The sequence below is a fragment of the Olleya sp. Ti.3.14 genome (genome assembly GCF_038154885.1).
Lineage (GTDB): Bacteria > Bacteroidota > Bacteroidia > Flavobacteriales > Flavobacteriaceae > Olleya.
The window spans coordinates 1-57,671 of record NZ_JBAKAO010000009.1; the positions used below are offsets into that span (position 1 = coordinate 1).

54 protein-coding genes and 1 tRNA gene (1 of these 55 running past the window's edge) are annotated in these 57,671 nt (G+C 31.4%); 21 read left to right on the forward strand and 34 right to left on the reverse strand.

Annotation, left to right across the window (positions count from 1 at the left end):
* Positions 1-608: 608 nt before the first annotated feature.
* The 17 genes from V6251_RS12100 to V6251_RS12180 all read right to left on the reverse strand — a co-directional run bounded on the left by V6251_RS12100 (position 609) and on the right by V6251_RS12180 (position 20,272).
* On the reverse strand, positions 609-863 hold the full coding sequence (locus tag V6251_RS12100; RefSeq protein ID WP_341588413.1) for a DUF6095 family protein: 255 nt from the start codon (positions 861-863) through the stop codon (positions 609-611).
* The gene (gene murQ, locus V6251_RS12105; protein WP_341588414.1) at positions 853-1,671 is read right to left on the reverse strand and encodes an N-acetylmuramic acid 6-phosphate etherase; all 819 of its coding nucleotides are present in this window, start codon (positions 1,669-1,671) and stop codon (positions 853-855) included. Before murQ ends, V6251_RS12100 begins: the two co-directional genes overlap by 11 nt.
* Positions 1,672-1,776: 105 nt before the next feature.
* Positions 1,777-2,589: a DUF4249 domain-containing protein gene (locus tag V6251_RS12110; protein WP_341588415.1), complete on the reverse strand. Its 813-nt coding sequence runs from the start codon at positions 2,587-2,589 to the stop codon at positions 1,777-1,779.
* A 6-nt stretch (positions 2,590-2,595) separates the two neighbouring features.
* Complete coding sequence (locus V6251_RS12115) at positions 2,596-4,971, reverse strand: TonB-dependent receptor (protein ID WP_341588416.1); 2,376 nt, start codon at positions 4,969-4,971, stop codon at positions 2,596-2,598.
* 187 nt (positions 4,972-5,158) lie between these two features.
* The gene (locus V6251_RS12120; protein WP_341588417.1) at positions 5,159-7,384 is read right to left on the reverse strand and encodes an NADP-dependent isocitrate dehydrogenase; all 2,226 of its coding nucleotides are present in this window, start codon (positions 7,382-7,384) and stop codon (positions 5,159-5,161) included.
* A gap of 154 nt (positions 7,385-7,538) precedes the next feature.
* Positions 7,539-8,111, reverse strand: coding sequence for a pentapeptide repeat-containing protein (locus tag V6251_RS12125; protein WP_341588418.1), 573 nt, complete (start codon positions 8,109-8,111; stop codon positions 7,539-7,541).
* 669 nt (positions 8,112-8,780) lie between these two features.
* Entirely contained in the window at positions 8,781-9,134 is a 354-nt protein-coding gene (rplS, locus tag V6251_RS12130) for a 50S ribosomal protein L19 (protein ID WP_145001139.1), read from the reverse strand.
* A gap of 157 nt (positions 9,135-9,291) precedes the next feature.
* The gene (trmD, locus tag V6251_RS12135) at positions 9,292-9,969 is read right to left on the reverse strand and encodes a tRNA (guanosine(37)-N1)-methyltransferase TrmD (RefSeq protein WP_145001141.1); all 678 of its coding nucleotides are present in this window, start codon (positions 9,967-9,969) and stop codon (positions 9,292-9,294) included.
* Between the two features lie 143 nt (positions 9,970-10,112).
* Positions 10,113-11,816, reverse strand: coding sequence for a sodium:solute symporter (locus tag V6251_RS12140; protein WP_341588419.1), 1,704 nt, complete (start codon positions 11,814-11,816; stop codon positions 10,113-10,115).
* Between the two features lie 111 nt (positions 11,817-11,927).
* A complete protein-coding gene (locus tag V6251_RS12145) occupies positions 11,928-14,456 on the reverse strand; it encodes a PIG-L family deacetylase (protein WP_341588420.1) in 2,529 nt (842 codons plus the stop codon).
* Between the two features lie 98 nt (positions 14,457-14,554).
* On the reverse strand, positions 14,555-15,634 hold the full coding sequence (gene corA / locus V6251_RS12150; protein ID WP_341588421.1) for a magnesium/cobalt transporter CorA: 1,080 nt from the start codon (positions 15,632-15,634) through the stop codon (positions 14,555-14,557).
* Positions 15,635-15,643: 9 nt separating this feature from the next.
* Positions 15,644-16,174 carry a mechanosensitive ion channel domain-containing protein gene (locus tag V6251_RS12155; RefSeq protein WP_145001150.1) on the reverse strand — a complete coding sequence of 177 codons (531 nt, stop codon included), beginning with the start codon at positions 16,172-16,174 and terminating at the stop codon, positions 15,644-15,646.
* A 32-nt stretch (positions 16,175-16,206) separates the two neighbouring features.
* Positions 16,207-17,115 carry a septum formation inhibitor Maf gene (locus V6251_RS12160; RefSeq protein WP_341588422.1) on the reverse strand — a complete coding sequence of 303 codons (909 nt, stop codon included), beginning with the start codon at positions 17,113-17,115 and terminating at the stop codon, positions 16,207-16,209.
* A gap of 30 nt (positions 17,116-17,145) precedes the next feature.
* On the reverse strand, positions 17,146-17,739 hold the full coding sequence (locus V6251_RS12165) for a Maf family nucleotide pyrophosphatase (RefSeq protein WP_341588423.1): 594 nt from the start codon (positions 17,737-17,739) through the stop codon (positions 17,146-17,148).
* Between the two features lie 3 nt (positions 17,740-17,742).
* Positions 17,743-18,654 carry a geranylgeranylglycerol-phosphate geranylgeranyltransferase gene (locus V6251_RS12170; RefSeq protein ID WP_339809030.1) on the reverse strand — a complete coding sequence of 304 codons (912 nt, stop codon included), beginning with the start codon at positions 18,652-18,654 and terminating at the stop codon, positions 17,743-17,745.
* A 339-nt stretch (positions 18,655-18,993) separates the two neighbouring features.
* Positions 18,994-19,524 (reverse strand): KdsC family phosphatase, encoded by a 531-nt coding sequence (locus V6251_RS12175; protein WP_341588424.1) that lies wholly within the window; start codon positions 19,522-19,524, stop codon positions 18,994-18,996.
* Positions 19,514-20,272 (reverse strand): Rossmann-like and DUF2520 domain-containing protein, encoded by a 759-nt coding sequence (locus V6251_RS12180; RefSeq protein WP_341588425.1) that lies wholly within the window; start codon positions 20,270-20,272, stop codon positions 19,514-19,516. The genes V6251_RS12175 and V6251_RS12180 overlap by 11 nt, the downstream gene beginning before the upstream one ends.
* 59 nt (positions 20,273-20,331) lie before the next feature.
* Here V6251_RS12180 and V6251_RS12185 point away from each other — a divergent pair, with 59 nt between their 5' ends.
* Positions 20,332-20,742: a group III truncated hemoglobin gene (locus V6251_RS12185; protein WP_341588426.1), complete on the forward strand. Its 411-nt coding sequence runs from the start codon at positions 20,332-20,334 to the stop codon at positions 20,740-20,742.
* An 85-nt stretch (positions 20,743-20,827) separates the two neighbouring features.
* Positions 20,828-24,049 (forward strand): cytochrome c biogenesis protein CcsA, encoded by a 3,222-nt coding sequence (gene ccsA, locus V6251_RS12190; RefSeq protein ID WP_341588427.1) that lies wholly within the window; start codon positions 20,828-20,830, stop codon positions 24,047-24,049.
* 77 nt (positions 24,050-24,126) lie between these two features.
* Here ccsA and V6251_RS12195 read toward each other — a convergent pair whose 3' ends face one another.
* Positions 24,127-24,969: a hypothetical protein gene (locus V6251_RS12195; protein ID WP_341588428.1), complete on the reverse strand. Its 843-nt coding sequence runs from the start codon at positions 24,967-24,969 to the stop codon at positions 24,127-24,129.
* Between the two features lie 242 nt (positions 24,970-25,211).
* Between V6251_RS12195 and V6251_RS12200 the strand changes: the two genes are divergently transcribed.
* From V6251_RS12200 to V6251_RS12210, 3 genes are all read left to right on the forward strand, one after another.
* Positions 25,212-25,400 (forward strand): hypothetical protein, encoded by a 189-nt coding sequence (locus V6251_RS12200; protein WP_292949452.1) that lies wholly within the window; start codon positions 25,212-25,214, stop codon positions 25,398-25,400.
* 107 nt (positions 25,401-25,507) lie between these two features.
* Complete coding sequence (gene mscL, locus V6251_RS12205) at positions 25,508-25,954, forward strand: large conductance mechanosensitive channel protein MscL (RefSeq protein ID WP_341588429.1); 447 nt, start codon at positions 25,508-25,510, stop codon at positions 25,952-25,954.
* Between the two features lie 3 nt (positions 25,955-25,957).
* Positions 25,958-26,107: a hypothetical protein gene (locus tag V6251_RS12210; protein ID WP_341588430.1), complete on the forward strand. Its 150-nt coding sequence runs from the start codon at positions 25,958-25,960 to the stop codon at positions 26,105-26,107.
* Between the two features lie 30 nt (positions 26,108-26,137).
* On the opposite strand, the gene V6251_RS12215 is transcribed toward V6251_RS12210, so the two are convergent.
* Positions 26,138-26,509 carry a hypothetical protein gene (locus V6251_RS12215; RefSeq protein ID WP_339809018.1) on the reverse strand — a complete coding sequence of 124 codons (372 nt, stop codon included), beginning with the start codon at positions 26,507-26,509 and terminating at the stop codon, positions 26,138-26,140.
* 139 nt (positions 26,510-26,648) lie between these two features.
* Here V6251_RS12215 and V6251_RS12220 point away from each other — a divergent pair, with 139 nt between their 5' ends.
* The 4 genes from V6251_RS12220 to V6251_RS12235 all read left to right on the forward strand — a co-directional run bounded on the left by V6251_RS12220 (position 26,649) and on the right by V6251_RS12235 (position 29,602).
* Positions 26,649-27,803: a trans-sulfuration enzyme family protein gene (locus tag V6251_RS12220; RefSeq protein WP_341588431.1), complete on the forward strand. Its 1,155-nt coding sequence runs from the start codon at positions 26,649-26,651 to the stop codon at positions 27,801-27,803.
* Positions 27,804-27,833: 30 nt separating this feature from the next.
* Positions 27,834-28,727, forward strand: a complete 894-nt coding sequence (gene rlmF, locus V6251_RS12225; RefSeq protein ID WP_341588432.1) for a 23S rRNA (adenine(1618)-N(6))-methyltransferase RlmF — start codon at positions 27,834-27,836, stop codon at positions 28,725-28,727.
* Positions 28,728-28,733: 6 nt separating this feature from the next.
* Positions 28,734-29,450, forward strand: coding sequence for a bacillithiol biosynthesis deacetylase BshB1 (bshB1, locus tag V6251_RS12230; RefSeq protein WP_341588433.1), 717 nt, complete (start codon positions 28,734-28,736; stop codon positions 29,448-29,450).
* Between the two features lie 76 nt (positions 29,451-29,526).
* Positions 29,527-29,602: transfer RNA gene (locus tag V6251_RS12235), tRNA-His, on the forward strand.
* Positions 29,603-29,754: 152 nt separating this feature from the next.
* Here V6251_RS12235 and V6251_RS12240 read toward each other — a convergent pair.
* The 3 genes from V6251_RS12240 to V6251_RS12250 all read right to left on the reverse strand — a co-directional run bounded on the left by V6251_RS12240 (position 29,755) and on the right by V6251_RS12250 (position 32,804).
* Positions 29,755-31,314, reverse strand: a complete 1,560-nt coding sequence (locus tag V6251_RS12240; RefSeq protein ID WP_341588434.1) for a M28 family peptidase — start codon at positions 31,312-31,314, stop codon at positions 29,755-29,757.
* Positions 31,315-31,678: 364 nt separating this feature from the next.
* Positions 31,679-32,008 (reverse strand): FUSC family protein, encoded by a 330-nt coding sequence (locus tag V6251_RS12245; RefSeq protein WP_099569002.1) that lies wholly within the window; start codon positions 32,006-32,008, stop codon positions 31,679-31,681.
* Between the two features lie 4 nt (positions 32,009-32,012).
* On the reverse strand, positions 32,013-32,804 hold the full coding sequence (locus V6251_RS12250) for a DUF3108 domain-containing protein (RefSeq protein WP_341588435.1): 792 nt from the start codon (positions 32,802-32,804) through the stop codon (positions 32,013-32,015).
* 131 nt (positions 32,805-32,935) lie between these two features.
* Between V6251_RS12250 and V6251_RS12255 the strand changes: the two genes are divergently transcribed.
* The 4 genes from V6251_RS12255 to V6251_RS12270 all read left to right on the forward strand — a co-directional run bounded on the left by V6251_RS12255 (position 32,936) and on the right by V6251_RS12270 (position 36,752).
* The gene (locus tag V6251_RS12255) at positions 32,936-33,346 is read left to right on the forward strand and encodes an HYC_CC_PP family protein (protein ID WP_445933620.1); all 411 of its coding nucleotides are present in this window, start codon (positions 32,936-32,938) and stop codon (positions 33,344-33,346) included.
* Between the two features lie 68 nt (positions 33,347-33,414).
* Positions 33,415-34,146 (forward strand): heavy-metal-associated domain-containing protein, encoded by a 732-nt coding sequence (locus V6251_RS12260; protein ID WP_341588437.1) that lies wholly within the window; start codon positions 33,415-33,417, stop codon positions 34,144-34,146.
* Positions 34,147-34,148: 2 nt separating this feature from the next.
* Positions 34,149-36,383, forward strand: a complete 2,235-nt coding sequence (locus tag V6251_RS12265) for a TonB-dependent receptor (protein WP_341588438.1) — start codon at positions 34,149-34,151, stop codon at positions 36,381-36,383.
* A 12-nt stretch (positions 36,384-36,395) separates the two neighbouring features.
* On the forward strand, positions 36,396-36,752 hold the full coding sequence (locus V6251_RS12270; protein ID WP_341588439.1) for a heavy-metal-associated domain-containing protein: 357 nt from the start codon (positions 36,396-36,398) through the stop codon (positions 36,750-36,752).
* Between the two features lie 81 nt (positions 36,753-36,833).
* On the opposite strand, the gene V6251_RS12275 is transcribed toward V6251_RS12270, so the two are convergent.
* Positions 36,834-38,261: a hypothetical protein gene (locus tag V6251_RS12275; RefSeq protein ID WP_341588440.1), complete on the reverse strand. Its 1,428-nt coding sequence runs from the start codon at positions 38,259-38,261 to the stop codon at positions 36,834-36,836.
* A gap of 154 nt (positions 38,262-38,415) precedes the next feature.
* On the opposite strand from V6251_RS12275, the gene V6251_RS12280 reads away from it, so the two are divergent.
* Entirely contained in the window at positions 38,416-40,035 is a 1,620-nt protein-coding gene (locus V6251_RS12280) for an ABC-F family ATP-binding cassette domain-containing protein (RefSeq protein ID WP_341588441.1), read from the forward strand.
* A 187-nt stretch (positions 40,036-40,222) separates the two neighbouring features.
* Positions 40,223-40,804, forward strand: a complete 582-nt coding sequence (locus V6251_RS12285) for a fasciclin domain-containing protein (protein WP_445933619.1) — start codon at positions 40,223-40,225, stop codon at positions 40,802-40,804.
* Between the two features lie 64 nt (positions 40,805-40,868).
* Here V6251_RS12285 and V6251_RS12290 read toward each other — a convergent pair whose 3' ends face one another.
* From V6251_RS12290 to pheT, 4 genes are all read right to left on the reverse strand, one after another.
* Positions 40,869-41,099 (reverse strand): putative signal transducing protein, encoded by a 231-nt coding sequence (locus V6251_RS12290; protein ID WP_341588442.1) that lies wholly within the window; start codon positions 41,097-41,099, stop codon positions 40,869-40,871.
* Between the two features lie 82 nt (positions 41,100-41,181).
* Positions 41,182-41,379: a hypothetical protein gene (locus tag V6251_RS12295; RefSeq protein WP_341588443.1), complete on the reverse strand. Its 198-nt coding sequence runs from the start codon at positions 41,377-41,379 to the stop codon at positions 41,182-41,184.
* 10 nt (positions 41,380-41,389) lie between these two features.
* Positions 41,390-41,587 carry a hypothetical protein gene (locus V6251_RS12300; RefSeq protein ID WP_145001199.1) on the reverse strand — a complete coding sequence of 66 codons (198 nt, stop codon included), beginning with the start codon at positions 41,585-41,587 and terminating at the stop codon, positions 41,390-41,392.
* Between the two features lie 215 nt (positions 41,588-41,802).
* Entirely contained in the window at positions 41,803-44,232 is a 2,430-nt protein-coding gene (gene pheT, locus V6251_RS12305; RefSeq protein ID WP_341588444.1) for a phenylalanine--tRNA ligase subunit beta, read from the reverse strand.
* Between the two features lie 68 nt (positions 44,233-44,300).
* Between pheT and V6251_RS15540 the strand changes: the two genes are divergently transcribed.
* The 4 genes from V6251_RS15540 to V6251_RS12320 all read left to right on the forward strand — a co-directional run bounded on the left by V6251_RS15540 (position 44,301) and on the right by V6251_RS12320 (position 46,734).
* Entirely contained in the window at positions 44,301-44,453 is a 153-nt protein-coding gene (locus V6251_RS15540) for an abortive infection system antitoxin AbiGi family protein (protein ID WP_445933621.1), read from the forward strand.
* Positions 44,454-44,479: 26 nt separating this feature from the next.
* Positions 44,480-44,680, forward strand: a complete 201-nt coding sequence (locus tag V6251_RS12310) for a hypothetical protein (RefSeq protein ID WP_145001205.1) — start codon at positions 44,480-44,482, stop codon at positions 44,678-44,680.
* A 4-nt stretch (positions 44,681-44,684) separates the two neighbouring features.
* Positions 44,685-45,419: a hypothetical protein gene (locus V6251_RS12315; protein ID WP_341588445.1), complete on the forward strand. Its 735-nt coding sequence runs from the start codon at positions 44,685-44,687 to the stop codon at positions 45,417-45,419.
* A gap of 106 nt (positions 45,420-45,525) precedes the next feature.
* On the forward strand, positions 45,526-46,734 hold the full coding sequence (locus tag V6251_RS12320) for a peroxiredoxin family protein (protein WP_341588446.1): 1,209 nt from the start codon (positions 45,526-45,528) through the stop codon (positions 46,732-46,734).
* Between the two features lie 19 nt (positions 46,735-46,753).
* On the opposite strand, the gene V6251_RS12325 is transcribed toward V6251_RS12320, so the two are convergent.
* The 5 genes from V6251_RS12325 to recG form a co-directional block, all read right to left on the reverse strand.
* Positions 46,754-47,674: a YeiH family protein gene (locus V6251_RS12325; protein WP_341588447.1), complete on the reverse strand. Its 921-nt coding sequence runs from the start codon at positions 47,672-47,674 to the stop codon at positions 46,754-46,756.
* A gap of 76 nt (positions 47,675-47,750) precedes the next feature.
* Positions 47,751-48,635, reverse strand: a complete 885-nt coding sequence (locus V6251_RS12330; RefSeq protein WP_341588448.1) for a LysR family transcriptional regulator — start codon at positions 48,633-48,635, stop codon at positions 47,751-47,753.
* Positions 48,636-48,715: 80 nt separating this feature from the next.
* Entirely contained in the window at positions 48,716-49,297 is a 582-nt protein-coding gene (locus V6251_RS12335) for a tRNA-(ms[2]io[6]A)-hydroxylase (protein WP_341588449.1), read from the reverse strand.
* A gap of 332 nt (positions 49,298-49,629) precedes the next feature.
* Positions 49,630-50,706, reverse strand: a complete 1,077-nt coding sequence (locus V6251_RS12340; RefSeq protein WP_341588450.1) for a flavin monoamine oxidase family protein — start codon at positions 50,704-50,706, stop codon at positions 49,630-49,632.
* Between the two features lie 3 nt (positions 50,707-50,709).
* A complete protein-coding gene (gene recG, locus V6251_RS12345) occupies positions 50,710-52,812 on the reverse strand; it encodes an ATP-dependent DNA helicase RecG (RefSeq protein WP_341588451.1) in 2,103 nt (700 codons plus the stop codon).
* A gap of 625 nt (positions 52,813-53,437) precedes the next feature.
* Here recG and V6251_RS12350 point away from each other — a divergent pair.
* Together V6251_RS12350 and V6251_RS12355 are read left to right on the forward strand one after the other, a co-directional pair.
* Positions 53,438-55,444 carry a M1 family metallopeptidase gene (locus tag V6251_RS12350; protein WP_341588452.1) on the forward strand — a complete coding sequence of 669 codons (2,007 nt, stop codon included), beginning with the start codon at positions 53,438-53,440 and terminating at the stop codon, positions 55,442-55,444.
* A gap of 1 nt (position 55,445) precedes the next feature.
* Positions 55,446-56,363 (forward strand): patatin-like phospholipase family protein, encoded by a 918-nt coding sequence (locus V6251_RS12355; RefSeq protein WP_341588453.1) that lies wholly within the window; start codon positions 55,446-55,448, stop codon positions 56,361-56,363.
* A gap of 81 nt (positions 56,364-56,444) precedes the next feature.
* Here V6251_RS12355 and V6251_RS12360 read toward each other — a convergent pair whose 3' ends face one another.
* The gene (locus V6251_RS12360) at positions 56,445-56,963 is read right to left on the reverse strand and encodes a DUF7935 family protein (protein ID WP_341588454.1); all 519 of its coding nucleotides are present in this window, start codon (positions 56,961-56,963) and stop codon (positions 56,445-56,447) included.
* 155 nt (positions 56,964-57,118) lie between these two features.
* Positions 57,119-57,671, reverse strand: partial view of an FMN-binding glutamate synthase family protein gene (locus V6251_RS12365; protein ID WP_341588455.1) — the 3' portion only. The gene runs 1,001 nt beyond the window's last position; the window shows 553 of its 1,554 coding nt (coding positions 1,002-1,554); the start codon falls outside the window, past its right edge — the gene reads right to left on this strand; its stop codon occupies positions 57,119-57,121.

Here is a 57,671-nt window from a genome sequence, read left to right on the forward strand (position 1 = left end):
CCCATTTGCGCCGATGGTACTGCATTGTGGGAGAGTAGGTCGTCGCCTTTTTAGAGAACCCTTCATATTTATTTATGAAGGGTTTTTTTTGTGCCCAAAAATTAAAGTAATCAGGCGCAAGGGAAAAAGTATAAGCAAAAAGATATATAGGGAAATTAAATTTGGGAATATCACTTAACGTTACTTTAGTAAATTATATAAGCAAAAATAAATATATGATATTTATGTATAGTATTAAATAAATCGAAAGATGCTATTTGCTTTTGTGGTATCTCTTAATGTTCAAATTAGAAAATCTTTTATTTTCATATCCATGTTTGGAACGGTTACACGTATTATGAAGGTAATTAATATTAAAAGGATTAGGATTAAAGTTTATCTTGTAATAGAATACTTGCTTATTTATTTTATAACAGTTTTTATGTTGGTTGACTTTATAATATAGCTAAAAACAGTTTCTTGGATTTTTTTAAATTATTTGGCTGTGATGTAAAGTTGGTATTATGTTTAAATAAAAAGCCTTTAATAAAATTATAGGCTTTAATATATTTTGGATTTTTATATTACGTAAATTATGCTTTCTATATATTGGAGTTTTTCTATATGATTTAATTCCAATGTTTTTTAGTTTTATTGCTTTTGAAAAGACTATCTAGGATTGTATTTATTCCTTTAAATGCTATAAATACAGCTAATGCACATATTGATATTGCTATTATTAATAATGGAATATAGAAGTCTTTATCCTTATTACTTAATACTAGATATAGTAAGGTTGGACCAATAAACATTAATAACATTGCAATAGCCATTTGTTTTACTCCTTTTACAAGTACATCTTTGTCTGTTGATTTAGTTTCCATTGTTATATTTATTTATTGCGTTTCTAACACTTTTATGTTTTTGTAATAAACTTTCAGCTTCAGGATAGGTTATGTTTAATTCTGACATTATCATTTTTGTACCTCTATCCACTAATTTGTCATTACTAAGTTGCATGTCTACCATTTTGTTTCCTTTTATCTTACCAAGTTTTATCATAGTAGTTGTGGATATCATGTTGAGTACTAGTTTTTGTGCTGTACCTGCTTTCATACGTGAACTACCCGTTACAAATTCTGGTCCTACGACTACTTCAATTGGAAATTGTGATGCTAAGCTTAAAGGACTTTGCTTATTTGATGTTATACATCCAGTTGTAATACCTTCTAAATTACATTTATTAAGTGCTGATATTACATAGGGTGTTGTACCTGATGCTGCAATACCAATTACGACATCTTTATCTGTTACATTGTATTTTGTTAGGTCTTTCCATCCTTGGACTGTAGAGTCCTCTGCAAACTCAACTGCTTCTCTTATTGCTTTATCTCCTCCAGCTATAAGACCTATTACTACGTCATATGATACTCCAAACGTTGGAGGACATTCTGATGCATCTACAACTCCTAGGCGTCCACTTGTTCCTGCTCCAATATAAAACAGTCTACCACCTTTTTCCATTTTTATTACGATTTGTTCTACTAATGCTTGAATTTGAGGAATCGCTTTTTTGACTGCTGTTGGTACAGTTTGATCTTCTATATTTATGTTTGTTAATAGGTCGTTTATAGACATTTTGTCTAAATTATTGTAATTGGAATCTTGTTCTGTTGTTTTTGTAAATTGCATAGTTTAAATGGTACTACTGGTTTGCGTTAGGGATTGAGGCATTTGTTGGAGCTCCTCGCAGAGAGCGACTGCCGAAAGCGCGACCCTTGTGGTAACGCCAAAAAATTATTGTACAATATAAGTAAATTGATACGCTTGTGAAACTCTGAAATAGCCTAAAGGAAAATTATCGGGATTTGTTATGTTTATACAGTTTCCTCTAACGGTTGCTGGTTGTGCTTGAAATGGTCCGCCACCATTATTAGAAGTTTGTTGAAGTAATAGATCCATAAATTGATAAAATTGTTGGGATACTCCATAATTATTTATGGTAACGATGTTTGTTGGTTCTAAATCTTCTTCGGAATAGAATGCGAAAATTTGATTACCATCAGTAAATTGATCGTCATATACTTCTAGCACTGGAATTTGTGGAATGTCTGATATGAATTCGAAAAAATAATAGTTATCAATATTTGCAGGATCTGTATAAAAGGCTTTAAGCTCTATATCTTCGCCAGAAAAACCACCTTCGTTATTTTGTTCTATATATTCTATTGGAGTTACGCTTGTCAATACTTCTGTACCTATGTATGTTTGATCGTCATATATAATTGTTAGGGTATATTCTTGGTTTAGTTCAGGAATGAATGAATTGGTTTTGTATATTCCTGTATTTTCTTGTTCCAAGAATGTAAAAATATTACTATTGCTGTCTTCAACAAATACGGTTGCGTTATTAGCTGGAGGAACTTGATTATCGAAAAAAGGAGCTGTTAATGTCAATTTTATCTGCTGTTCTGAGCCATCTGTATCTTCAAACCAATTTAACGATGCCTCGATTACTAATTTAGGGTCTGATGTTGGTACTTTTAAATCTATTACATCTTCACAACTAAAAAATAGAGATACGATTAATATATATAGTGCGTTTTTCATTTTTTATTAAAATTTAAAATTGTAGGATATTGAAGGTATTAGTCCAAATATTGATAATCTGGTTGCTTCATTTGTACCTGTCATTCTGTTTTCTCCAAATGTTATTGATGCTGCATTACGACGATTATATACATTGTAAAGCCCAAAGACCCAATAGCTTTGCCATCCTGATGTCTTATCTGGTTTTGGTGTGTAATTTGCTGATAAATCTAAACGATGGTATGCTGGCAATCTGTCTGAATTACGACTGCTATAGCTTGGTATATTTATACCGTTATAGGAATATTGACCATTTGGATATGTTGTAGGTTGTCCTGTTTGAAATAGAAAATTAGCATTTAATTTCCATTTTTTATTCCAATCATAGCTAGTGGTTAGAGATATATCATGTGTTTTGTCATAAGCTGTACTATACCAATTACCATTGTTTATTCCTGTTTCGGTTGGTGTGCGACCTGGTGTTTTTTGCTCTGATTTTGATAGTGTATAAGCTAACCAACCTTTAAAACGTCCTTCATTTTTTCTTAAAAGGACCTCTAGTCCATAAGCTCTGGCTTCTCCATTTAATATAATTTGTTCTATAGCATCGTTTGCAATTAAATCTGCACCATCTATATAGTCTATTCTGTTTTTAATTTTTTTATAATATGTTTCTACTTCTAAACTATAATTATCGTCATTAAAGCTTCTAAAATATCCTACAGCGATTTGATCTAATAATTGTGGTTTTACATATTTACCACTGGGTGTCCAAATATCTAAAGGTGTTGGTGAGGATGTATTAGATAATAAATGTAGATATTGTGACATACGATTATAGCTTGCTTTTACAGAAGAATTTTCGTTTAGTTGGTAAGCCAATGATGCTCTAGGCTCTAGGTTTGCAAAACTTTTTATAACGTCACTTTTACTAAAACTTTCTGATCCTGTAGGGGTTGCTTTTTGATAGATTTGAAAATCATTATTAAATACTACTGCTTGATCATTTTGGTAAGTATTTAACTGATCTTGGCCTAATCGTAAAAATGAGCTTAAACGTAAACCATAGCTTAAGTTTAACTTATCTGATAGTTTATGTTCGGCATCAACATAAACTGCATTTTCAAAAGCATATTTATCTGTTAATTTAAATGGATTTATTCCAGAAGTTGGTGTAGATGGTTTTATATCACCTGGATTAAATTTATAGTAGATACTATTTAAACCATATTGTAGTTTAAAGCCATCAGTAACGTAATGTTTAAAATCGTATTTAAAATTGAAGTTTTGAATTCCTGAATTCCAATCAAACTCGACAAAATTTAGTTTTAAACCATAGTAGTAATCGGAATATATTACTGACATGTTTGAGAATAATTTGTCCGAGAATAAATGATTCCATCTAAAATTTACTACTGTATTACCATAAATGTTTTCAAAACTATCTGTAATACTAAAGACATCTCGTCCAAAATAACCAGAAAGGTAAATACTGTTATTGTCATTTAAATCGTAACTTAATTTTGTGTTTAAATCGTAAAAATAGGCTTTGTTATCTATATCAAATATTGGTAAAAATAAATGCGCATAACTACTACGACCACCAAATAGAAATGAACCTTTGTCTTTTTTTATAGGGCCTTCTGCAAGTATTCTGCTAGATACAATTCCTATTCCTCCATTCATATGAAACTCTTTACTGTTTCCTTCTTTTTGATAAATATCTAAAACCGAAGAGACACGTCCACCATAACGTGCAGGAATACCACCTTTATATAATTTAATATCTTTAATAGCATCTGGATTAAATACTGAAAAGAAACCAAATAAGTGCGATGAATTAAATACTGTAGCTTCGTCTAACAAAATAAGATTTTGATCCGCTGCTCCACCACGTACATTAAAACCAGAAGATCCTTCTCCTGCATTAGTAACACCTGGTAAAAGTGTTATTGCTTTTATGACATCTGCTTCGCCAAAAACAACTGGTATGTCTTTTATCGTTGCAGAACTTAGCGCATTAACACTCATTTGAGGTTTTTTAATGTTTAGCTTCTCTACATTTTCAGTAATAATAACTTCGTCTAAATTTTCAAAAGATTCTTCTAAGCTAAAATTTTTAGTAATATTACTGTCTAAAGTTATAGTTTCTGTAATGTCAGAAAATCCTAAATAGGAAACTACAATTTTATAAGTTCCTTTTGGAAGAGTGATAGAGTAGAAGCCATACTCATTAGTGACTGCTCCAGTATTTAATTCTGGAACAATTACATTTACACTTATTAAAGTTTCGTTACTAGCACTTTCAACTATTTTACCACTTAAAGTAAATTTATCTTGTGCAATAAGTAGTGTTGTACTAATTAAAAACAAGATTAAAAAACTGTTTTTTATATTATTCATTGGTTGATTTTGATTAGTAAAAATAACGAAAAGCATCTTTAGATATTCTGTTACATTGTGTTAAACTTTAACTAAATATGGTATTTACTTTTTTAGTACTTGTTATACTGTATAAAAATTTAATGTTAATTATCTAAAACTAAAAAAGCTCCCATAAGGGAGCTTTTTATATAATTTAAATAATTATTTAGATACTTTTTAATAAGTCATTAAATAATTGAATTGGTCGCATTGCTTTAGCTGTTAATTCTTCGTTTGGCGAATAATAACCTTCAATATCTACAGCAACACCTTGAATATCGCTTAATGCTGATACTATTACTTTTTCTTCTGCCTTAAAGGCTAAAGATACTGGAGCAAATTGTGCTTTTAATGCTGCATCCTTATCTTGGTTTGCTAGTGCTTCTGCCCAATACATTGCTAAATAAAAGTGGCTTCCTCTGTTATCAATCTCTCCAGATTTTCTAGAAGGCCCTTTTTTGTTTTCTAATAATTTCTCTGTCGCATCATCTAGTGCATCACCTAAAACTTTAGCTTTTGGATTATTATTAACTTGGCTAAAATGCTCTAAAGAGACTGCAAGAGCTAAAAATTCTCCTAAACTATCCCAACGTAAGTGATTTTCTTCAACAAATTGTTGCACGTGTTTTGGAGCAGATCCTCCTGCACCTGTTTCAAATAAACCACCACCATTCATTAATGGTACGATAGACAACATTTTTGCAGATGTACCTAATTCTAAAATAGGAAATAAATCTGTTAAGTAATCACGTAATACATTTCCTGAAACAGAGATTGTATCTTCTCCAGCTTTTACGCGTTTTAAAGTAAACTGGGTTGCTTTAATTGGAGATAAAATATGAAGTTCTAAACCTTCTGTATCGTGATCTTTTAAATAAGTATTTACTTTTTTGATTAATTCTGCATCGTGTGCTCTATTTTCGTCTAACCAGAAAACAGCAGGAGTTTGTGATGCTCTAGCACGAGTTACCGCTAATTTAACCCAGTCTTGGATTGGTGCATCTTTAACTTGACACATTCTCCAAATGTCTCCAGCTTCCACGTTGTGAGAAATTAATACATTTCCGTCAGTATCAATAACCTCTACTTTACCATCTGCATCAATTTCAAAAGTTTTGTCATGTGATCCGTATTCTTCAGCTTTTTGAGCCATTAATCCAACGTTTGGTACTGTTCCCATTGTTGTTGGGTCAAATGCTCCGTTTTCTCTACAAAAGTCAATAGTTGCTGTGTAAATTCCAGCATAACTACTATCAGGAATTACTGCTTTAGTGTCTTGAGATTTTCCATCTGCATTCCACATTTGACCAGAATTTCTAATCATTGCTGGCATTGATGCGTCTATAATAACATCACTTGGTACATGTAAGTTTGTAATCCCTTTATCACTATCTACCATAGCTAAAGCAGGATTTGCTTTATAGGCAGCATCAATATCTGCTAATATAGCATTACGTTCTGACTCTGGTAATTCGTTTAGGTTACTTAATAAGTTTCCAAATCCATTATTAACATCTACACCAATTTTTTCAAAAGTAGCACTGTGTTTAGCAAATACGTCTTTAAAAAATACACGAACAGCATGACCAAAGATAATTGGGTCAGAGACTTTCATCATTGTTGCTTTCATGTGTAAAGAAAACAATACACCTTTATCTTTAGCATCTTTAATTTGTGCTTCTAAAAATGTAAGTAGTGCTTTTTTACTTAATACAGTTCCATCAATAATTTCACCTTTTAATAATCCTAATTTATCTTTTAAAATGGTTTCATTTCCAGATGCATCTGTGTGTACAATTTTTATAGTTGTAGCATTATCTAATGTTACAGATTTTTCGTTATGAGCAAAATCACCTTCAGTCATAGTTGCGACATGTGATTTTGAATCTTTTGACCAAGCTCCCATTGAGTGTGGGTTTTTCTTAGCATAATTTTTTACAGCTTTTGGTGCACGTCTATCAGAGTTACCTTCGCGTAATACTGGATTTACAGCACTACCTTTAATTTTATCGTAACGTAATTTAGCATCTTTTTCTTTATCGTTAGTTACTTCTTCAGGGTAATTAGGTATAGCAAAACCTTTAGCTTGCAGCTCTTTAATTGCAGCCTTAAGTTGTGGTACAGAAGCACTAATGTTTGGTAATTTAATAATATTAGCTTCTGGAGTTTTTGCTAATTCTCCTAAATAAGCTAAATCATCAGATACACGTTGATCTTCCGTTAAAAAATCAGGAAAAACTGCTAAAATACGTGCTGCTAATGATATGTCTTTAGTTTCTAATCCAATTCCAGAAGAGGCTGTAAATGCTTGAACGATTGGTAAAAATGAACGCGTTGCTAAAGCTGGTGCTTCATCTGTAATGGTATATATAATTTTTGGTGAATTTGACATAAATGTAAATGTGTATTAGTTTAATTTTAAGCTTCACGAAGATACAAAAAATAGGAGGTTTTTTAAAACGAAAACGTTTACTTAACACCCCATTTAGTTGGAAACTAAATTGAGAGTGAGTTTATTGCGGATTTAATAAAATATAGATAAAATTTTAAGAAATCTGAATTTTATATTGATCTAATAACCCCTGAATTTGGTCTTTCGAAAATTTTGCGCCTTTAATTTTATTATTTTCAGGATGAATAGAGTAGTTGTAAGAGGTTAAAAAGTTAGTTTGCTCTAGGTTAGTGTTAAAAAAGATAGCGTATTTAAAGTTACAATTGTCAAAAACAGATTTTGAAACATTAGCTTCTGTGAATTCTGTTTTTTCAAATTGACAATTAGTAAATTTTGTATTAATTAATTTAACCTTATAAAATGATGCAAAATTAAGTTGACAATTATTAAAAGTTATAGACATTAATAATTGGTTACAGTCATTAAATAAAACGCCTAAAAGCTTACAGTTTTTAAATGCTACATCTTTAAAGGTTGTTTCTGATGTTTTGCTATTACTTAGGTCACAATCTATAAATTGACATTCTAAAAATGTAATAGTGGATAAGTAGCAAGCATTAAAATTACAGTTTATAAACGTGCAATTATCATATTCTGCTTTTGGTAATTCTGTTAAAGTGAAGTCTTTATTTCTATAAGTATTATCTGCTATAAAAGGTATATTCATTTTTATTATTTACAGTAAATATAGTTTAAATCATTAAAAAACAAAAGCCATAACATAATAGACTAAACTATTGTTGTTATGGCTTTTTTGAGATAATATTTTGCTGACTTATCTAATTTTCATTACATCAATCCAAAACTTTCGTTTTACATTTTTTCAGTTCAAGCTAATATTAAATCAATAGTACATTAACTTGTAACTTTCAAAATGTATTGACCTGTTACTTAATGCACATAGAAATTGTTTTTCTTGATGTTTACCTTTTAATTAATAATTTAATATCAATCAGATATAATAAACATTGTTTTGTTCAAGTAATTTTACTTACACTAGGTTACTTTACTTAAAACTTTCAACTTTACTTTTTAAATTCTGATAAACATAACTTAAATTATAAAGTATCATGGTTTTTTAATTACACGACTACACCTGCAATTTTCAAGACCTCAAAAAACAAATAAAACTAAATCAAATTCAACATTTAATTGAAACCAATATTGCTATTGTTATTAATTGTTTTACTAAATTAAAAAATATCTATTAGATTTTAAATAAAATAAGACTTTAGATATCAACTAGTTATGAACCGTACTTATTAACAAAAGTTAATAACAACAAAAGCCTAACTTAAATAAGTTAGGCTTTTTAATATAACTAAGGTTGAAGAAATTATTTTCTTCTTGCTTCTTTAATTCTAGCTTTCTTACCAGTAAGACCTCTAAAGTAAAAGATTCTAGCACGACGTACTTTACCTTTTTTGTTGATTTCAACTTTTTGTAATGCAGGTAAGTTAATTGGGAAGATACGCTCTACACCAATAGTTCCTGACATTTTTCTAATTGTAAACGTCTCAGAAGATCCGCTACCTCTTTTTTGAATTACTACTCCTCTAAAAAACTGAGTACGTACTTTTTCTCCTTCTCTAATTTCATAGTACACAGTAATTGTGTCTCCAGCTGAAAATTCAGGAAAGTCCTTTGTTGTTACAAACTCGTCTTGAACAAATTTTATTAAAGATTCCATCTTTATTTAATTTTAAATGATTGATTCAGAGTAACATTCACGTATCTCGCCAGAGGTTAATCCGAAATTGGGTGCAAATATAGTTAAAAAGTAAAAAACAGAAAGTAAAAATGTAAAAAGTTTGTCTGTTTTTTTAGATACACGTAAAACGTGTTGTCTATTTGTCTAATAAATCTGGTCGTCTGTCTTTAGTGCGTTGGTAGGCTTGGTCTTCTCTCCATCTTTCTATATTAGCTGCATGACCACTTAATAATACCTCAGGGACTTCAAGACCTTTGTAATTACGAGGTTTAGTATATATTGGAGGAGCCAATAAATTATCCTGAAAACTGTCTGTTAATGCAGAGGTTTCATTACCTAAAACACCAGGAATTAATCTAATTACTGCATCACATAATACTGCTGCACCTAATTCTCCTCCAGAAAGCACATAGTCTCCTATAGATATTTCTTTAGTTATAAATAAATCTCTTACACGTTGGTCAACACCTTTATAATGTCCACAAAGTATGATAATGTTTTCTTTTAAAGAAACTTGGTTAGCTATGCTTTGGTTTAAGGTCTCGCCATCAGGCGTCATATATATAACCTCGTCATAATTACGCGCTTCTTTTAGTTTAGAAATGCATTTGTCTATAGGTTCAACCATCATGACCATACCAGCTCCACCACCAAATTGGGTGTCATCAATGGACTTGTAATTGTCTGTAGTGTAGTCTCTTAAATTATGAAAATGTACTTCAACCAAATTAGCCTCAATTGCACGCTTTAAAATAGAAGCTTCAAATGGACTTTTAAGTAATTCTGGTAGGACAGTTATAATATCAATTCTCATGGTTTTGCTTTATTGGATGCAAAGATAGATGAAATTCTTTAACTTAAATCTTGCGTGAACAACATGATTAAGGTGTTTTGTTATGGTTGTAGTTTTAGTAATTAAGTAATTCCTAACAAAAAACTATGATTATTAATTATAGACTAAGCCCTTTTTATATCAGGTGTTTTAAATAAAGATTGAATAATAAAGGCAATGACCATAACTATTGCACATCCTACAAAGTTTAACCATAAAAAAGGTAGATTAATTATTTCATATTCATTTAAGAAGAATAAACCAATAACTAAAACTTGTGTAATTAAAGCAGCTATAAAAACAGCATTAGCTTTAATTTGCTTAAAGAAAAACGCTAATAAAAAAATACCAAGGACATTACCATAAAATATGGAGCCAATAATATTAACTAACTGTATTAGGTTTTCTGCAAGGTTTGCGACACAAGCAACACCAATTGCCATGATTCCCCAAAGTAGTGTAAAACCTCTAGAGGCCTTAACCATTTCTTGATCAGTCTTAGGTCCAACTCTGTGTTTATACAAATCGATTGTAGTTGTACTAGCTAAAGCGTTAAGCTCTGATGCTGTGCTAGACATTGCTGCACTTAAAATAACTGCTAACAATAATCCAATTAAGCCTTTTGGTAAATTATTAAGTATAAAATGTATAAAAACATAATCCTTGTCATTACTTTCAACTTTTAAACCTTCGGCTTCTCCAGCTTTTTTAATTAAATCTCTAGCATGCGCTCTTATTGTGTCGCTTTTTGCATTATAGCTAGCTATAAGGTCTTGATTAACTTTTCCATCAGCGTTTGCAAACTCAGTAATGGTTGCTTTTTTTAGATCAAAAATTTCTTTCTGCTCTAATTGTAACGCAGCATACTCATTTGCATATTTTGAATTTAAAACAACTTCTGTTGCAGTAGGATTAAAGTTTATAGGAGCATCGTTAAATTGGTAAAACACAAATACCATTACACCTACCAACAATATAAAAAATTGCATTGGTACCTTTAGTAATCCGTTAAATATTAATCCTAAACGCATTTCTTTTACAGATTTACCAGACAAATAACGTTGCACTTGACTTTGGTCAGTACCAAAATACGATAGCATTAAAAACGTACCACCAATTAATCCACTCCAAACTGTATATCTATTATTTAAATCAAAAGAAAAATCTAACACCTCCATTTTACCGCTTGCTCCAGCAATATCTAGAGCTTTTTTAAAAGTAATATCATCAGGTAATTGGTTTAATATTAAAATGAAAGCAATGACCATTCCTGTAAAAATGACCACCATTTGATGTTTTTGAGTCACATTAACTGCTTTTGTACCTCCCGAAACCGTGTAGATTATAACTAATACACCTATAAAGATATTTAGTAGAAGTAGATTCCATCCTAAAACTGCAGAGAGTATAATTGCAGGAGCAAAAATGGTTATTCCTGCAGCTAGACCACGTTGGATTAGAAATAATACAGCTGTAAGCGTACGTGTTTTACGGTCAAAACGGTTTTCTAAAAACTCGTAAGCAGTGTATACTTTTAGTCTGTGATATAATGGTATAAAGACCATGCAGATTACAATCATGGCTATTGGTAATCCAAAATAAAACTGCACAAAACCCATTCCGGAATGAAATGCTTGTCCAGGCGTACTTAAAAAGGTTATAGCACTAGCTTGAGTAGCCATTACAGATAATCCTATGGTCCACCATTTGCTGGTACTTCCACCTTTTAAAAAATCTTGTACGTTTTTACTACCTCTGGTTTGATACGTTCCGTAAATAACAATGGTTAACAGTGTCCCAATTAAGACAATCCAATCTAAAGTTTGCATAATTTAAAACAGTTTAGTTATTAAGTAAAATGCAATAATGTATAGCGCATTTGCAACTAAAAGAATTGTATATAACGGTTTCCATTGGTACTTAGGTTGGTCTTGCATGATTTAGTTTTTTAATCCGTTATCATTAGTAATATCTTGTTTTCCTATACTTAGCATATTGGCAAATAATCTGTAAGCACCAGATACACCAACAGGGAATTCTCTAAAAAAGCTTAATCCAGTGTATATATAGTGTCCTTTACCATGTTTGGCAACTAAAAGACTTCCTGTTTTAGCAGTTTCGTCTTTATCGTGCATGGATAGGATAGGAGTGAAGTCTGATGACCATTGGTCAGGAAAATACAGTCCACGTTCTTGCGTCCAACCTTCAAAATCTTTAGTGGTTATCTTGTTAGGAAAATTAAGTAACTCGTGGTTTGGAGCTAATAAGGTTACTTCTGCATTTTCATCTGTAACTCTATCTCGTGATAATTGTAATTTAAAAGGTGCAATATTATCTACTTTAATACCACGATTGGTGTTGTATTGCACAATCATGTTTCCTCCTTTTTCAACAAAATCAAATAAAATATCTTGTTTAAATTTTAGGGATTCGACAATGTTATAAGCTCTAATACCAACCACAACTGCATCAAAAGCACTAAGTCGTTCTGGAGTAATTTCTTCTGGTTGCAAAATCATAACGTTGTAGCCAATTTGTTTTAAACTTTCTGGGACTACGTCTCCTGCACCTTCAATATAGGCTATGTTTTCGCCACGTTTTTTAATATCTAATCGCACTATTTTGCTTTCGCTAGGAAGTAATACCGTTTGAAACGGAATATGCTCGTAGTTAATTTCTACTAATTCCTTGGTGTAAGTCTTGTCGCCAATGGTAACAATTGGACTAATTAAACCTTCGCTTTGGTTTTTAGGCGGAATGATAGTAAATATAAAAGTTTGTTCTTGTCCTTTATTAGCGATAGCTATTTTTTGCTTTTCAGGAAATACAGACCAACCATTAGGATGCGCAATGGTAATGTAACCTTCTAAATTATCTTTTCCAGCTTGGACGGTTACAGGGATTTCTTTTTGTTGGTCATTTTCAAAAATGATAACCTTTTGATTGATTTTAGCCGAAGCTTCAGGAATAATTTCAAATGGTCTATACAATTCACCTTTATCAGGTTTTGAGTAACGATATACTAAATCTTTAGTAATCGAAAACGGAAATCCATTGATGTTTAGATTAAAATCTATGGTAATAGCACGTGGTGTTTCCGGTTTACCAATTAGACTTTTGTCTTCAACTTTATACATTCCTAAACTCCCTTTTTGATTTAACCAATATGGTCCTGTAGGTTGTAATGTATTAGCAATTGTTATTTTTTCTTTTAGCTCTTGTTTATCGTTTGCTTTTAATAATTTTCCGTAAAAGCTATTAGTATTATTGTTTGAAATAGTATAACTGTCTAATTTAATAGTGGCATTGCTTCGGTTTAAGGCTTCAATATCTATATCAATAATTTGACCTGTTGACGCTCTTGGTGTGTTGGCTGAAGCTTCTAAATATAAACCAGCACAAGCTTCTATAATTTTATTAATTTCTTTAATTTTTTGATCTTTCCATTGTGGACTATCAATCGCTAAAATTAATTGTCTAGCTTGTAATAATTGATCTAAATGTGCTGCAGGATTTTCAAAATTAAAATTAGATTCTACATTTTTTAAAATAGTTTCAATTTTTTCTCCACCTTTTACTCTTGTCCAAGTCGTATTAATACCATCAAAAATATTGGATTTGTCTTTAGGTAAATCGCCTTTTATTAATTCTATATATTCCGTTTGACTACCTCTTTGGGATAAACGACCAAAACCTTGACATAAATGTTGGCTACTAGCAAGTGCAGCAATTTCGTTGTTAGATACACCTAAAGCAGGATAATAAACACCAATATCAAAGTTTAATAGATTGGTTTTGTCTGCTTCTTCAAATTTTTCTTCGCTACCATAAAACCACCAAGAGGTATTAAAAAACTCACGTTTTGGTTGCCATGTTCCGTATTTTTTAACTTGATCAGGATATGCATTTTTATCGTTAGCCAGATCAAAAGCTTCTACGCTTAACATAGCAGAACTTGTGTGATGACCATGAGTTGTACCTGGACTTCTGTGGTCAAAACGGTTAATTATAATATCTGGTTTAAATTGTCTGATAGCTAAAACAACATCACTTAGGACTTCGTTTTTGTTCCAAATAGCTAATGTTTCGTCTGGATGTTTAGAGTATCCAAAGTCGTTAGCTCTTGTAAAACGTTGCTCGCCACCATCAGTGCGTCTTGCAGCAAGTAACTCTTGCGTACGGATGACACCTAAAAGTTCTCTTAGCTCTGGACCAATTAAATTTTGTCCACCATCACCTCTTGTTAAAGATAGGTAGGCTGTACGTGCTTTTACATGGTTAGACATGTAAGAGATTAATCGTGTGTTCTCGTCATCTGGATGTGCAGCCAGATATAAAACTGAACCTAAAAAGTTAAGCTTTTTGACTGCTTGATGAATTTCTGAAGCGTTTAATTTTTCTGGTTGTTGAGCCTGTGTAGAAAAGGAAAAGCACAGTAAAAATAGGACCGAAGCCAATAATTTTTGCATGATTGTTTTTTCAAATTTGAAACTGTTTCAAATATAAACAAGTCATCAAGGGAATGCAGTATTTTTAGATTTCTTTAACTTTAATTAACAGTTACCAATTACAGCCATTTTTTACGTTTAAAATAAACAAGCATCCCTATTAAAACAACAAGCATGACTATCCAAACAATGTAATATCCATATTTATACTGTAGTTCTGGCATGTTAGTAAAATTCATCCCATAGATTCCAGCAATAAAGGTTAAAGGAATAAAAATGGTTGCAATAATGGTTAGTACTTTCATGACCTCATTCATTTTATTACTAATGGTTGTCATGTACATGTCCATTAAACTCCAAATCATTTCTCGGTAAATGTCTATATTTTCTGTCACCTGAATAATATGGTCGTAAACATCCCTAAAGTAATGGGTAGTTTTTTCTTCAATTAAAGGGTTGTCACTTTTTTCTACTCGATTTATTATTTCGCGAAGCGGAAAAATAGCACGTCGTAGTTTTAAAATTTCACGCTTAAGATTTTGTATTTGTTGCGAAATTTGCTCTTGGGTTAAGCCTGTAAATAAATCGTCCTCAAGGTCTTCAATCTTGTTACCCATAATCTCTATAATAGCATAGTAATGGTCAACAATTGCATCCATTAAGGCATACATTAAATAGTCTGAACCTTCTTCGCGTACACGTCCTTTTTTTTGTCTAATTCGATCTCTAAGACTATCAAATACATCGCCTTCTGCTTCTTGAAAAGTCAATACATAATTTTTACCCATGACAATACTGACCTGTTCAGAGACAAGTTTTTCGTTTGCATCGTAATACATCATTTTTAAGACTATAAAAAAGTAATCTTTATACTCGTCAATTTTAGGACGTTGTGAGGTGTTAACTATATCTTCTAAAATTAAAGGGTGAAGCTTGTAATGTTGTCCGATTTTTTCAATTTGGTCAATAAAATTAAGTCCGTTAAGATTAAACCACGTTACGGTTTCAGAGTCTTTAAAATTAAAGGCTTCTTCGACTGTATTTAAGTCTGCTTCTTTATAACTGTCTTCGCTATAATCAAAAGCGTATAGGTGGAGTATTTTATCTTCTTTAGAGCCTGTATAGACTAGTGCTCCAGGAATTTGACCTAAATGTTTTTTGTAATTTTGAGTACGTTTTTTTTGTCTTTTTTTAGCCATAGGTAACGATTAATGCATATCTCCAAAATCCTCGATTGCATCCTTTTGTACTAAAGTTACTGCTTTTTGTAGAATTAAGTTGTTTGGATAGGTAACTAAATCTCCATTGTCCTGTCTTAAATGTAACTGAAATGCTCTAATATCTTCTATAATAGCTTCAATTGGAGCGTCTTTATCATGTATTTTAATTTTGTCTCCAACTTTATATGGAAATGAAAAAAACATGATTATTCCTGAAGTAATATTACTTAAAATAGACCAAATAGCAAATAGTGCAATACCTATAACTGCAAATACAGATGAAAAAATAACAGCAAGGTCTTTAAATTCTGCTCCAAAAATATAAGCTATAAATAAGATGAATATTAAAAATAGAGTGACTGTTGTATATCGAGAAATTAGTCCGATTCTAGCATCATTAATACCACTTTGTTGACCTATTTTTTTTATAAAAATTTTAAGGACATATCTGATAATAAGAAAGATGACTAATACTACTGACGAGGTGATTAACTCGGATAGAATATTGTCTAAAAACATATGTAAATATTATTAATTGGTAAAGATAGGTTTTATTCTAACCCTAGTGTTTTTCTTAACTCTAAATCTGTGTTACTTTTTTTGTTCCAATAGTCCGATTGTAGTGTTTTTATTTTAGTTGCTTTAGTTAGATTGCCATTTTGCACTTCTTCCCAACTTTGTATATCGAATGGAAAATTTGGATTGTAATTTATTGTTAGCTTACGGTCTAAATCTTTAATGGTAAGCGTGTATTGTCCTGGCTTGTTTTCCGCGAAAGCGTTATAGGCTTTTAAAGGTGTGTGATTAAGTCTTGTATATTCCAAACTTGGTATAATATTGATGTTTCCGGTAGGTAAACTAGTTGGATCAATGCGTAGTTGCGTCCAAAGTTGGTTTTCTAAACTGTTTTTTTCTAAGTTGAAGTTTTGATCTGCTTCTCCCTGAAAATAGGAGTGAGAGGTTACTTGAAATTGCTCGCGATTATTAAGTTGTGTGTAGACGTGTCCACACCATTCTTGTACAGAAGCACTAACTTTTAAAGCGTGTTGGTTATTTGAAACAGGGTAAAACGTGCTTTGCATAATGCTGTACGGATAAATCCCTGTATTAAATTTTTTAGTAGCATTTAGCTTTAACACATTTATGTTTGATGGATTACTTTGGTCTGCTTTTACTTGGTCGTTTTTTAAAAAAGGTTCGGTTACAAAAACAAGAACAGCTGTTCCTTTTCTAATTTCGCCATATCTAGATTGCTCTAGTTGGTAAGATGTAATTTCGGCTTGTCCAGAATACCAATAGTCGTTAAACTGTTTGTTAGTTTTAAAGGCTGGTAATTTTGCTTTTTTTGCAACGGATTCAACTTGATTATAAGTTGTTTTTGTATCTGTTTTAGGTTGCTCTTTACAGCCTAAAATTAAGAAAGCACTAAATATAAATAAGGATGATTTTAAAAATTGCATAGCTAATTATTTAGCTATAAAAATACAACTCTAAAACTCCTCTGCAATAGTATTTAACGTTTCGTAAACAAGATGTGTTGGCATACCAACCACATTAAAAAACGAGCCTTGTATGCTTGTTACACCTATTTGTCCAATCCATTCTTGGATACCATAGGCACCAGCCTTGTCTAAGGGAGAATAGGTTTTAATGTAGTGCCAAAGCTCTTCATCTGTAAAGGCTTTAAAGGTTACTTTGGTTACAGCATTGACTGTTTTTTGGAATTTTTTTGTACGTATGCAAACTGATGTTATAACCTCATGCGTCTCATCACTTAGTGAGCTAAGCATTTCAAAAGCTTCATCGCTAGATTTTGGTTTGCCTAACGCTTTACTTTTGTGCCAAACAATAGTGTCACTGGTTACTAGTATTTCATGATCTTTAAGTTCTTCCATAAAAGGAAGCGATTTTAATTCGGCTAGATAATCGCTTATTTGATAATGCAATAAATGATGAGGATAGACTTCTTTAGTTTTTTTTAAACGGACTTCAAAGTCTAATCCTAAATCTCTAAAAAACTGTTGTCTTCTTGGAGATCCTGAAGCTAGTATGATGTGTCTGTTTTTAAGTTTTTCCTTTAGCATAATTTATTTTAATATAAATAGGTAAACAATCATGGATAGCATTCCGCTAAGCATAACTAATTTAAGTAGATTGCTTATTGTTTTGAATTGTGCTTTAGTTTCTGCCGAAAATAACTTGATACTTATATAAACCAAAGGACCAATCACAGCGATAATAAAATAGGCTACCGCAACTTGCCTCATGTAAAGGTAATTAGCTAAATAGTAAATAAGTAACAATATTAAAAATACTGTTAATCCAAATGCTATGTAACGTGCACGATTTTTGCCTAATACAATAGGTAGGGTTTTAAATTGCATTTTATAATCACCATCTACATCTTGAATATCTTTAACTATTTCTCTGGCTAACGAGATTATAAAAGCAAAAACTGCATAATCAAATAACACCTCAAACATTGAGGATTGTATAAATTGATTTTGAGTGTTTATGGCTGGAAGTAACTCGAATATACCAACAATGACCAAGCTTAATCCTACCAATACGCTAATAATAATGTTACCTACTAATACAATTTGTTGTAAAAAAGTAGCGTAGATGTAAAGTAGTGCTGCAATGATGACAAAGATTGCAAAAAACGTACTATGGTTAATAACATTAGATAAGTAAAAGCCTAAAATAACACCAATTACGGTAAAGCCCATATAATACATGTAGGCTTTGTCTTCTGGTATGTGCTTGCCAATAATTAATTTGTTTGGTTTGTTAATACTGTCTGCTTCGACATCATAAATATCATTTATAATGTATCCACCAGCAGCTATAGTTAATGTAGATATTACTAATAAAGCAAACTCAAAAGCAGTTAAAGTGGTATTGACGCCAAAAGCCGGAAACATAGCGTATTTAATTAATACTTGTACTAAAGCAATTAGTAGTAAATTTTTAAATCGAATAAGTTGAAGTAGTTTCAATGTGATAATTTTCAGATTGTTTAAGATAATAGTCCTCTTAGCATTGCGATTGCTAAACCAACAATCAAAATTAAGAAGAATGCAGTCAAAAAAGCAACAATTATATTTTTTTGTTTGGCTTGTTTTCTAATTTTATTTTTAATCTGTTGTTTCTCTGTTTTAGAAAGTAGCGTTGCAATAAAGTCCGTTTTAAATTGTTTATGGCTTGCTGTGTTTAATTGGTTTTTTTATGTTGGAAAACAAAGCTTTTGGATGTTGATTAAATACGGATGCTTGGTTACCTGAACCAATATATCCAAAACCTGTATTATGTCTCCTTTTATTACGTTTCAATAGGTGTTAAAAGGTTTGTGCGTCAAAATCACTATCCCATTTGTTTTGTACTTTCATAACTTGCTCAATCACGTCACGTACACAACCTTCACCTCCTAATTTATGAGAGATATATTTTGATACGCGTTTAACTTCTGGGACAGCATCTTGTGGACAACTAGGCATACCTACTAATTTTAAAACAGGTACGTCCGGAATGTCGTCTCCCATATATAACACGTTTTCTGCTTTTATCTGGTTGTCGTTTAAATAGGCTTCAAATTGCACTATTTTTTGATGTGCACCTAAATAGACATCTTTAATACCTAAATGATTTAATCGTGTACGTACACCTTCGTTAGTACCACCAGAAATAATACAGACATTATAGCCATGGTTTAACGCTTGTTTCATGGCGTAACCATCCTTAAGATTCATATGTCTTATCATTTCGCCTGATGTCGTGATAGTAATCATTCCGTTAGTTAAAACACCATCTACGTCAAAAATAAAGGTAGTGATTTGGTGTAGGTATTCTTTGTAACTTTTATCGTCCATGGGTTTTTTTTATCGATTCTGTCATTAATTTATAGATGTCCTCTTGATGTGGATTATCTAATAATTTTATATGTCTTTTTATTGTTTTTTTATCGTTTCGTTTTGCTGGTCCTGTTTGTGCCATGTAAGGCGATACTTCTTGTACTTTTCTGGCAGTCTCTGTAATTAATGGTTTTAAAATGTCAAATTCGGCACCATGTTTTTCGGTAATTTCATGTGCAATTCTGTAAATTTGATTAGTAAAATTATTAACAAATACAGCAGCCAAATGTAAAGCAGGTCTTTGTTTAGGGTTAACTTTGTAAGTTATACAACCTAAGCTTTGACCTAGGGTTTCTAATATTTTAAAATCTTTTTTTCGAAGTGTTTCAATGCAGATTGGTACTGTAGCAAAATCCAAATCAACACCTTTGCTAAATGTTTGTAAAGGATAAAAAACACCTCTGTAATGTTTCATGTCAATATCATACAAGCTAGCGCTTCCAGAAGTATGTACCACTAATCTTTTTTCAAATGGAAGCGAGGTGGTTAAAGCCTCAATAGCATCGTCACTAACAGCAATTAAATAGACGTCTGCATCTACTAAATTTGCGATGTTATCTGTAATATTTACTTCGTTTTTATAAGCGTCAATAGCTTTTTTACTTCTATTGTACCATTGTACAACCTCAATATTTGAAGCGTTTTTAAACCCTTTATATAGGTGTGTGGCTACATTTCCTGCGCCAAGCAAAACTATTTTAATCATGGTGCTAAAATACTAAGAAAATAAAGATATGAAAGGACAAAAAGGTATCTTTGTTTATCATGAAACAAAAAGAAATTACTAACAGAGACGATGTTAAACTTTTAGTAGATCAATTTTATATAAAAGTTAGAGCAGATACTACTTTAGGTCCTATTTTTAATGCGCTTATTACCGATTGGGACACCCATTTAAACCACTTGACTACCTTTTGGGAGACTAGTTTATTTATAGGTAAAAAATTAGAGCATAAATATGTAGGCAACCCATTGGAAGCTCATGAAAAAGTAGACAAGGCAGTAAACCATACTATTACCGAACTACATTTTGGATTGTGGTTAAATTTATGGTACGCGACGATTGATCAATTTTTTGAAGGTGAAATTGCAGATAATGCAAAACGTCGTGCTAGAAAGATGGGTACATTTATGTATTTAAAAATTTTTGAGGCAAGACAAAACCTAAAACAGTAATTTTAACACAAGATTTAGATTTTTTTGAGGATTTAAAACCAACAAAAACGATTATCTTTGCACGAGCTAAAAAAGGCCTATTATTATGCAAAATAGAATCGCCAAAATCTTGTTTTCAACACGATTAACTTCTGTATTATTTATCGTATTTGCTGTCGCTATGGCAGTTGGTACAATTTTAGACAGAAACATGGACACTTCTCCAACCCCTTACACACGAAATTTAATCTATAACGCTTGGTGGTTTGAAGCTATTATGGTGTTTTTTATTATCAATTTTGTTGGTAATATTTTTAGATTTAGATTGTTGCGTAAAGAAAAATGGGCAACCTTAATATTACACTTAGCTTTTATTTTAATTATACTAGGTGCAGGTATTACAAGATATTTTGGATTTGAAGGTATGATTGCTATTAGAGAAGGAGAGACCGAAAGTGGTTTTTTATCTCAAAAAACATACATTACAGCATACATTGATGGTGATTATATGATTGATGGTGTACCACAGCGTTTACCAGTTGAAGCTGAGGTTGATTTTTCTGGAAGAATGGAAAATAGCTTTAATTATACTGCACAATACAATAATACACCTGTTGAATTTGAATTAACTGAATATTTTTTAGGTGCTGAAGAAGATGTGGTACCTGATGACGCTGGTGAAAGTTATCTAAAAATAGTAGAAGCTAGAGGTAGTGGACCACATAATCATTTTTTAAAACAAGGAACGGTAGAAAATATCCATAATTTATTAGTCGCTTTAGACAAACCTACAGATGGAGCAGTTAATATTACCACTACAGAAAATGGTTTAATGATACAATCTCCATTTGAAGGAGAATATTTAACTATGGCAACCATGCAACAAGGTCAACTAGTTAAGGACAGTATACAACCCTTAGTTTTACGTTCTAGATATGTTATTGGAGATATGCAATTAGTGTTTCCTAAGCCAGTTGTAAAAGGAACTTTTGATATTGTAAAAAAAGCTAGCTTTTTAAAGCAAGATGAAAATGCAGTGGTATTAAATGTGTCTGCTAATGGCGAAACTAAGGAGGTTAAATTGCTAGGTAGTCAATGGTCCAACAACCGTTTTAAACAAGTAAAAGTAGGAGGTTTGGATATTGCTTTAAAATATGGTTCTAAAGTTTTAGAATTACCTTTTGAAGTTAAACTAAATGATTTTATTGCAGAAAAATATCCTGGTACAGAAAATAATTATTCTTCTTACGAAAGTAAAGTGACCGTAATTGACAAGGAGCAAGGTGATTTTGATTTTCATATTTATATGAATAATATTTTAGACCACAGAGGATATCGTTTTTTTCAAGCCGATTTTGATAAAGATTTAAAAGGAACCATTTTATCTGTCAATCATGATTATTGGGGTACTTGGGTTACTTATGCAGGATACTTTTTACTATACTTTGGTATGATGGCTATCTTATTTGCAAATCACACTAGATTTAGAGATTTGCAAAATGGCTTAGAAAAAATTAAGAAGAAAAAAACAAAAATGCTAACCATTGCATTTTTAAGTTTAAGCTTATTTGGATATGCACAAGATCAAGAACATACTGAAAACGATGGTCATGGTCACCAATCCAATACAGTTACAGAAAAGCAAAGACCTAGTAAAGCTCAAATAGATTCTATTTTAAAAGTAAATGTAGCTCCAGAAGCACATGCTAAAAAATTTGGAAGATTAGTTATTCAGGATCTGGATGGTCGTATGATGCCTATTGATACGTATGCGTCAGAGTTAGTCAGAAAATTAACTAAGCATGAAGGTTATGAGGGCTTATCATCAGATCAAGTCTTTTTAAGTATCCTAGAAAGTCCAATGTTATGGTATAATGTCCCAATTATATACTTAGCACCTAAAAAAGCGGATTCTATTAGAGGGATTATTGGATTAGATAAAGATCAAAAATATGCTGCATTATTAGACTTTTTTGACGATAATTTTCAGTATAAATTAGATTCGTATTTAGAAGAAGCGTCTGCAGTAAAATCTCAAACAGGAGTGCAAAAAGAGTTTATTGAAACCAATCAGCGTATTAATTTATTAAGTAATGCTATTGAAGGACGTTCTCTTAAGATATTTCCAGTACCAGACGATGAAAACAATACATGGATTTCTCCTTTTGAATATAAAAATGATGGCTACAATCAAAAAATTAAAGATAGTACCTATGGTAGTTTTATAGGTTCTGGTTTTGATTGGTATTTATATACTTTAAATGAAGCTAAAAAAACAGGAGACTTTACTAAATCTGAAAAATTATTAGAAGCATTTAAAACCTCTCAACGAAAAGTTGGAACAAGCGTAATGTTAAGTGAGGATAAGATAAATGCAGAGATTTTATATAACCAATACGATGTGTTTAAAAAACTATTTAGTTGGTATATGTATGCAGGAACATTGCTATTTATCTTACTTATTTGGCAAATCTTTAAAAGTAGTAATAAGTGGTTAGCTAAAAGTGTTACCATATTTAAATTTATCATATTAGGACTATTTGTTATCCATACTTTAGGCTTAATTGCTAGATGGTACATCTCTGGTCATGCACCTTGGAGTGATGCTTATGAGTCTATGATATATGTTGCTTGGGCAACTATGTTTTTTGGACTAGCTTTTGGAAGAAAAAGTGATTTAACCTTGGCATCTACAGCATTTGTAACAGCAATGATTTTAATGATTGCACACTGGAATTGGATGGATCCAGCAATTGCTAACCTACAGCCTGTATTAAATAGTTATTGGTTAATGATACATGTAGCTGTTATTGTTGCTAGTTATGGTCCATTTACATTAGGTATGATTTTAGGTATTGTGTCATTAGTTTTAATGTTGTTAACTAATAAGGACAATAAATCTAAGATGGATTTAAACATAAAAGAACTAACTATTATTAATGAAATGGCTTTAACCGTTGGTTTGGTCATGCTAACTATAGGTAATTTTCTTGGTGGACAATGGGCTAATGAAAGTTGGGGAAGATATTGGGGTTGGGACCCTAAAGAAACTTGGGCACTTATTAGTATTATGCTTTATGCATTTGTAATCCATATGCGTTTAGTACCAGGATTACGTGGTAGATGGTTTTTTAACTTAATGTCCATTATAACTTTTGGAAGCATTTTAATGACCTATTTTGGAGTTAATTTTTACTTGTCAGGCTTACATAGTTATGCAAGTGGAGATCAAATAGTAAGCTTCAAATTTATTGGAATAGCGCTTGTAGGTGTCGCTATTTTAGGAGTATTTTCATACAGGAAGTATGCTAAGTATTATAAAAAATAAACAGTATATATTATTACATAAAAAAAGACTCACTAATTATAGTGAGTCTTTTTTGTATTTTAAATTAAGTATTAGACTTAATTAGAATTTAGTGCTATTTGCTTAACTATAACTTCAGTATCTGTTGTAATGTGTAGTATTAAGTTTTTGTCATTTGTGTTAAGCGGAATATTTATTTTGTTGTTGTTTGCCTTTTTTATGGTTTTTAAAGCTATTCCCTTATAATTATAAAGAGTAATATTTTTGACTAACGCGTTATTTTCAAATTTTAAATTTAATTGGTTAGTATTTGCATCGTAGCTAAGATTTATGCTTTTTGTAGTTGCGTTGTTGTCAGGTTTTGGAGGGTTTTCATTATTTTCTAAAGCATTAAAACTATCAATGATAATATCCTCATTATTGGTGTCTGTATCTAATATTTCAGGTTCTTCAAATGCAATGTAAAAACGGTCTGTGTAATCTCCAGCGTCAATAATACCAGTAAAAGGCGTGTCGTTAATATTAGTATAAGTATTAAGCAAAGCGTCATATATGTAAACATTTATATCTGTATTAAAGTTTTCTAAGCTAGATAAGGTAATACTTGCTTCTCCAGATACTTCATTGTATAATCCAAAAAGATATTGACTAGTATTTTGAAATGACCCTACACCTTGGATTACATATCTATTGGAGTCTATTAACCAATTTAAATCATTATTAAAAGGAGAATATACAGCAGCATCGTAACCATAATCAACACCATCTGTAGCAGCATTGTCTGACGTAAAGGCTAATACAAGTTCTCTTGAGGCGCCATTTGGCGCATTGTAGTCCAATCTAATAATCTGTATTGAGTTTGTAGTTGTAGTTGTATCGCTAGCGCTGGCAAATGTGTAACTTGTAATTAAAATTAGGGTTAGTAGTGCAATTTTTTTCATAATAAGGGGATATTAATCAGTTAATAGGTTAAATTCTTGTGCCAATATAGTCAGACTATTGAAAAACAGCTATTAAATGCGTATTTATTCGTTTAAATGCATTTTTAGATTAAAAATTTAAATGTTTTATCGATAAAATACATCTTTACGTAGTTTAAAGTGTTTAATTTTTAGTTAAGAGTTATTCTTTTTGTTTTCACTTTAATATTTTATTAACTTGTTAAAAATTATAAATCACATTAATGAACTACATTAAAAACTTTGGCTTAAGTAACATTTTACTACTTATTTTATGTTTAGCAATTATATTGATTGCCGAGTATTTATTTTTAAAAGGAGAGCAATTGCATGGTATTTTTATTGGTTTATGGGCACCAACTCTTTTAGGTGTAATGATATATGTAAAACTTGTAAACAATGGAAGGAAATAGTATTGTATTTTGGTTTTCTATTATCGTATTTTTTTGTGTCTTTGCATGGGCTTTAGTTATGATTAGAGCTTACAATAAAACAACTAAGGATTAAATAAAGTTTACAAATGAAATTTTTAAGAGAGTTCAAAGAATTTGCTGTAAAAGGCAACATGATGGATATGGCTATAGGTATAATTATAGGTGCATCTTTCAATAAAGTAATTGATGTTTTAGTTAAAAAAGTGTTTTTACCACCATTATCATTATTAACTGATGGTTTAAATTTTCAGAATAAGCGCTATATTTTACGAAATGAGATTGTAAATAATGATGGTGTGGTTACTAGTCAAGAAGTAGCTGTATATTATGGCGAATTGTTTGAGGTTGTATTAGACTTTTTAATTGTTGGTTTAACGGTATTTATAGTTGTCAAAGCTATGAATAGGTTAAAGGATAAATCACACGACACCAAAAATAAAACAGTTAAAACACCTAAGGATATCGAGTTGTTATCAAGATTATCCGATTTAATGGAAGAGCAAAATGCACTTTTAAAAGCTTCAAAAAAATAAGATATGCCTAAGCCTAAAGGTCAAAAAAACACAAAAAACAAAGCCAAACACTCTAAGTTAATGGCTAAAAAAAATAATAAAAAGAAAAAGGAAGAAGCCACAAGAAAGGAAAAACTTAAAGCTATTGTAAATAGTCAAATAAATAATAAATAAAAAAGAGCCAATATTAATTGGCTCTTTTTTTTATAATTTGATTAAAGATTTTTCAATATTTAAATCACTTAATATTTTATTGGTAAAACTATAGTGTCCTTTAGTTGTAATAATTTTAAAACGATGGTCTTTCATTCTGGTAACTACGTCTAATAGTCGCCATTTTGTTTTTAATAGTTTAGGTTTTTCGCTTTTTAAGCCCAATTCAAAAAAATATTTTTTGGTACGCTTATAAGCTGTAATGTCAGGTGTGATAACTAAGCTGTTTTTCTTTTTAATAAAAGATTTTGGCGATTCATATCCATCTAAATCCGCTTTAATATTTTCATACCCTAAAAACTTTAAGTGTTTAATAGATTGTTTTAAAATGTCTTCGTGTGCTTCTTTGTCTTGTGCTATCATAATCAATAAGATACAAAAAAAAGGTAGATTTTAGTTAAAGACTAGTTAAAGCTATTTATTACGTTTTAATATTAGTAAGCCTAGTATTATATAGTCAATTATAAAATCAGTAATTTAGTAGTCTAAAAGTGTTAACAAAATGAAATTAGAAAATCAAGGTTTAAATACCATTTGTACACATGTTGGTGAAGTGCCAGATGAGCAATTTAAAGGCGCGATATCTCCAATTTATTTATCATCTTCTTATCAATTTATGGACGTAGATGTTAAACGTTACCCAAGGTATTTTAATACTCCCAATCAAGAATATTTGGCAAAAAAAATAGCAGCTTTGGAGCATACAGAAACAGCTATGATATTTGGCTCTGGTATGGCAGCTATTAGCCACATGTTTTTAGCGTTTTTAAAATCAGGAGATCATATTGTGGTTCAAAATACCTTATATGGTGGAACATCTAATTTTATTAGAGAAGAATTTCCTAAATTAAATATAGAGTTCACTTTTACAAATGGTTATAAAGTTGAAGACTTTGAAGAAGCAATACAACCAAATACCAAGTTGATTCATATCGAAACACCTTCAAATCCATTGCTTACCATTACAGACATTAAAGCAATTGCCATTTTAGGTAAACAAAAAAACATTGTAACAAGTATAGATAATACGTTTGCAAGTCCAGTAAATCAAAACCCAATAGATTTTGGTATTGATTTAGTAATGCACTCGGCAACTAAATATTTTGGAGGTCATAGTGATATTTGTGCAGGAGCAGTAGCAGGAAGTAAAGATCATTTAGATAAAATATGGAATGTATCTAAAAATTATGGAGGTAGTTTAAGCGATTTTACGGTTTGGATGTTGGAGCGTAGCATGAAAACTATGGGTTTACGTGTAAAAGCACAAACTAAAAATGCTAACAAATTAGCAAAATGGTTAGATAAACAAACGTTTGTTAAACAAGTGTATTATCCAGGCTTAAAAAGTCACGCAGAACATAAGTTAGCAAAATCTCAAATGAAGGGTTTTGGAGCTATGTTGTCTTTTGAACTTATTGATAGTATAAATTCTGATCAATTCATGAAGCAATTACAGTTAATTAAAGCTTCTATGAGTTTAGCAGGTATAGAAAGCACAATGTTATCTCCAACACAAACATCACACTCGTTATTAACACCAGAACAACGTTTAGAAATTGGTATATCAGACGGACTTATTCGTTTTTCTTTAGGAATAGAAGAAGCTAAAGATTTAAAAGCAGATATAAAACAAGCAGTGGAAGCAACCATAAAATAATTAACTCATAACATTTTCAATAAAAATATTTTGCATAAAAAAAACAAACATACCGACGATTACGATTTTGATCAGCTATCATTAGTTTACACGAACTTAGAGCCTTTCATTTTTACAAATGCCAATAACAAAAAAACTATTGATTTTGCTAACCCTAAAGCAGTAAAGGCTTTAAATGCAGCATTATTAAAATCTCATTATGATGTAGCGTTTTGGGATTTTCCTGATCACTTTTTGTGTCCTCCAATTCCTGGACGTGTAGATTATATACACCACATTTCAGATTTATTAGAGCGTTCTAAATTAACAGACAATATAACTGTTATGGACATTGGTATAGGTGCAAATTGTATTTATCCTTTATTAGGTAATGCAGCGTATGATTGGAGTTATATAGGTGTGGATAGTAATGATGACGCCTTAAAAGCTGCTCAAAATATCATTGATAAAAATAACTTACAAGACCAAATTAAACTTAAAAAACAAAATGACGATGCACATGTGTTGACAGGTGTTTTAAGTGAAACAGATAAGGTAACAGTAACCATGTGTAATCCTCCATTTTTTAAAAATGAAGCTGATGCGTTAAAGGCTACAACAAGTAAACTAAAAGGACTTGGAAAGCCCACAGACCAAATGGTCAGAAACTTTGCTGGACAAGCACATGAATTATGGTACAAAGGTGGAGAAAAAGCTTTTTTGCATAATTATTTATACGAAAGCTCTTTATTAAAAACTGCAAGTTTTTGGTACACAAGTTTAGTGTCTAACAAGGATAATGTAAAAACAATAAACCAATCACTTAAAAAGTTAGGTGCTACAGCTGTTTTAACAATAGGAATGAATATTGGAAACAAAAAAAGTAGAATAGTTGCTTGGACATTTTTAGATGAACAACAAAAAGAAGATTGGAATAAAAATTAAGTTATAATGAAAGTAGATATACTAGCATTTGGGGCACATCCAGATGATGTAGAGTTAGGCGCAGGAGCTACAATAGCAAAAGAGGTCGCTAATGGTAAAACTGTAGCTATCGTTGACTTAACTAAAGGAGAGTTAGGAACACGCGGTACAGAGTTGACCAGAAAGGCAGAAGCAGAAGAGGCTAAAAATATATTGGGAGTAGCTTACCGAGAAAATCTAGGTTTTGCAGATGGTTTTTTTGTTAACGACAAACAGCACCAACTAGAAATTATAAAAATGATACGAAAGTATCAACCAGAGATTATATTATGCAATGCAATTGATGATAGACACATTGATCATGGAAAAGGGAGTAAGTTAGTTAGTGATGCTTGCTTTTTAAGTGGTTTAATTAAAATTGAAACTATAGTTGATGGTATGCCTCAAAAACAATGGAGACCAAAGCAAGTTTACCATTACATACAATGGAAAAATATAGAACCAGATTTTGTTGTAGACGTCTCAGATTACATTGATGTTAAGATGAAAAGTGTATTAGCCTATAAAACTCAGTTTTTTGATCCTGATAGTAAAGAACCAGAAACACCTATTTCTAGCAAAAACTTTACAGATAGCATAAAATATAGAGCAAATGATTTAGGAAGACTAATAAATGTTGATTACGCAGAAGGCTATAATGTAGAGCGTTACGTCGCTGTGGAAAGTTTATTTGATTTAAAGTAAAAAATTTTAAAAAAAAGGTTTGGAATAACTACTAAATAAATTACCTTTGCACACGCATTATTAAATGTGCACAAATGGTGGTTGTAGCTCAGCTGGTTAGAGCGTCGGTTTGTGGTACCGAAAGTCGCCGGTTCGAACCCGGTCTTCCACCCAAAAGCAAAAAGCTTCTCTAAATTTAGAGAAGCTTTTTTTGTGCTTTTTATTTTAAATAAAAGGATATGTACTTCGACTTTTATAATCAATAACTTCAAAAGATAATAGATAAAAAAAAGTCCTGTAATTTTACAGGACTTTTTTTATGTTGTTATTCAGCTTTATCAACTATAATTCTTGATGATCTATTGGCTAGTTCCCAAGCAGTATAAAATACTAATCGGGTTCTGTTTTCTAATAGATCGTATTCTATCTTATCTGGTGTATCACTTGGTCTGTGGTAATCATCGTGCGTTCCGTTAAAGTAAAATATAACTGGAATATTATTTTTAGCAAAATTATAATGATCAGATCTGTAGTAAAATCTGTTAGGATCATTATCATCATTATAAGTGTAATCTAATTCTACCTTAGCATACTTTGTATTCATCTCTTCAGAGATCTCATGAAGCTCTGTGCTTAATTTATCACTACCAATTAAGTAAATGTAATTACGGTCTCCTGTTTTACGTTTAGGATCAACACGACCAATCATATCTATATTTAAATTAGCAACAGTGTTAGCTAATGGAAAAATGGGATCGTTATCTGTATAATGCTGACTTCCTAATAAGCCTTTTTCTTCACCAGTTACATTTAAAAATACTATAGATCGTTTTGGACCATGTCCATCTTTTTTAGCTTTAGCAAAAGCTTCTGCAATTTCTAAGACAGCTACAGTACCAGAACCATCATCATCTGCTCCATTATAAACTTCTCCATCTTTTACACCTTCGTGGTCTAAGTGCGCAGAAACCACAATATACTCATCTGGTTTTTCTGTACCTCTAATTATAGCAGCAACATTCTCAGAAGATAAATCTTTAGAGTTATTAGTAAAGTCTAAATCTAAGTTAGCTTTAACTATCTTATTTTTAAATGAATTATCAAATGTTCTTACATCTTCATTAAAAATAGCTTTAGTCGTTTCAGTATTGACTAAAAAGTAAAACATGTCTTTATCATTGCCAGCTAAAGTCATTCGACCACTAGAAGCTCCAAAACGTAGTGCAGCCATAGCAAAGACTTCTGGGTTATAATATAAAACAGCTTTTGCTCCTTTTTTTTCAGCTAAATCGCGTTTTAATGCAAATTCTTGTCTAAAATTAGACCAATTTGAAGACTCTTTAGTTCCTGATATTACATAGGTACCATCACTGTTTTTAGGTTCTCCGCTTACAAAAAAGACAACTTTACCTTTTATGTCTATGTTGTCGTAGTTAGAAAATTTATCATCTTCTATACCGTAACCTAAATTTACAATTTCAGTAGCTTTTAATTTGCTTGTTTCCATTGGGTTGATAGAAACAAAATCTTCTAAATTTTTTAATGACTTTTCATTAATAGTTAATGCAACATCTGGCTTAGATTGCACCTTTAACGGTACATCTTGAAAATAGTTTCCATCGCTTTTTGCAGCTGGAACACCATATTTAATGTAATGTTTTTTTAAAAAATTGATTGCTTTTTTCTGTCCTTCAGCACCAGTTTCTCTACCTTCAAATTCATCAGATGCAAAAGTGTACAATGATGTTTTTAGGTCTTCTTGTGTGATTGTTTGTCCGTAGACAACAGGATCTACAATTTTAGTGCTTGTTTCGCTGCCTTTTTGAGAGCTTCCACAGGCCACAAATAATAAACTTAATGTGGCGATTGAGAATGTTGATTTCATTAATAATAAATGATTTAAGTAGTTATACCTTCAAAAATACAAGAAAAATTAACTTAATATTAAGTTTACCTTGATTTTAAGATATAATTAGGAAACTATAAATCGTCGCGTTTTACAAAATTGACTTGCTTGTTTTGTAAATGTCAGTTTTTCTAAAAATTAATGGATTAGGCTTTTATGATTACAAGCTAACTGTATATTTTGCAGAATAGATTAAGTGTAAAAAATAAAATTATATTTTTTACACTTAATTTAATAAACACTACTATGTAAGTGGATAATACTTAATTATTAGTGTTTTTATTAGCTGGATTTATATCCATTTAACATTTTAAATCAAATGGAATTAATCTAATATTTTTATTTAATCAATAATGATTAAATCTTCTAATTCTTCTTTAGCTTCTTCTTGTCTTTGTTGTTCAAGTTCTTTCAACTCTTTAGTATCTCCGACTTCTTTAACACTAAAAATAGATTTATAGGTTGCAAGTGCTAGAGCAATTATAGTTATTAAAAAAACAACTTGTATGACATGTGTCGGTTCTTGATTTTTCTTGGATTTAAAAAATGCTAATAGTCCAAAAGCAAGTGCAAGGATAGCTGGAATAAACGATAATTTATATAGTGGTAAAACTGAAAGAATTACAGCCAATACAGCAAAAATTAATCCTAATATTATACTTATTTTTCTCATGTTATTAGTTTTTTAATCCAGTCGCAGATTTTATTTTTAACTCACCACTTCCAACTGCTATTTTAAATTTAGCATACACAGGTATTTTGTTGTCGTCAGCAGTTAGCCAAAGTAAATTGGCATTGTTTCCTTTTAAAAAGTTGTTACCTGCAACGCTAATGGCTAGTTTATAACATTCTTTTTTACCAATAGCAGTATTAATAGTTTCTTTAGCTAGCAAAGTAAAGCTAAGTTTGGTCATTTTATTATCAAATAAGACTGTAAAAGAGTCTGAAGCACCTATTGGAGCTTTATTAATATCTAATGTTCTAATTTTATAAATCGTAGAGACAATATCTCTAGTATTTCCATTTATTTTCACATTATTATTTTGATCCCAAAAACCTGTTTTAGTTTTTTTAGTCTTTTTTCTAATTAAGCTTTCTACAAGATTAGCTTTATGGTTGTACTTATATTTTACAAATTTGTAATAACCACCTTCATTAATCTCTCTGTTATATAAATACGGAGTGACTGTTCTAGGGTTTACATAGCTTTCATATAAATCTCTAATTTTAAAATAACTATCAAAATCACTATAGGTGGTGGCAGTACATTTTAAATGTAATAAAGTTGCGGTACTAGTCTTCATTTCGCTAGTTTCCATCTTAACTTCTGCTATATCTGTTAATATTCCAGACATATTGTATGAGGCAGCAAAAGTTAATTTTTCGCCAGCTTTAAAAGCTTTATTATCTTGAGCTTGCAAAAAACTGAAGGTTACAAGTGCTAGTAATACTGTTAATTTAAATTTCATAAAAAGGTTATTTATTTGTCAAAGATATAACTTAACATTAATTGTGCCGAAATTATTGTCCTAATTTAATATAGTTGTTAAACCTTTTGAAAACCATGCTACTGTATTATTCTATTTTGTACTTTTGTATCGTGATTAAAAAAGCGTTACATAAATTAGGATCTGCTTTAATGGCATTAGTGGTGTTGTTGTCAACACTGTCTTTTACTGTTGAAAGCCATTATTGTGGAGATCATTTAGTAGATGTTGCTGTTTTTACCAAAGCAAAAAAATGCGGTACTCCTTTGGATACTGACAAAAACGTGGTTTTAAAAAAATCATGTTGTAAGGATGTTGTAAAAATTATTAAAGGTCAAGACAAACTAAAGTTAAATAGTTTTAACGATTTAGATGTTGCTAATCAATTCTTGATAACCTCATTTGTTTTTACTTACTTTCATTTGTTTGAAAGTCTTCCAAAACAAATCATTCCGCATAAAAATTATTCTCCACCCAACTTGGTTATAGATTACCAGGTACTTCACGACGTATTTGTTATTTGATAAAAGGCTTTAATTATTTCGCTTACGCGGAAATTATTTAAAGTTAATTTTATTAAATCATATTTATAATGACACATATTTATACAGTTACAGGTATGACCTGTAATGGCTGTAAAGCTTCGGTAGAGAAGTCTTTACAATCTTTAAAAGCAGTTGTAGATGTTTCAGTTAATTTAGAGCAATCTAAGGCTGAAATAGACATGACTGAACATATTTCAATTAAACAATTACAAGACGTATTATCAAATAAGTTTCAAATTAGCGAAGTAAATACTTCTAAAAACCTATTTGATTCTGTTGATGTTGAACAGCACGATAAAAGCCAACTAAGACAACTGTTTCCATTGTTTTTAATCTTTGGATATATAACAGCTGTTGCTATTTTACTAAATCTTAAAGCTTGGGAATTGTCTAACTTTATGTTAGATTTTATGGGCTTATTTTATTTTGTATTTAGTTTTTTTAAATTTTTAGACTTAAAAGGATTTCCTGAAAGTTTTAAAATGTACGATCCATTAGCTAAGGCTATTCCTAAATATGGTTTAATTTATCCATTTATAGAGCTGATTTTAGGATTGTTATTTATTGCTAGAATTCAGATTCCGTTAGCCTTAATTATCACAATAGTTATTTTAGGGATCACAACATTTGGTGTAATTAAAACTTTGCTAGATAAAAAAACTATTCAATGTGCTTGCTTAGGGACAACGCTTAAACTACCAATGACTAAAGCGACTTTTATAGAAAACACCATTATGATACTAATGGCAGTTTGGATGTTAATTAAAATCTATAATTAGTTATGAAAAAATTATTGATACTATTTAGCTTTTTTCCAATACTGCTAATCGCACAAGAAAACTTAACAGGTACCATTTATGACGCTAGTCAAGGTGATGTAAAACAACCATTATTTGGTGCTAACCTAATCTGGTCTGGGACTAGTGTTGGTACAGCTACAGATATTGATGGTAATTTTAGTTTACCATTTGTAGATAGCACAAATGATTTGATAATAAGTTATGTTGGGTTTAAATCTGACACACTAACTATAACGTCTTCAAATTCAATTAAACATGTTTTAGAGCCTACCAACAACCTTGATGAAGTTTTTGTGCAATCCAGAAAGGTAGCGACATCAAGATCTTATTTAAAAGCCCAAAATACACTACTGGTAAGTAGTGACGAGCTTTTAAAAGCTGCTTGTTGTAACCTGTCCGAAAGCTTTGAAACTAATCCATCCATTGATGTCAATTTTAGTGATGCTGTTACAGGTACCAAACAAATAAAAATGCTAGGTCTTTCTAGTCCGTATATATTAATTGCTACAGAAAATATTCCTGCAATTAGAGGTGCTTCTCAAGCTTTTGGTCTTAGTTTTATTCCTGGTACTTGGGTTGAAAGTATTCAAATTACTAAAGGCGCAGGAAGTGTGGTTAATGGATTTGAAAGTATTGCTGGTCAGATTAATGCCGAGTTAGTTAAGCCTTCTACAGATAATAAGTTTTTTGTTAATTTATATGGTGCAAGTAGCACACGATTAGAATTAAACACTCATTTTAATACTAAAATTAGCGACAAAATTAGTACTGGTTTGTATTTGCATGGTAATACACATCAAGAAAAACATGATGTAAACAACGACGGATTTTTAGATATGCCTTTATATAATCAGGTAAATGTTATGAATCGTTGGCAGTATACCAATCCAGAAAAAGGATTAGTTACGTTTGTTAATTTAAGATATTTAGATGATAACAAACAGTCAGGTCAACTTAACTTTAATCCTGATACTGATAGACTAACCACTAATGCTTGGGGAAGCGAGATTGATACAAAACGCTATGAGATTTCTACTAAGTTAGGGTATGTAAATCCAGAAATACCTTGGCAAAGTTTAGGTGTACAATTTGCTTTTAGCAATCATAAACAAGAATCTTATTTTGGTTTAAATGAATATAATATAGAACATACCAGCCTATATTCTAACATTATTTATAACTCAATTATAGACGACTCTAGGCACAAGATTAAAACTGGTATAAATTTCACTTATGATGATTACAATGAGTTTGCTATTCAGCAAGATTTTGAAAGAACTGAACGTTCTTTTGGTGGGTTTTTTGAATATTCGTTTGACGATTTAGAATACTTTACCATGACAGCAGGTCTGCGTGTGGATACTCATAATTTGTTAGGCGAGTTTATTACACCAAGATTACACATGCGATATTCACCTTGGAGTAAGTCTGCAATCAGAGCCTCTGTAGGTAGAGGTAAGCGTAGTGCTAATATATTTACTGAAAATCAAAATTTATTTGCCTCTTCGCGTGAATTTTCAATTTTAAATACCAACGGAACCATTTATGGTTTAGACCCAGAAATAGCATGGAATTATGGTATGTCTTATTTACAAGGGTTTAACCTTTTTGGAAGACAAGCCGATGTAACTTTAGATTTTTACCGTACAGATTTTCAAAATCAAGTTGTTGTTGATTTAGAGAATACTCAAGAAGTAAATTTTTATAATTTAGAAGGAGATAGCTATGCTAATAGTTTTCAGGCCGAATTTAACTATAACGTATTTGAGCATTTTAATTTAAGGACTGCTTATAAATATTACGATGTAAAAACACAGTATAAATCAGGAAAGTTAATTAAGCCACTTACACCTAAACATAGGTTGTTTGCTAACGCTTCGTATGAAACCATAATTAAAAATAATAGTAACTGGAAGTTTGATTTAACCTATAACTGGTTAAGCGAGCAAAGGTTTCCTTCGACATTAAATAATCCAATTCAATATAAAATAGACGATTATTCTAAGTCAATCGGAACTTTAAACGCACAAATAACAAGAGTATTTTCTCCAAAATTTGAAGTATATTTAGGAGGAGAAAACATTACAAATTTAAGACAAGATAATCCTATTGTTAGTGCAGACAATCCATTTGGAACAAGTTTTGATACCAACTTTGTATATGGACCAATATTTGGTAGTATGTATTATGCAGGATTAAGATATAAATTAAAATAAAACCAATATAAAATGAAAAAACTAGTATTAGTATTAATAATGATTGCATCAACAGTAAGTTTTGCACAAGACAAAAACAAAAGAGAAAGTTTAGAAGTTGATGGTGTTTGTATGATGTGTAAATCAAGAATCGAAAAAGCATGTTTTAAAACCAAAGGTGTTAAAAGTGCTATTTGGAATGTAGATACGCATGAGTTAAAATTAATTTTTGACGAAAATAAAACAAGTTTAAAAACCATCGAGCAAAATGTATTAGCTGTAGGTCATGATACAAAAGACTTTAAAGCAACAGACGAAGCTTATGACTCTGTGCATGATTGTTGTAAATACAGGGATGAAGAGGTTAAGGATGATCACAAAAATGATTAATCATAAGTAATTGAAATAAAAAAAACGCCTGCAAATTGCAGGCGTTTTTTTATTACTTATTTAGTATCGTATAATATAATATTACTTATTTATTAAACCTAATAACTCGGTTTCCATCATAACATCAAACATATTAGCTTTAGGGTTAACAATTATAGCATTTTTATCTACTATAAATATTTTGTTAACGGGTTTAAGTGACAAAAGTTCAATTGCATCCTCAACATTTTCAAAATGATACTCATTGGTCAAACTAAAGTTATTACGTCGTAAAATTTCTGCTTGCTCTCTGCTGCTTATTTTATTAATAGAAATAGCAATAATATCAAACTCAGGGTATTTTTTTTGAAGGTCGTTTGCACGCTCATGAGAAACTTTTAAGTGATATCTATCTTTAGCATCCCAAAAGTAAATGATGGATGGTTTAGTAATAATATCCTTTAAGTGTTTAGTTTCTTCATTTTTATTAATCACCATTAAATCAGGGATTACTTGACCTGGTTTTAAAAGTTTATAAGAGTTGACTAGCTTAGTCGCTTTAAATTTTTGCTTATTATTAGTGCTTTTTGCTTGAAACGATTTTAATAACGTATCATAATCATCTACGCTTTTTGAAGCATTAATAAACTTAATCATGTTATAATATAACAATCTGTTTTTAATAAAGGTGTCAGATACCTTTTGCTCTATTAATGATAGCTTATCTAAATTATAATCTAAAGATTGATTGTTATAAGTATCGTCTTGAGAGTGCTTAAAGTGCTCTTGCAAGGCTATATTATTAAAATGAAACCTTAAAAACGAAACATAAGGTCTGTAATCTTTTAATAGCTTGTTGTTATAATCAATATCAGATCTAAAGTCAAAAAAGTTACTTGGTAATTTATTAAAAATAGCTTCTTCATTTTCACTGTAATTAATAAATGGATAGGCTTCTTTACTATAATAATAGTTGTAATCTATATTGGCAATAGCATAATTATTAAAAAGCTCAGTAGTTTTATGTTTATCATTAAATTTAGAAAGCTTTTCAAGTTTAGCCTCTCTTATTTTTGAAAGTTTAGCTTCAAATGCTTTAGGCTCTAATTGACTTATTCTTAAAATTTCTTGTTCTTGTTGTTCTGTTTCTAAAAACAATTCCATCAGGTAATTGTTTTCCTTTTCTCCAATACCATTAAAAACTAAGGACTCATCAAACTCCTTAGTATTAACTCTTACCATAATGCTGTCTAGTGGCTGTATTAAAAAAGACTGAGACTCTTTACCATCGTAAAAACTAAATAGTCCAGGCTCAAAGTCATTAAAAACATATTTAAAACGATTATTACTATCTAAAAACACCGTATCAATAATCTCAGAAGATTTAAAAATGATAATATAATTGGTGCTTGGGTTAATAATTTCGCCTCCAAAAAATGCAGTATTGTCCTTTAATGTCTTCTTATCTTTTTTACAAGAAAACATGACGCTAGAGCAAAGTAAAAGATAAATAAATAGTCTTGTATACATATGGTAATTAATAAGGGCAAAAAATTTTACAAACAAAAATATGTTTTGCGAAAGAGTTCTCGTGTTAAGGCGTTGTTAAAACTTATTAAAGACTGAATGTATATGGCTATTTGATGTTAATTTTCTACTTTTGCACAAAATTAAAATTCAAGATATGTTATCAGTATCAAATTTATCAGTTCAATTCGGTAAGCGTGTGCTTTTTGATGAAGTTAGTACCACTTTTAATAATGGAAATTGTTATGGTATTATAGGAGCCAATGGAGCTGGAAAATCTACATTTTTAAAAATTATTTCTGGACAGATGGAGCCGACTTCGGGTCAGGTACATTTAGAAGCAGGAAAACGCATGTCGGTTTTAACACAAGACCACAATAAACATGACGAAGACACTGTTTTAGAAACAATATTAAAAGGTAATAAAGCCCTTTATAAAATAAAGACAGAAATTGACGCATTGTATGCAGACTATACAGATGAAAACGCTGAGATAATAGGAGAGCTGCAAGTGCAATTTGAAGAAATGAATGGTTGGAATGCAGATAGTGATGCTGCAGCAATGCTATCTAATCTAGGTATAAAAGAAGAGTTTCATTACACATTAATGGGTGATTTGGACGGAAAACAAAAAGTACGTGTGTTATTAGCGCAAGCACTTTTTGGAAATCCTGATGTACTTATTATGGATGAGCCTACCAACGATTTGGATTACGAAACCATTGCTTGGCTAGAAAACTTTTTAGCTAATTATGATAACTGTGTTATTGTGGTATCTCACGATAGACACTTTTTAGATGCGGTTTGTACACATATTAGTGATATTGACTTTGGAAAAATTAATCATTTTTCTGGTAACTATACCTTCTGGTATGAGTCCTCTCAATTAGCAGCAAGACAACATGCACAGCAAAACAAAAAAGCTGAAGAGAAGAAAAAAGAATTAGAAGATTTTATCCGTCGTTTTTCTGCTAACGTAGCAAAAAGTAAGCAAGCTACAAGTAGAAAAAAAATGATTGATAAACTTAATATAGATGAAATTAGAAGAACCAGTCGTCGTTATCCTGCCATAATTTTTGACAGAGATAGAGAAGCTGGTGATCAAATTTTAAATGTCGAAGGTTTAGCAGCATCAATTGATGATGAAGTGTTATTTAAAAATGTAGATTTAAATCTACAAAAAGGAGATAAAGTAGTCGTGTTTTCTAGAGATTCTAGAGCAACTACTGCGTTTTACGAAATTTTAAATAACAATCTAAAAGCAGATGAAGGTAAATTTGATTGGGGAGTTACAACGACACAATCTTATCTTCCATTGGATAATAGTAAGTTTTTTGAAAGTACAGACATGACTTTAGTCGATTGGCTAAGACAATGGGCTCAAACAGAAGAAGAGCGTGAAGAGGTGCATATTAGAGGGTTTTTAGGGAAAATGATTTTTAGTGGAGAAGAAGCGTTAAAAAAATGTAATGTACTGTCAGGAGGAGAAAAAGTGCGTTGTATGTTATCTAGAATGATGATGACTAGAGCTAACGTATTACAATTAGACGAACCAACAAACCACCTGGATTTAGAGAGTATTACAGCGTTTAATAATTCGCTTAAAAACTTTAAAGGGACTGTTTTATTTACAACACATGACCACGAGTTTGCACAAACAGTAGCTAATAGAGTAGTAGAGTTAACACCAAACGGAGTAATTGATAGATATTCTACGTTTGATGATTATATGCAAGACAAAAAAATAAAAGAACTAAGAGACCAAATGTACGCTTAGTAATTTTAAAATTTTATTTACATATTTAAAAAGCCTTCAGGTCTCTCTGAAGGCTTTTTTTATTGGTATTTTTCATATTTATGTATCAATAGTTTTAGTTAATCATGTGTTAAATAGAAAAATTTAAAAACCGACATTTAAGTTCTCTCGTAAATAGACCGAACTTAAAAACCAAATAAATAAAATTATGAAAACAGTAAAATTATCAAAAATCGTATTAGGACTTAGTGTAATGCTTTTAGCAAATTTAGGTTTAGCTCAAGACAAAAAAATGATGAAAGAAGACACTAAAATGGTAGGTGGAGCAGCGATGTATCCATCAAAAAATATTGTAGAGAATGCAGTAAACTCAAAAGATCACACAACGTTAGTTGCAGCGGTTAAGGCAGCAGAATTAGTTGATGTTTTACAAAGTGAAGGACCTTTTACGGTTTTTGCACCAACAAACGCAGCTTTTGACAAGTTACCAATGGGAACAGTTGATACCTTATTAAAACCAGAAAATAAAGAGCAATTACAAACAGTATTAAAATATCACGTTGTTGCTGGAAAGTGGAATGCTAAAGAAATTTTAAACTTAATTGAAAAAGGAGATGGTAAAGCGGTTATTAACACTGTATCTGGTGGAACTTTAACTGCATGGAAAAAAGGAAAAGATGTTTATGTAACAGATGAAAACGGAAACTCTGCTAAAGTTACTATTGCAGATGTAAATCAATCAAACGGAGTAATACATGTTGTTGATTCTGTTTTATTACCAAAAGCATAAAACAAACGTATTTGATTAGTCTAAAAAAACCTCTTCATTCTTTATAGAATAGAAGAGGTTTATTTTATGCTTTAGTTTCTGCTTTTACAGCTTCAACAATGGATTGTGCTTTACTAAGTTCAGATTCGTGAACAAATACTTCAGGTACTCGTGGTATATCGTGTACAAAACCACCTAGTCGACCAGATTCATTTTCGTCTTTAATAATGGGATTTATTCCAATATCTTCTAATCTGGTTTTTATTAATTGTACGATTATAAAGTTACCTTCAAAAATTTTTATATAGTCTGTCATAATTTTGAATTTAAGTTGTTACTTAAATATACAAAAAAATAAAGGAAGTCTATAGGTCTTTAAAAATTATAATTTTGTTAAATTATTCTATATTTTTAATTGTAAAATACTTGTATAAACTGTAACCACCTGATCCTATAAAGGCAATAGCTATTATTAATCTAATAGTGTTAGATGTTAGATTTCCATTTAAGTGTTGGTAAATTCTAAATACACCATAGGCAATAAACACTATGCCTAAAATTAAATTCAAAATATTATTTTTTGGTTGAGGTTTCATGGGTAGCTTATTAGTCTTGTTTTTTTAATTGCGTATAATTATATAGTGCATAAATACCATAACCTATAGCAGCAACAGCAATGGCTAGTCTAAACGAGCTTAATGTTGGATTAGCATTAAAATGTTGGTATAATCTAAAGCATCCAAATCCTATTAATAATAGTCCTGTAAATAAATTATAAAGTTTATTGTTTTTTAATGATTCCATATTTAGATCTGTTTACGCTTGTTTGTCTTTTGTGTTTTTTATGTAAGTGTAAATTGCATATACACCATAACCAAAAAACACCAATGCAATAATTAATTTTACTAGATTAAAAGCAGCTTCATTAAAAAAATGATACAGTCTATAAAATGCATGAGCTTAAAAAACTAGTCCTGATATTAGATAAAATATATTCTTTTTAAAAATAGAAGCCATAATTATCTTAACTCTGCACCAAGTTGTTTTTCAAAATTGTTTTGTAGCTTGTTCATTATTTTATCAACTACTTTATCCGTAAGCGTTTGTCTCTCGTCCATAAATGTAAAGCTAACAGCATAACTTTTTTTACCTTCTGGTAAGTTTTTACCTTGGTAAACATCAAATAAATTTACTTTTTTAAGTAATTGTTTTTCTGTTTTTTTAGCGATTGCTTGTAGGCTATCAAAGGTTACGTTTTGATCTAACAGTAATGCAAAATCACGTCTTACTTCTGGATATTTAGGTATTGCAGTAAATTTAATTTTGTTACGTTTAGCAACCTCTATAATAGTATCCCAATTAAAATCGGCATAAAATACATCTTGAGTTATATCAAAATGCTTAGCTATTTTAGATTTTAATACACCAAAGTTTACTAAGGTATCACGTCCTATGCTAAGCTGCAAACCTTCGGAAAACACATCATTTGTCGTAGCGCTTTCTTGATAGCGTGTAATTCCTAAACGCTCTAAAATACTGGCAATAATTCCTTTAAGGTAAAAGAAATTGGTTTTTACTTGTGGCGCATTTGACCAGTTTTCTTCGGTTTTAAATCCAGTTACAAGTAAGGACAAGTGTTTATATTCTTCTCTTGTACCATTATAATCGTGATAGGTTTTACCAAATTCAAAAAACTTTAAATTAGTTTGACGTCTATTAATGTTGTGACTTAAAGCTTCTAATCCAGAAAAAAGTAAGGTTTGACGCATAACGCCTAAATCTTGACTTAAAGGGTTTAGCATCTCTACATTATGCTCTGTTTTTAACTGTTCTGTTAATGTTAAATAGTTTGCACTTGTTAAAGAGTTTGCCATAATCTCAAACCAGCCTTGAGCTGCTAATTGATTACCAACAAGGTTTTGTAGTTTATAGTCTTCAAACCTTGAAGCATTAGATATTGAGGCATTTAGTTTAGAGCTAGTCTCAATATTATTATAACCATAGACTCTTAAAATCTCTTCTATAACGTCAGCTTCACGTGTAACATCGTTTCTAAAAGCTGGTATAGTTAATCCTAATCCAGTTTCTGTTACACTATTAATTTTAATATCTAAAGAGGTTAGGATTGATTTTATAGTTTCGGTAGGTATTTCTTGACCAATAAGTTTGGTTACTTTATCAAAACTTAATCTAACCTGAAAGTCTTCAATTTTATTAGGATAAATATCTGCAATATCACTAGTAATTTCTCCTCCAGCAATCTCTTGGATTAGTAATGCAGCACGTTTTAAAGCATACTCGGTTATTTTTGGATCAATACCACGTTCAAACCTAAAGGATGCATCTGTGTTTAATCCATGACGTTTTGCAGTTTTACGCACACTTACAGGGTTAAAGTAAGCACTTTCTAAAAAGATGTTTGTTGTATGCTCTGTAACTCCACTATCTATACCTCCAAAAACTCCTGCGATACACATAGGTTTTTCGGCATTACAAATCATTAAATCATCTTCATGTAATTCACGCTCTACGCCATCTAAAGTGATAAATTTGGTGCCTGTTGGTAATGTTTTAACTTCAACTTTATTTCCGGTAATTTTACTAGCATCAAAAGCATGTAATGGTTGACCTAAATCGTGCAATACGTAGTTTGTAATATCTACCACGTTATTAATTGGTGATAAGCCAATAGCTTTTAATCTATTTTGTAACCATTCTGGAGAGGTTTCTACCTTTATGCCAGAAATAGTTACACCACAATATCTTGGTGCTAATTCTTTGTTTAATACGTCAACATCAATTTTAAGTGTTCTGCTATCTACATGATATGCACTAACGCTAGGTGTAATTAATTCGACATTTATTCCTTTTTGTTGTAATCCAGCTTTTAAATCACGAGCAGTTCCAAAGTGGCTCATTGCATCTGCACGATTAGGTGTTAATCCAATTTCAAAAACTTGATCATTTTCTACTTCAAACAAATCAGCACAAGGTGTGCCAACGACAGTGTCTTCTGGTAAAACTAAAATTCCGTCATGAGATTTTCCTAAGCCTAACTCGTCTTCTGCACAAATCATTCCGTGACTTTCCTCACCTCTAATTTTACCTTTTTTTATAGTCCAAGCTTCACCTTCTTCAGTATATAAAGTAGTTCCTATAGTTGCAACAGGTACTTTTTGCCCAGCAGCTACGTTAGGAGCACCACATACAATTTGCACAGGTTGATCTTGCCCTATATTAACAGTAGTTACTTTTAGTTTGTCTGCATTGCTATGTTGTACGCAAGTTAAAACCTCACCAACAACAACGCCTTCTAAACCTCCTTTAACGCTTTGGTATAGGTCTAAGCCTTCAACTTCTAAACCTAAATCTGTAAGTAATTCGCTAGTTTGTTCTGGAGTCCAATCAATTTTTATAAATTGTTTAATCCAGTTGTAAGAAATCTTCATTTGTATACTAATTAAGTGCACAAATATAACAATACTTAGTAGTTTTAAGGATTTAAAAAACAGCTTTTATTTCATTTTTAAAGCATTTTTTTAGGACAAATTGCAGATACAGAAAATTGTTATGGTTTTATGTCGAAAAAACATGGCGTTTTATCTGTAATTTAAATAAAAGACATATACTTAAAAATCTAATTAGGCTTTTATTACCGTATATTAGATAGATATTAATCATTAAAACCATTAAAAGATGAAAACTATTTTTAAAATAGCATTACTTGTTGTGTTATTTTCAGTTGCTTCTTGCAGAGATTCTAAAAAGGACGATGCAGCAGTAAAAGCGACAGAGCAAATCGAAACTATTGAAGTTGAAACGGATAGTCTTGTAAACGATTTAGAGCTTGAGGCTGATGAGCTAGAAAAAGAATTGAAAGAACTTGAAAACCTATAATAACATGAAGCATTTAAAAATAATACTAGTATGTACAGGACTATTTTTAGTAGGTAGTCAACAAACACTTACTGCGCAAATAGCTACTGAATCTGAATTAGTTAAAAAAACAGAGCAGAAAAAAGCAGAAATGAAAGCTCAAAAGGAGCAAATGAAAGCGCAGATTAATGACAAAAAAGAAGCGCATAAAGACAATTTGAAGGAGAAGCAAGGCGAGTTAAAAGAAATGCATGCCAAAAAGGACGAAATGAAGGCTGAAATGCTAGAAGAAAAAGCCGACATGAAGGCTAAAATGGAAAATGCTACTGGTGAGGAAAAAGAAGCTTTAAAAGCTGAAATGAAAGAAAAAATGAGTGCTAAGCGTATGGATATGGCACAAAAAAGAGAAGAATTAAAAGCAAAACGTGAAGCGTTTAAAGGTGATAAAGAAGCTTATAAAGCAGAGCGTATTGAAGCTGTCAAATCTAGAATGACGTCATATGATAATAAAATAGATGCTAGCGACCAATTAGTAACTAAAGGTCAGGACAGATTAGTTGCTGCTAAAGCGCAATTAGAGCAGCAAAAAGCAGAGGGAACTATTACGAATGAGGAAGTAAGCAAACGTGAAGCTACTTTTAAAAGAATAGAGGAAAAGTTGAAAAAGCATGAAAATGCAATTGAAAGAACTAAAACTAGAATTCAAAATAATAAAGAAAAGTTAGTAGAACTTGAAAAAGTGGAAACTGTTGAAGAGTAATAGTTATATTTTTTTATATTTTAAAAAGACATTGTTAACGCAGTGTCTTTTTATTTGTAAGTATTTTGTTGTTATTTCGAATAATATTGTAAAAAACATTTAAATCATGCGTCAACTTTTAGTTATCCTAGTCCTTTTTAGTGTGTTATCTTGTCAAAATAATGATACCGAGTTTTTAACCTTTGGTACATATCGAGGCGAATTAATACTAAATGACACTAAAAACCTTCCGTTTATCTTTAACGTAAAAGATGCTAATACATTAGAGATTTACAATGCGGAAGAGGTTATTGCTGTGGATGAGATTGAATATAAAAATGATTCGGTTTACATTAAATTGCCAGTGTTTGAAGGATTATTAATTGCAAAAATTAAAGACCAAACCCTAAATGGTCGTTTTGTTGTTGAAGAAAAAGGACGTCAACAAGCTTTTACAGCGTCAAAAAATGAAAGTAGATTTGATAATAACGCTAAAGCGGAAACTAATATTACTGGAGAATGGGAAACTGTTTTTAGTCCAAATACCGAAGCTGATAAGTACGTCGCTAAAGGGGTTTTTAAACAAAAAGATAATATTGTAACAGGTACTTTTTTGACCGAAACTGGAGATTATCGTTATTTAGAAGGGATTGTTAATGGTAATCAATTACAATTATCAACTTTTGATGGTGCACATGCCTTTTTGTTTACCGGAACCGTTACAGATAGTACAATTAATGGACAGTTTTACTCTGGTAATCACTGGAAAGAGCCATTTAAAGCTAAACGCAATGATAACTACCAATTAGCTAGCGCTAATAATTTAACTTATTTAAAAGAAGGGTATGACACCTTAGCATTTAGCTTTCCAGATACAGATGGTAAACAAGTGTCTTTAAAAGATGATCGCTTTAAAAACAAAGTTGTGGTTGTACAGATTATGGGTACATGGTGTCCAAATTGTTTAGACGAAAGTAAATTTTATACACAATATTATAATGCAAATAAAGATAAAGACATTCAGTTTGTCGCATTAGCGTTTGAATATGCTAAAACCGAAGCTAAAGCCTTTAGTTTTATAAACCGATTAAAGGATAGGCTAGATATTAACTACCCAATATTATTAGCGCAAACCGGATCAACGAGTAAAACTGCTGCTAACGACAAACTCCCTATGTTAAACCACGTATTAAGTTATCCAACGTCAATATTTATAGATAAAACTGGTAAAGTACGTAAAATACATACAGGTTTTAATGGTCCAGCAACAGGAGGCAAATACACAGAGTTTAAAACTGAGTTTAACGCCTTTATGGATATGTTGTTAAACGAATAAAGCTTTTGGTTTAATAGGTTTATTTTAAAATATACCATAACGAAAACAGCGAAATAAATACCCATAAAACTACTGCTAGTGTGATGGGTTTTAAACCAGTAGCTTTAAGCTTTTTAATAGAAATTGTTGAGCCTACTATAAATAATGTTACAAGTAAAAGACGTTTTGATAGTGACACAATAAAGGTAGTAATGTAAGGTGGTAGTATTTGATAGCTATTTATAATTATTGCAAGTATAAATAAAACAATAAAATAAGGGGTTTTTAGCTTTCCTTGATTGGTTTTAAAAAATAACATCGAAAAAAAGGACAACGGAATAATCCAAAGCGTTCTAGATAGTTTTACTGTGGTAGCGATTCTTAAAGCTTCCTCTCCATAATTTAAAGCAGCTCCAACTACAGAGCTTGTATCGTGTATAGCAACAGCACACCATAACCCAAATTGTTCTTGTGTCAAGTTCAAAAAATGTCCTATCGTTGGAAACACAAACAAAGCCACAGCGTTTAGTAAAAACACAATGCCTAAAGCAAGACTAATCGTATTGCTTTTTGCTTTTATAATTGGTGCAATTGCAGCAATAGCACTACCTCCACAAATGGCTGTTCCAGAAGTGATAAGGTGACCAAGTTTTAAATCTATTTTTAAAACTTTTGTCAATATTAAACCTAAAACTATAGTTAGTGTAATGGTGTAAAGTGTCAAGTTAAAGCTGGTTTTGCTAGTCTCTAACGTTTCAAATAGATACATGCCAAAACCTAATCCTATAACAGATAGTTTTAAAAGATAGTGTATAAATTTATGGCTATGTTGCTTAAAAGGATTCTTAAATATAATAGCAAATAAAAAACCTAATATCAACGCTAATGGACTGTTTATAAATCCCAGTAGACATAAAGTTATTAATGTAAAGTAAACTATTTTGGATAATACATTTTTCATATCAAACAGATTTGTGTGATACAAAAATAGGTGTAGATAATAACTTTGTAGCAATGTAAATAGTTATCATCTATAACTAAAAGTTATAATTAAAACGTATTATTTTTTTAAAGTAATCAAAAGTATGAGATAGGTATCCTGTCCTTTTTACAAAGTAAAACCAGCGTTGAATATCCAAATCTTTGATATCTATAATTTTAAGCTTATTATTTTTTAAATCCTCTGTAATGGAGTGTATCGATAACAAGGCGTAATGATCAGAGTTTAATAAATAACTTTTAATAGCTTCAGTGCTATTAAAAGATACGACGCTATTTAGCTTACCAATATTATTTTTTAATAAAAAAGCATCGATAATTTCTTTTGTTCCTGATCCAGTTTCACGCTCAATCATAGGTAAGTCTTGTAACGTGTTTATGTCAATACTACCTTTCGGGAAACTGTAGTTTTTAGCATTTGTAACTAGTACAATTTCATCTTTTATAAACTTTTCAAAATGTAATTTGGGATTAGCGCTATTTCCTTCGGTGATTCCAAAGTCGATATCTTCATTTAGAATTAAATTTTCTATGGTTTCAGAATTATTACTGATAATATTAAATTTGGTTTCTGGGTATTGAGCCCTAAATTTAGCTATCGTTTTGGGTATGATGTAATTGGAAATTGTGGTGCTAACTCCAAAATGGATAAAATCGGGAATGTTTTCTTTTTTAAGAAGAAATCGTTCGTCCATTTCGGAATAAATAGTCAATATTTTATTAGCGTAAATTAAAAAGGATTTACCTTCAGCAGTAAGTTCAATCGAATTCCTTTTTCTAATAAATAGAGTGGTTTTATAGTCTTGCTCTAAGTTTTTTATGGCTTTTGAAATTGCAGGTTGGGATAAATAGAGTTGCTCTGCAGCCTTAGTGAAACTTAAGTGTTTAGCAACGATTTTAAATATATGTAGTTTAGTTTTCATTAATTTTTGACGTATATTTAAAATTGCTATTGCTGTTTTTTACTTTTAAAACATTTTACAATAATGCTGATCAGTTTTAATTAGCCATGTATGCTTTCGCTTTTTCCGTAGCTTTTAATTAGTTCGCCTTCAAACTCAACCAATTCTTTCCAGCGTTGATCAACATCAATGTCTTGACCATATTTTCTTGCAAAAGTGATAAATGTCGTGTAATGTCCTGCTTCGCTAACCATCAAGTCATAGTAAAACTTAGAAAGTTCTTCGTCGTTTATACGTTCTGATAATAGTTTAAAACGCTCGCAACTACGCGCTTCAATCATTGCAGAAAACAGTAAGCGATCAACCATAGACTGCAGTCTGCTTCCGCCTTTATTCATAAATTTATAAAGCTCATTTACATAATGGTCTTTGCGCTCACGACCTAAAGTATAACCTCGTTTTTTTATAATTTCATGTACCATCTGGAAGTGCTCCAATTCTTCTTTAGCTAATTCTAAAAGTTCTGTTACTAAGTCTACTTTTTCTGAGTTATGGGTAATAATAGTAATCGCGTTAGTGGCTGCTTTTTGCTCACACCAAGCGTGGTCTGTAAGTATTTCTTCTAAATTAGATTCTGCAATGGTAACCCAACGTGGATCGGTTTCTAGTTTTAGGTGTAGCATAATTGTAGTGCGCTTTTAGGTTTTGGCTTTGTGCTTGTAAACGTTGCGCAAAGATAATTATATTTTATACTATTAAAGTAATGTCTTTTCATTTGGTTAATACCAAATTAGATTCTGTTACATTATGTCACTTCGAGTGATTTGTGAAGCATGAGCAAATTGTATCGAGAAGTTTGTTTCAAAATGGGTTCTCGATACACGTCTCCTTAGGTCGTCGTACTCGAACTGACGAGAGGTGTTTACGTTTGTGTGATTTATGTTAAGTAGATTCTGTTGCATTACGTCACTTCGAATGATTTGTGAAGCATGAGCAAATTGTATCGAGAAGTAATTCAATAGCTATTAATTTCCGCTTTAAGCGAATTAAAAACATGTATTGCACTACTAACAGCAGCTTCCATTTTACCAGAAAACACAGGGCTGGTTTCTGCTCCAGCAATAAAAAGTTTATTACCTAATAACCCATTTTTAAACACTGGATGTCCATTGTTTTGTTGTGGTATTAAAAAGTTGTTGTCAGTAGTCGTTGTATGTTTTTCGTCTTTCCATACACACTCTTCGTAACTTAGATAATCTACTGCTTGATCGCCATAATAACTTTGTAATTGCTCTAAAGCAAGTTGTTTGCGTTCCTCTTTGCTTAAATCGCTTAAATTAGAGCTTATAAAACCGCTTAAAGCATAAACTGATTGCTCAGCATTAGAATGGTCGTAAAACTCTTGCAAAGGTCCTGAATTGGCATAAATAGTTCCGCTGCTTTGTAGATATTTCCAAAAAGGGGTTTTATAAGTAAAACCAGCTCTGATTGAGTTATGCATCCAAGTATGCGTGTTGGCTAAAACGTTTGTAAAAACGTCAGGTAATTTAGGTGTTACGCTAATGTTTTGATTAAACAGAGCAGGAGGTAAAGTGGATATTACAAACTTAGACACATAGGTTTGATTGCTGGTTTGTACTTCTAGTAAATTAGCTTTGAGCTGAATTGAAATAACGCTTGTCTCAGTAATAATATTTGTATTTTTTAATTGATTTGCAAGCGTTTCAATTAAGGTTTGTGTTCCGTTTTTGATGCGGTAACTTACCGAATCATTATTGGGTAAAGGCACCAGTTGAGGTTGTTTGTTTGGATCTGGCTGGTAAATAGCTGTTGACCCGTAAAATTGCTTAAAGACGTCAATATTTAGTGCTTTAAGTAAGTGTAAAACATTGGTTTGTTGTGGGACAAGCCATGTTGCGCCTAAATCTATTGATGCCTGATTGATATTGCGTTTTGTAATAATACGTCCGCCAATACGTGTATTAGCTTCTAAAATAGTTATTTTAATATTAAGGTCCTTAAGTAAAAAGGCTAGCGTCAAGCCAGTTAATCCTGCTCCAATAATAAGTACGTCAGTGTCTTGTTTAGTCATGTTTTAGCTAATGTAATTCCAAATGTTTTTATACTTACTCATTTGTCGGTAAGTTTCTAAAATAATTGCATTTTCTGGACTACTTAAACTTGGATCTTTAGTTAAAAGGTCTTTTGCCCAATAACGCGCGTGTTGCAAAATGTCGTTATCTTTTACAATATCTGCGATGCGTAAATTTAAAATTCCGCTTTGTTGTGTACCCATAATATCTCCTGGTCCACGAAGTCTTAAATCCACTTCTGCAATCTCAAAACCATCATTTGTACTAGTCATGGTTTGGATGCGAGTTTTACTATTTTCGGACAATTTATGACTGGTCATTAATATGCAATAACTTTGCTCTGCACCACGTCCAACACGACCTCTTAATTGGTGTAATTGTGACAGTCCAAAACGCTCTGCACTTTCAATTATCATGACCGAAGCATTGGGTACATTTACACCAACTTCTATAACTGTAGTTGCGACCATAATTTGTGTTTCTCCTTTAACAAAACGTTGCATTTCAAACTCCTTATCTGCAGGTTTCATTTTGCCATGAACGATGGAAATTTGATACTCTGGCATCGGGAAATCTCGCGTCAAACTTTCGTATCCATCCATCAAATCTTTGTAGTCCATTTGGGCGTTTTCTTGGATCAAAGGATAGACGATATAGACCTGTCTTTTTTTTGCAATTTCGTCACGAATAAAACGGAAAACTTTTAGGCGATTTGAGTCGTATCTATGGACTGTTTTTATGGGTTGTCTTCCAGGAGGTAATTCGTCAATTACAGAGATGTCTAAATCACCATAAACTGACATCGCCAAAGTCCTAGGGATTGGAGTAGCGGTCATGACCAAAACGTGAGGAGGAAGGGTGTTTTTTTTCCAAAGCTTAGCACGTTGCTTAACTCCAAAACGATGTTGCTCGTCAATAATTGCAAGACCTAAATTTTTAAATTTAACCTTGTCTTCCAAAACTGCATGTGTGCCAATTAGTATGTCTAATTCGCCATTTTCTAACATTTTATGTATTTCTCTTCGTTCTGAAGTTTTACTTGAACCTGTAAGCAGTTTAATACTGATTTCCAAATCACTGCATAGTTCAATTAATCCATTATAGTGCTGTACTGACAAAATTTCAGTAGGTGCCATTAAGCAAGCTTGAAAACCGTTGTCAAGTGCCATAAGCATTGACATTAGCGCAACTATTGTTTTTCCAGAGCCAACATCGCCTTGTAAAAGACGATTCATTTGGGCATTGCTACCTAAATCTGACCTAATTTCTTTAAGTACTCGTTTTTGTGCATTGGTTAATTCAAACGGTAAATGGTTTTTGAAAAACGTATTAAAGTGTGTTCCGACAGTTGTAAATGGAAACCCTTTTATTTTAGTTTTATGAATTAAATTTTTGAGAATTAATTGTAATTGTATGTAAAATAACTCTTCAAATTTTAGTCTAAATTCGGCTTTAGAAAGTGCGGTTTGATCCTTCGGAAAATGAACATTTAAAAGGGCTTCAGATTTTGAAATTAATTTGTTTTCTGAGAGCAGTTTTTTGGACAGAGTTTCAATAAATCTACCCTTGGTTTCAAGGAACAAATTTTGCATGATTTTTGTCATCACGCGATTGCTAATTCCTCGGTTTGCTAACTTCTCAGTTGAAGGATAAATGGCTTGCATTGCACTTCGTAAATTGGCTTCGTGTTCCGACAATAATTCTATGTCAGGATGAGGCATATTATACTTGTTTGCAAACAGGTTTGTTTTTCCAAAAATGACGTAAGTTGCATTTAATTTTAAACCTTCTTTAATCCATTTTTGACCTCTAAACCAAACCAATTCCATAGTGCCAGTTTCGTCCTTAAAAGTGGCTACTAATCGCTTGCCTCTTTTCTGGGCAATCTCTTCAAATTTTACAATTTTTCCAACAATTTGCACCTCTGCTGCATTAGGTAATAATTGGTTGATTTTGTAATATTTTGTACGATCTAAATATCTGTTTGGAAACAGATTTATTAAATCTTGATAGGTATGAATACCCAACTCCTTGCGCAACAAATCTGCACGATTTGGTCCGACGCCTTTTAGGTAATCTATTGGAGTTTGTAAGTTAGTACTCATAGACAACGAAATTAATCTATTTTGAATTAAAGTGAAAGTTAAATTGATTTGCTTTGTGTGTTACAGTTATCACGAATCGTCACTTCCAGTGATTTGTGAGGCACGAGCAAATTGTATCGAGAAGCGTTAAGAGTAGTGCTTGGTTCTCGATACACTTCTCCTAAGGTCGAAGCACTCGAATAGACGTGTTGTACTTAGTGTTATGCTGTTATTATCACGTATCGTCACTTCGAGTAATTTGTAAGGCACGAGCAAATTGTATAAAGAAGCGTTAAGAGTAGTGCTTGGTTCTCGATACACTTCTCCTAAGGTCGAAGCACTCGAACTGACAAGTTGTGCTTAATGTTGTGTGTGTTTTACTGCGCTTTGTCATTTCGAGTGATTTGTGAGGTACGAGTAAATTGTATCAAGAAGCGTTAAGAGTAGTGTGTTGTTGTCTGTATATTTTTCCTTAGGTCTAAGCACTCGAACTTACGTGTTGTGCTTAGTTTTATGCCGATTTTATTATATATTGAGTTATAAAAAGGAGAATGAATTTTGTTTCCCTTTAAGTAAATCAAAAGAAAGAGGAGTTAACTCGTGACAAAAAATTGTATTTTGGTCTAATCCTTGTTTAAATCTACTTATGAGATATCTTTTAGTGCTATTTATTACGTTTTTATGTCTTTCCGCGAAAGCGCAACAAACTGAAATTGTCGATTTTACTTCTGTTTATGCCGAATTAGATTTACGTTCAAATCAATCGCATCAAGTTGTAGCTTCTGTTGATTATACATTTGATATTTTAAAGCCAACAGACTCTATTTATTTGGATGCCAAAGATGTTATGGTGGATTATTCGTTATTAAATTCTAAAACAATCAAAGTTTATAATGATGGTAACAAGCTTTGGATTAAAAGCGAGTTTAAACCATCAAAAAACAATAAGTTAAAATTACAATATAAAGTTAACCCAAAAAAGGCTATGTACTTTGTGGACAAAGCTACATCATATCAAATTTGGACACAGGGTCAAGGAAAATACACAAGTCATTGGTTGCCTAGTATTGATGATATGAATGATAAGATAGTTTTTGATTTATCTATAGCAGCAGATAAAGATTATCAGGTTATTGCTAATGGTGTTCATAATGGTGAGTTATCACAAAAGGAGGCTAATTTATGGTTTTATAAAATGCAAAAACCTATGTCAAGTTATCTTGTAGCATTAGCAGTAGGGAAATATGATAAACAGGTTATCACATCTAAAAGCGGAATACCAATCGAACTATATCACTATCCTGAAGATTCGCTAAAAGTAGAACCTACCTACCGTTACACAAAACAAATGTTTGACTTTTTAGAAGACGAAATTGGTGTGTCTTATCCTTGGAAAAATTATAAACAAGTACCAGTTAAAGACTTTTTGTATTCTGGTATGGAAAATACCAGTTGTACCATTTTTAGTGATGACTTTATGATTGATGACATTAGTTTTGTCGATAAAAATTACGTTAATGTTAATGCACATGAGCTAGCACATCAATGGTTTGGAGATTTAGTTACAGAAACCTCTGGAACACACCATTGGTTACAAGAGGGATTTGCGACGTATTATGCACTTTTAGCAGAGCGTGATGTGTTTGGAGATGATTATTACTATTGGAGGCTTTATGAGTACGCAGAGGAGCTAATGGAGCAGCAAAAAGCAGGAGAAGGCACGATGTTATTGGATCCAAAATCTAGTAGCACGACGTTTTATAAAAAAGGTGCTTGGGTTTTACATATGTTACGTGAGCGAGTAGGTGATAAGGCATTTAAAAAAGCTGTTAAAAGTTATTTGAATACGTATGCTTTTAAAAATGTGGAGACTGAAAATTTTATTGTTGAAGTTGAAAAAGCTTCGGGACAGGATTTGACAGACTTTGTTGATCTTTGGTTAAAGTCAAAGCTAATGCCATATGATGTTATGATTGAGGAATTAAAATCGGTTTCGGATGCTGTAAATGGATATTTACAAATTGATTGTGAGGCGTATTCTTCTAAATGTTCGGACTATTTAACATCTTATTTATTTGATAATGCTAAGATTAAGGTGGTTAGTCAAATGCCAAATAAGATTCAGGCTAAGGATTTTAAAAATTCTGTAAAAGTAAGGCAAGCTATAGCACAATATGTTCGCAAAATTCCGTTAGCATTACAACCTGAATACGAATCTTTGTTACAAGATAAATCCTATACAACTATTGAAGCTGCACTTTATAACCTCTGGGCTAATTTTCCGCGAAAGCGAAACCTGTATTTAGACCAAACTAAAAAGGTTTACGGTTTTAATAATTATAATGTTAGAGTATTATGGTTAGCGCTAGCTATTGCAACTCCTGATTATGAACCAAATAATACTGAAGTTTTTTATAATGAATTAGTGCAATACACAGATTTAATAAACAGTTTTACATTAAGGCAAAACGCATTTGATACTTTGGCAAGTTTAGGTTTGTTTAATGAAAAAGCATTGGTTAATTTATTAGAAGCTTCAAAACATTATAATTGGAGGTTTAAAAGTTTTGCTAAACAACTTTTAGAATTGTTATCTGAAAATGAAAAATATAAATCTATAATTAGTAATTTGCAGGATAACCAAAAACAATAATTTGAAAGCATTAGTTATATCTGGAGGAGGAAGTAAAGGTGCATTTGCAGGTGGCGTTGCGCAACATTTAATAGAGCAGGAAGGTAAAAAGTATGATATGTTTTTGGGTACGTCTACTGGAAGTTTGTTGATTCCGCATTTAGCAACCGGAAACATTGGTAAGCTTTATGATATTTACACGCATGTTAATCAGAATTCTATTTTTAGTATAAATCCATTTGTAATTAAGAAAAAAGGAGACAGAGAATATGTATCGATTAACTATTTTAATACTGCTTTACAATTTATAAAAAGAAGACGAACCTTTGGCGAAAGTAAAAACCTAAAAAAACATATCAAGGAGCATTTTACTAAAGCAGAGTATGATTTAATTAAAGCTACTAAAGAAGACGTTGTGGTCACTGTAACAAACCTATCTAAAAATAGAGTAGAGTATAAGTCTATTAACGATTATAGTTATGAAGAGTTTTGCGAGTGGGTTTGGATATCGTGTAATTATATTCCGTTTATGTCCTTGGCGATAAAAGATGGTTTTGAATATGCAGATGGTGGTTTAGGTTGTGTAATCCCAATTAGGGAAGCTATTTTACGAGGTGCTACAGAAGTTGATGCTATTGTTTTAGAAAGTGAAAACCTAGAATACAATAAGGTTTTGGGTAAAAACCCGTTCTCGTTAATGATAAACTTGTTTGGTCACTTATTGGATCAAGTTGAAAAGGGAGATATTGCAATTGGAAAACTGGCTGCAAAACACAGAAATGTGAAGTTAAATCTATATTATACACCAACTAAGTTGACAGAAAACTCATTGATTTTTAATAAAAAATTAATGGAAGAGTGGTGGTTGCAAGGGTATTTATACGCACAAGGTAAATATGATAATCATGACGAGTATAGCTCTACAGTACCAATACCATAATTAAAAAAATAGAAAATTAATATTACACATAAATAAAAAGCCTTATCGATTGATAAGGCTTTTTTAAGTTTTTAAAAGTGGTTACCACATTTCTCCAACTTCCTTCTTAATATAATGTAGTCCAGCATTGCTTGGTGCAGGTTTGTCAATCATTTCGCTTAAAATGGTTTCTCTAAGCTTATTAGCAGAGTCTATTTTATCACTCATTCCTGCTTTTCTTATTAATTGTATGGTTGCACTTTTTGAAGCATTAACAATGGTCCAACAGTCATTGCTTAAGTAAATTTGCTGTGATAGGTTGTGTTCAAATTCTTGTTCAATGTTTTTTATAAGTAAATCTTCATAAGCTTGTTTGTCTGAAGATAATGGAGCAACACGTAACAAAAGTTTGTTTGGAGAGATACGTTCTAAAAATAGTGCGATACGCTCATAAGCCTGTAGTCTAACAGGAAGTGACTCTTTATTTAAGGTTTTAATAATATCAAATTTACGACGCTCTTCTTCGTTTTGCATGTGCTCTCTAAAAAACAGATAGGCAATTGCACCTGTAATTATTGAAGGGACTGTATACATTAGTAAGTTTAAAAGCTGTTCTTCCATGGGATAAATTTTAGTTAAGTAACAAACTTAATATGTTTTAAATTATTGTACAAGTAAACTGATGTTGTTATGGTAAGATGTGTAATGTTTTAATTGTAGAGGTTTAAAATAGTAATAAAAAAAAGAGGTTTCGATTGAAACCTCTTTGTAGTATTTTAAGCTTTTCCGCCTAAATATTGACAATCTTTTAAGCTTTGTATTCCGTTAAACGGAACCACAGTTTTTTTGTAACCATATGTGCTGTCTAGCTCTTTAGATAAGTTGTGGTCATCCACATTAACTTCAATATCAGTCATTTTAAATTGGCATGGATGCTCATAACCAGCAGCATGTGTTATTTCGATAAATTCTTTTCTAAAGGTTTTAAAATATTGTGCTAAACGTTCTGATTTTAACGTTGGATCAATTCCGTTTTGCAACCACTTATTTTGTGTTGCAACACCACTTGGACAGGTGTTAGTGTGGCAAACTTGTGCTTGGATACAACCAATACTCATCATAGCTTCTCTAGCAACATTTATACAATCTGCTCCCATAGCAAATGCCATAGCAGCTTTAGCAGGAAATCCTAATTTACCACTACCAATAAAAACAATACGCTCGCTTAATCCTTTGCTTTGAAACAATTTATATAAATCTCCAAAACCATAAACCCAAGGTAAGCTAACATGATCTGCAAAACTTGGTGGAGCAGCACCTGTACCACCT

Excerpts from the sequence above, each read along its gene's own strand:
- mscL (WP_341588429.1), top strand. The coding sequence starts at position 25,508 with ATGAAATTTTTAAGAGAGTTCAAAGAATTTGCTGTAAAAGGCAACATG.
- V6251_RS12330 (WP_341588448.1), bottom strand. The coding sequence starts at position 48,635 with ATGAAAACTAAACTACATATATTTAAAATCGTTGCTAAACACTTAAGT.
- corA (WP_341588421.1), bottom strand. The coding sequence starts at position 15,634 with ATGGCTAAAAAAAGACAAAAAAAACGTACTCAAAATTACAAAAAACAT.
- V6251_RS12310 (WP_145001205.1), top strand. The coding sequence starts at position 44,480 with ATGAAAACTATTTTTAAAATAGCATTACTTGTTGTGTTATTTTCAGTT.
- V6251_RS12350 (WP_341588452.1), top strand. The coding sequence starts at position 53,438 with ATGAGATATCTTTTAGTGCTATTTATTACGTTTTTATGTCTTTCCGCG.
- V6251_RS12160 (WP_341588422.1), bottom strand. The coding sequence starts at position 17,115 with ATGCAATTTTTAAAATCATCCTTATTTATATTTAGTGCTTTCTTAATT.
- V6251_RS12325 (WP_341588447.1), bottom strand. The coding sequence starts at position 47,674 with ATGAAAAATGTATTATCCAAAATAGTTTACTTTACATTAATAACTTTA.
- V6251_RS12340 (WP_341588450.1), bottom strand. The coding sequence starts at position 50,706 with ATGACTAAACAAGACACTGACGTACTTATTATTGGAGCAGGATTAACT.
- recG (WP_341588451.1), bottom strand. The coding sequence starts at position 52,812 with ATGAGTACTAACTTACAAACTCCAATAGATTACCTAAAAGGCGTCGGA.
- V6251_RS12185 (WP_341588426.1), top strand. The coding sequence starts at position 20,332 with ATGAAACAAAAAGAAATTACTAACAGAGACGATGTTAAACTTTTAGTA.
- V6251_RS12210 (WP_341588430.1), top strand. The coding sequence starts at position 25,958 with ATGCCTAAGCCTAAAGGTCAAAAAAACACAAAAAACAAAGCCAAACAC.
- V6251_RS12240 (WP_341588434.1), bottom strand. The coding sequence starts at position 31,314 with ATGAAATCAACATTCTCAATCGCCACATTAAGTTTATTATTTGTGGCC.
- V6251_RS12215 (WP_339809018.1), bottom strand. The coding sequence starts at position 26,509 with ATGATAGCACAAGACAAAGAAGCACACGAAGACATTTTAAAACAATCT.
- V6251_RS12275 (WP_341588440.1), bottom strand. The coding sequence starts at position 38,261 with ATGTATACAAGACTATTTATTTATCTTTTACTTTGCTCTAGCGTCATG.
- V6251_RS12250 (WP_341588435.1), bottom strand. The coding sequence starts at position 32,804 with ATGAAATTTAAATTAACAGTATTACTAGCACTTGTAACCTTCAGTTTT.
- trmD (WP_145001141.1), bottom strand. The coding sequence starts at position 9,969 with ATGAGAATTGATATTATAACTGTCCTACCAGAATTACTTAAAAGTCCA.
- bshB1 (WP_341588433.1), top strand. The coding sequence starts at position 28,734 with ATGAAAGTAGATATACTAGCATTTGGGGCACATCCAGATGATGTAGAG.
- V6251_RS12280 (WP_341588441.1), top strand. The coding sequence starts at position 38,416 with ATGTTATCAGTATCAAATTTATCAGTTCAATTCGGTAAGCGTGTGCTT.
- V6251_RS12195 (WP_341588428.1), bottom strand. The coding sequence starts at position 24,969 with ATGAAAAAAATTGCACTACTAACCCTAATTTTAATTACAAGTTACACA.
- V6251_RS12300 (WP_145001199.1), bottom strand. The coding sequence starts at position 41,587 with ATGGAATCATTAAAAAACAATAAACTTTATAATTTATTTACAGGACTA.
- V6251_RS12295 (WP_341588443.1), bottom strand. The coding sequence starts at position 41,379 with ATGAAACCTCAACCAAAAAATAATATTTTGAATTTAATTTTAGGCATA.
- V6251_RS12145 (WP_341588420.1), bottom strand. The coding sequence starts at position 14,456 with ATGCAAAAATTATTGGCTTCGGTCCTATTTTTACTGTGCTTTTCCTTT.
- V6251_RS12270 (WP_341588439.1), top strand. The coding sequence starts at position 36,396 with ATGAAAAAACTAGTATTAGTATTAATAATGATTGCATCAACAGTAAGT.
- V6251_RS12320 (WP_341588446.1), top strand. The coding sequence starts at position 45,526 with ATGCGTCAACTTTTAGTTATCCTAGTCCTTTTTAGTGTGTTATCTTGT.
- V6251_RS12125 (WP_341588418.1), bottom strand. The coding sequence starts at position 8,111 with ATGAATATACCTTTTATAGCAGATAATACTTATAGAAATAAAGACTTC.
- V6251_RS12290 (WP_341588442.1), bottom strand. The coding sequence starts at position 41,099 with ATGACAGACTATATAAAAATTTTTGAAGGTAACTTTATAATCGTACAA.
- V6251_RS12120 (WP_341588417.1), bottom strand. The coding sequence starts at position 7,384 with ATGTCAAATTCACCAAAAATTATATATACCATTACAGATGAAGCACCA.
- V6251_RS12200 (WP_292949452.1), top strand. The coding sequence starts at position 25,212 with ATGAACTACATTAAAAACTTTGGCTTAAGTAACATTTTACTACTTATT.
- V6251_RS12155 (WP_145001150.1), bottom strand. The coding sequence starts at position 16,174 with ATGTTTTTAGACAATATTCTATCCGAGTTAATCACCTCGTCAGTAGTA.
- ccsA (WP_341588427.1), top strand. The coding sequence starts at position 20,828 with ATGCAAAATAGAATCGCCAAAATCTTGTTTTCAACACGATTAACTTCT.
- V6251_RS12110 (WP_341588415.1), bottom strand. The coding sequence starts at position 2,589 with ATGAAAAACGCACTATATATATTAATCGTATCTCTATTTTTTAGTTGT.
- murQ (WP_341588414.1), bottom strand. The coding sequence starts at position 1,671 with ATGCAATTTACAAAAACAACAGAACAAGATTCCAATTACAATAATTTA.
- rplS (WP_145001139.1), bottom strand. The coding sequence starts at position 9,134 with ATGGAATCTTTAATAAAATTTGTTCAAGACGAGTTTGTAACAACAAAG.
- V6251_RS12180 (WP_341588425.1), bottom strand. The coding sequence starts at position 20,272 with ATGATTAAAATAGTTTTGCTTGGCGCAGGAAATGTAGCCACACACCTA.
- V6251_RS12165 (WP_341588423.1), bottom strand. The coding sequence starts at position 17,739 with ATGCTAAAGGAAAAACTTAAAAACAGACACATCATACTAGCTTCAGGA.
- V6251_RS12360 (WP_341588454.1), bottom strand. The coding sequence starts at position 56,963 with ATGGAAGAACAGCTTTTAAACTTACTAATGTATACAGTCCCTTCAATA.
- pheT (WP_341588444.1), bottom strand. The coding sequence starts at position 44,232 with ATGAAGATTTCTTACAACTGGATTAAACAATTTATAAAAATTGATTGG.
- V6251_RS12260 (WP_341588437.1), top strand. The coding sequence starts at position 33,415 with ATGACACATATTTATACAGTTACAGGTATGACCTGTAATGGCTGTAAA.
- V6251_RS12100 (WP_341588413.1), bottom strand. The coding sequence starts at position 863 with ATGGAAACTAAATCAACAGACAAAGATGTACTTGTAAAAGGAGTAAAA.
- V6251_RS12220 (WP_341588431.1), top strand. The coding sequence starts at position 26,649 with ATGAAATTAGAAAATCAAGGTTTAAATACCATTTGTACACATGTTGGT.
- V6251_RS12335 (WP_341588449.1), bottom strand. The coding sequence starts at position 49,297 with ATGCTACACCTAAAACTAGAAACCGATCCACGTTGGGTTACCATTGCA.
- V6251_RS12315 (WP_341588445.1), top strand. The coding sequence starts at position 44,685 with ATGAAGCATTTAAAAATAATACTAGTATGTACAGGACTATTTTTAGTA.
- V6251_RS12285 (WP_445933619.1), top strand. The coding sequence starts at position 40,223 with ATGAAAACAGTAAAATTATCAAAAATCGTATTAGGACTTAGTGTAATG.
- V6251_RS12140 (WP_341588419.1), bottom strand. The coding sequence starts at position 11,816 with ATGCAAACTTTAGATTGGATTGTCTTAATTGGGACACTGTTAACCATT.
- V6251_RS12265 (WP_341588438.1), top strand. The coding sequence starts at position 34,149 with ATGAAAAAATTATTGATACTATTTAGCTTTTTTCCAATACTGCTAATC.
- V6251_RS12175 (WP_341588424.1), bottom strand. The coding sequence starts at position 19,524 with ATGGACGATAAAAGTTACAAAGAATACCTACACCAAATCACTACCTTT.
- V6251_RS12245 (WP_099569002.1), bottom strand. The coding sequence starts at position 32,008 with ATGAGAAAAATAAGTATAATATTAGGATTAATTTTTGCTGTATTGGCT.
- V6251_RS12115 (WP_341588416.1), bottom strand. The coding sequence starts at position 4,971 with ATGAATAATATAAAAAACAGTTTTTTAATCTTGTTTTTAATTAGTACA.